53 protein-coding genes, 1 tRNA gene, 9 pseudogenes and 1 riboswitch (2 of these 64 only partly in view) are annotated in these 57,671 nt (G+C 35.3%); of the genes and pseudogenes, 42 read left to right on the top strand and 21 right to left on the bottom strand.

Going from position 1 to position 57,671, the window contains the following annotated elements:
• The 13 genes and pseudogenes from NBW39_RS07195 to NBW39_RS07135 form a co-directional block, all read left to right on the top strand.
• A pseudogene (locus NBW39_RS07195) lies at window positions 1–700 on the top strand (phage portal protein) (its annotated part extends 204 nt beyond the left edge of the window); the annotation flags it as partial.
• Window positions 701–1,570 (top strand): S49 family peptidase, encoded by an 870-nt coding sequence (locus NBW39_RS07190; RefSeq protein WP_250295041.1) that lies wholly within the window; start codon window positions 701–703, stop codon window positions 1,568–1,570.
• A 65-nt stretch (window positions 1,571–1,635) separates the two neighbouring features.
• Window positions 1,636–2,508 (top strand): IS982 family transposase, encoded by an 873-nt coding sequence (locus NBW39_RS07185; protein WP_250294632.1) that lies wholly within the window; start codon window positions 1,636–1,638, stop codon window positions 2,506–2,508.
• Between the two features lie 33 nt (window positions 2,509–2,541).
• A pseudogene (locus NBW39_RS07180) lies at window positions 2,542–2,769 on the top strand (S49 family peptidase); the annotation flags it as partial.
• Between the two features lie 67 nt (window positions 2,770–2,836).
• Window positions 2,837–4,303, top strand: a complete 1,467-nt coding sequence (locus NBW39_RS07175; protein ID WP_250295040.1) for an AAA family ATPase — start codon at window positions 2,837–2,839, stop codon at window positions 4,301–4,303.
• A gap of 72 nt (window positions 4,304–4,375) precedes the next feature.
• Window positions 4,376–4,744: a head decoration protein gene (locus NBW39_RS07170; RefSeq protein WP_250295039.1), complete on the top strand. Its 369-nt coding sequence runs from the start codon at window positions 4,376–4,378 to the stop codon at window positions 4,742–4,744.
• Between the two features lie 44 nt (window positions 4,745–4,788).
• Window positions 4,789–5,793, top strand: a complete 1,005-nt coding sequence (locus NBW39_RS07165) for a major capsid protein (RefSeq protein ID WP_250295038.1) — start codon at window positions 4,789–4,791, stop codon at window positions 5,791–5,793.
• A complete protein-coding gene (locus NBW39_RS07160; RefSeq protein WP_250295037.1) occupies window positions 5,793–6,104 on the top strand; it encodes a head-tail joining protein in 312 nt (103 codons plus the stop codon). The genes NBW39_RS07165 and NBW39_RS07160 overlap by 1 nt, the downstream gene beginning before the upstream one ends.
• Before the next feature lie 19 nt (window positions 6,105–6,123).
• Window positions 6,124–6,609 (top strand): phage tail protein, encoded by a 486-nt coding sequence (locus NBW39_RS07155; RefSeq protein WP_370273782.1) that lies wholly within the window; start codon window positions 6,124–6,126, stop codon window positions 6,607–6,609.
• Entirely contained in the window at window positions 6,606–7,079 is a 474-nt protein-coding gene (locus NBW39_RS07150) for a hypothetical protein (protein ID WP_250295035.1), read from the top strand. The genes NBW39_RS07155 and NBW39_RS07150 overlap by 4 nt, the downstream gene beginning before the upstream one ends.
• A complete protein-coding gene (locus NBW39_RS07145) occupies window positions 7,066–7,530 on the top strand; it encodes a phage baseplate assembly protein V (protein WP_250295034.1) in 465 nt (154 codons plus the stop codon). The genes NBW39_RS07150 and NBW39_RS07145 overlap by 14 nt, the downstream gene beginning before the upstream one ends.
• On the top strand, window positions 7,527–7,781 hold the full coding sequence (locus tag NBW39_RS07140; RefSeq protein WP_250295033.1) for a PAAR domain-containing protein: 255 nt from the start codon (window positions 7,527–7,529) through the stop codon (window positions 7,779–7,781). The genes NBW39_RS07145 and NBW39_RS07140 overlap by 4 nt, the downstream gene beginning before the upstream one ends.
• 2 nt (window positions 7,782–7,783) lie before the next feature.
• Window positions 7,784–7,921: pseudogene (locus NBW39_RS07135) on the top strand (GPW/gp25 family protein); the annotation flags it as partial.
• A 28-nt stretch (window positions 7,922–7,949) separates the two neighbouring features.
• Here the strand turns inward: NBW39_RS07135 and NBW39_RS07130 are convergent.
• A protein-coding gene (locus NBW39_RS07130; protein ID WP_250294642.1) for an IS630 family transposase occupies window positions 7,950–8,809 on the bottom strand; the annotation gives its coding sequence in 2 pieces (ribosomal slippage) (window positions 7,950–8,485 and window positions 8,485–8,809; 861 coding nt in all).
• Here NBW39_RS07130 and NBW39_RS07125 point away from each other — a divergent pair.
• The 3 genes and pseudogenes from NBW39_RS07125 (at window position 8,789) to NBW39_RS07115 (ending at window position 10,643) form a co-directional block, all read left to right on the top strand.
• Window positions 8,789–9,070, top strand: coding sequence for a GPW/gp25 family protein (locus NBW39_RS07125; protein WP_250295788.1), 282 nt, complete (start codon window positions 8,789–8,791; stop codon window positions 9,068–9,070). The two genes, NBW39_RS07130 and NBW39_RS07125, sit on opposite strands and share 21 nt — an antisense overlap.
• Window positions 9,071–9,072: 2 nt before the next feature.
• Window positions 9,073–9,723, top strand: a pseudogene (locus tag NBW39_RS07120) (baseplate J/gp47 family protein); the annotation flags it as partial.
• Window positions 9,724–9,818: 95 nt separating this feature from the next.
• A complete protein-coding gene (locus NBW39_RS07115; protein ID WP_250295031.1) occupies window positions 9,819–10,643 on the top strand; it encodes an IS982 family transposase in 825 nt (274 codons plus the stop codon).
• A gap of 14 nt (window positions 10,644–10,657) precedes the next feature.
• On the opposite strand, the pseudogene NBW39_RS07110 reads toward NBW39_RS07115, so the two are convergent.
• The 9 genes and pseudogenes from NBW39_RS07110 to NBW39_RS07070 all read right to left on the bottom strand — a co-directional run.
• Window positions 10,658–10,963: pseudogene (locus NBW39_RS07110) on the bottom strand (transposase family protein); the annotation flags it as partial.
• Window positions 10,964–10,977: 14 nt separating this feature from the next.
• Complete coding sequence (locus NBW39_RS07105) at window positions 10,978–11,850, bottom strand: IS982 family transposase (RefSeq protein ID WP_250294632.1); 873 nt, start codon at window positions 11,848–11,850, stop codon at window positions 10,978–10,980.
• Between the two features lie 93 nt (window positions 11,851–11,943).
• Window positions 11,944–12,470, bottom strand: a pseudogene (locus tag NBW39_RS07100) (transposase family protein); the annotation flags it as partial.
• Window positions 12,471–12,881: 411 nt separating this feature from the next.
• Window positions 12,882–14,021: an ankyrin repeat domain-containing protein gene (locus tag NBW39_RS07095; protein ID WP_250295030.1), complete on the bottom strand. Its 1,140-nt coding sequence runs from the start codon at window positions 14,019–14,021 to the stop codon at window positions 12,882–12,884.
• 34 nt (window positions 14,022–14,055) lie between these two features.
• A complete protein-coding gene (locus tag NBW39_RS07090; RefSeq protein ID WP_250295029.1) occupies window positions 14,056–14,205 on the bottom strand; it encodes a hypothetical protein in 150 nt (49 codons plus the stop codon).
• 418 nt (window positions 14,206–14,623) lie between these two features.
• Window positions 14,624–15,241 (bottom strand): annotated as a pseudogene (locus tag NBW39_RS07085) (hypothetical protein); the annotation flags it as partial.
• Window positions 15,242–15,903: 662 nt separating this feature from the next.
• Complete coding sequence (locus tag NBW39_RS07080; protein WP_250295028.1) at window positions 15,904–17,040, bottom strand: hypothetical protein; 1,137 nt, start codon at window positions 17,038–17,040, stop codon at window positions 15,904–15,906.
• 454 nt (window positions 17,041–17,494) lie between these two features.
• Window positions 17,495–18,505: an IS110 family RNA-guided transposase gene (locus NBW39_RS07075; protein ID WP_250295027.1), complete on the bottom strand. Its 1,011-nt coding sequence runs from the start codon at window positions 18,503–18,505 to the stop codon at window positions 17,495–17,497.
• A 206-nt stretch (window positions 18,506–18,711) separates the two neighbouring features.
• Window positions 18,712–18,784 (bottom strand) — tRNA-Thr (locus NBW39_RS07070).
• Window positions 18,785–18,803: 19 nt separating this feature from the next.
• On the opposite strand from NBW39_RS07070, the gene NBW39_RS07065 reads away from it, so the two are divergent.
• The 4 genes from NBW39_RS07065 (at window position 18,804) to NBW39_RS07050 (ending at window position 21,049) form a co-directional block, all read left to right on the top strand.
• Complete coding sequence (locus tag NBW39_RS07065) at window positions 18,804–18,947, top strand: hypothetical protein (protein WP_250295026.1); 144 nt, start codon at window positions 18,804–18,806, stop codon at window positions 18,945–18,947.
• A complete protein-coding gene (gene mutM / locus NBW39_RS07060) occupies window positions 18,913–19,719 on the top strand; it encodes a bifunctional DNA-formamidopyrimidine glycosylase/DNA-(apurinic or apyrimidinic site) lyase (protein ID WP_250295025.1) in 807 nt (268 codons plus the stop codon). The genes NBW39_RS07065 and mutM overlap by 35 nt, the downstream gene beginning before the upstream one ends.
• Window positions 19,720–19,734: 15 nt before the next feature.
• The gene (gene pdxH, locus NBW39_RS07055) at window positions 19,735–20,319 is read left to right on the top strand and encodes a pyridoxamine 5'-phosphate oxidase (protein ID WP_250295024.1); all 585 of its coding nucleotides are present in this window, start codon (window positions 19,735–19,737) and stop codon (window positions 20,317–20,319) included.
• Window positions 20,320–20,491: 172 nt separating this feature from the next.
• Window positions 20,492–21,049 (top strand): hypothetical protein, encoded by a 558-nt coding sequence (locus NBW39_RS07050; RefSeq protein ID WP_250295023.1) that lies wholly within the window; start codon window positions 20,492–20,494, stop codon window positions 21,047–21,049.
• Between the two features lie 325 nt (window positions 21,050–21,374).
• Here NBW39_RS07050 and NBW39_RS07045 read toward each other — a convergent pair.
• A pseudogene (locus NBW39_RS07045) lies at window positions 21,375–21,803 on the bottom strand (transposase); the annotation flags it as partial.
• Between the two features lie 75 nt (window positions 21,804–21,878).
• Here NBW39_RS07045 and NBW39_RS07040 point away from each other — a divergent pair.
• Window positions 21,879–23,117 carry an IS256 family transposase gene (locus tag NBW39_RS07040; RefSeq protein ID WP_250295731.1) on the top strand — a complete coding sequence of 413 codons (1,239 nt, stop codon included), beginning with the start codon at window positions 21,879–21,881 and terminating at the stop codon, window positions 23,115–23,117.
• Here the strand turns inward: NBW39_RS07040 and NBW39_RS07035 are convergent.
• The 3 genes from NBW39_RS07035 to NBW39_RS07025 form a co-directional block, all read right to left on the bottom strand.
• Entirely contained in the window at window positions 23,058–24,140 is a 1,083-nt protein-coding gene (locus NBW39_RS07035) for a recombinase family protein (protein WP_250295787.1), read from the bottom strand. The two genes, NBW39_RS07040 and NBW39_RS07035, sit on opposite strands and share 60 nt — an antisense overlap.
• Window positions 24,141–24,171: 31 nt before the next feature.
• A protein-coding gene (locus NBW39_RS07030) for an IS630 family transposase (protein ID WP_250294642.1) occupies window positions 24,172–25,031 on the bottom strand; the annotation gives its coding sequence in 2 pieces (ribosomal slippage) (window positions 24,172–24,707 and window positions 24,707–25,031; 861 coding nt in all).
• A gap of 24 nt (window positions 25,032–25,055) precedes the next feature.
• Window positions 25,056–25,595: a recombinase family protein gene (locus NBW39_RS07025; RefSeq protein WP_250295022.1), complete on the bottom strand. Its 540-nt coding sequence runs from the start codon at window positions 25,593–25,595 to the stop codon at window positions 25,056–25,058.
• A gap of 299 nt (window positions 25,596–25,894) precedes the next feature.
• On the opposite strand from NBW39_RS07025, the gene NBW39_RS07020 reads away from it, so the two are divergent.
• Both NBW39_RS07020 and NBW39_RS07015 read left to right on the top strand, forming a co-directional pair.
• Window positions 25,895–26,590, top strand: a complete 696-nt coding sequence (locus NBW39_RS07020) for a reverse transcriptase domain-containing protein (RefSeq protein WP_370273777.1) — start codon at window positions 25,895–25,897, stop codon at window positions 26,588–26,590.
• 87 nt (window positions 26,591–26,677) lie between these two features.
• Window positions 26,678–27,872, top strand: a pseudogene (locus NBW39_RS07015) (IS256 family transposase).
• A 207-nt stretch (window positions 27,873–28,079) separates the two neighbouring features.
• On the opposite strand, the gene grxD reads toward NBW39_RS07015, so the two are convergent.
• The 3 genes from grxD to NBW39_RS07000 form a co-directional block, all read right to left on the bottom strand.
• A complete protein-coding gene (gene grxD, locus NBW39_RS07010; protein WP_250295021.1) occupies window positions 28,080–28,400 on the bottom strand; it encodes a Grx4 family monothiol glutaredoxin in 321 nt (106 codons plus the stop codon).
• 15 nt (window positions 28,401–28,415) lie between these two features.
• Complete coding sequence (locus NBW39_RS07005; protein WP_250295020.1) at window positions 28,416–28,634, bottom strand: BolA/IbaG family iron-sulfur metabolism protein; 219 nt, start codon at window positions 28,632–28,634, stop codon at window positions 28,416–28,418.
• A gap of 70 nt (window positions 28,635–28,704) precedes the next feature.
• Window positions 28,705–30,027 carry a malic enzyme-like NAD(P)-binding protein gene (locus NBW39_RS07000; RefSeq protein ID WP_250295019.1) on the bottom strand — a complete coding sequence of 441 codons (1,323 nt, stop codon included), beginning with the start codon at window positions 30,025–30,027 and terminating at the stop codon, window positions 28,705–28,707.
• 126 nt (window positions 30,028–30,153) lie between these two features.
• Here NBW39_RS07000 and pgsA point away from each other — a divergent pair, with 126 nt between their 5' ends.
• The 7 genes from pgsA (at window position 30,154) to NBW39_RS06965 (ending at window position 35,611) form a co-directional block, all read left to right on the top strand.
• Window positions 30,154–30,696: a CDP-diacylglycerol--glycerol-3-phosphate 3-phosphatidyltransferase gene (gene pgsA, locus NBW39_RS06995; protein ID WP_250295018.1), complete on the top strand. Its 543-nt coding sequence runs from the start codon at window positions 30,154–30,156 to the stop codon at window positions 30,694–30,696.
• 100 nt (window positions 30,697–30,796) lie between these two features.
• Window positions 30,797–31,732 (top strand): NFACT family protein, encoded by a 936-nt coding sequence (locus tag NBW39_RS06990; RefSeq protein ID WP_250295017.1) that lies wholly within the window; start codon window positions 30,797–30,799, stop codon window positions 31,730–31,732.
• Between the two features lie 60 nt (window positions 31,733–31,792).
• Complete coding sequence (locus NBW39_RS06985) at window positions 31,793–32,500, top strand: outer membrane protein assembly factor BamD (RefSeq protein WP_250295786.1); 708 nt, start codon at window positions 31,793–31,795, stop codon at window positions 32,498–32,500.
• Between the two features lie 60 nt (window positions 32,501–32,560).
• Window positions 32,561–33,301 carry a YebC/PmpR family DNA-binding transcriptional regulator gene (locus tag NBW39_RS06980; protein WP_250295785.1) on the top strand — a complete coding sequence of 247 codons (741 nt, stop codon included), beginning with the start codon at window positions 32,561–32,563 and terminating at the stop codon, window positions 33,299–33,301.
• A gap of 3 nt (window positions 33,302–33,304) precedes the next feature.
• Window positions 33,305–34,384, top strand: coding sequence for a M23 family metallopeptidase (locus NBW39_RS06975; RefSeq protein ID WP_250295784.1), 1,080 nt, complete (start codon window positions 33,305–33,307; stop codon window positions 34,382–34,384).
• Between the two features lie 7 nt (window positions 34,385–34,391).
• The gene (locus tag NBW39_RS06970; protein WP_250295783.1) at window positions 34,392–35,237 is read left to right on the top strand and encodes an SPFH domain-containing protein; all 846 of its coding nucleotides are present in this window, start codon (window positions 34,392–34,394) and stop codon (window positions 35,235–35,237) included.
• Window positions 35,238–35,313: 76 nt separating this feature from the next.
• Window positions 35,314–35,416, top strand: a riboswitch (TPP riboswitch).
• Window positions 35,405–35,611: a PQ-loop domain-containing transporter gene (locus NBW39_RS06965; protein ID WP_250295016.1), complete on the top strand. Its 207-nt coding sequence runs from the start codon at window positions 35,405–35,407 to the stop codon at window positions 35,609–35,611. It overlaps the preceding riboswitch by 12 nt.
• A gap of 142 nt (window positions 35,612–35,753) precedes the next feature.
• On the opposite strand, the gene NBW39_RS06960 is transcribed toward NBW39_RS06965, so the two are convergent.
• Window positions 35,754–36,626: an IS982 family transposase gene (locus tag NBW39_RS06960; RefSeq protein ID WP_250294632.1), complete on the bottom strand. Its 873-nt coding sequence runs from the start codon at window positions 36,624–36,626 to the stop codon at window positions 35,754–35,756.
• A gap of 150 nt (window positions 36,627–36,776) precedes the next feature.
• On the opposite strand from NBW39_RS06960, the gene NBW39_RS06955 reads away from it, so the two are divergent.
• Entirely contained in the window at window positions 36,777–36,968 is a 192-nt protein-coding gene (locus NBW39_RS06955) for a hypothetical protein (RefSeq protein WP_250295015.1), read from the top strand.
• 6 nt (window positions 36,969–36,974) lie between these two features.
• Here NBW39_RS06955 and NBW39_RS06950 read toward each other — a convergent pair.
• A protein-coding gene (locus NBW39_RS06950) for an IS630 family transposase (protein WP_250295014.1) occupies window positions 36,975–37,852 on the bottom strand; the annotation gives its coding sequence in 2 pieces (ribosomal slippage) (window positions 36,975–37,528 and window positions 37,528–37,852; 879 coding nt in all).
• A 215-nt stretch (window positions 37,853–38,067) separates the two neighbouring features.
• Here NBW39_RS06950 and NBW39_RS06945 point away from each other — a divergent pair.
• The 5 genes from NBW39_RS06945 (at window position 38,068) to NBW39_RS06930 (ending at window position 42,978) form a co-directional block, all read left to right on the top strand.
• Window positions 38,068–38,940: an IS982 family transposase gene (locus NBW39_RS06945; RefSeq protein WP_250294632.1), complete on the top strand. Its 873-nt coding sequence runs from the start codon at window positions 38,068–38,070 to the stop codon at window positions 38,938–38,940.
• A gap of 98 nt (window positions 38,941–39,038) precedes the next feature.
• Window positions 39,039–39,278: a hypothetical protein gene (locus NBW39_RS06940; protein WP_250295013.1), complete on the top strand. Its 240-nt coding sequence runs from the start codon at window positions 39,039–39,041 to the stop codon at window positions 39,276–39,278.
• Between the two features lie 509 nt (window positions 39,279–39,787).
• Window positions 39,788–39,913, top strand: a complete 126-nt coding sequence (locus NBW39_RS08755; RefSeq protein ID WP_256466294.1) for a hypothetical protein — start codon at window positions 39,788–39,790, stop codon at window positions 39,911–39,913.
• 59 nt (window positions 39,914–39,972) lie between these two features.
• The gene (locus NBW39_RS06935) at window positions 39,973–41,337 is read left to right on the top strand and encodes an ankyrin repeat domain-containing protein (protein WP_250295012.1); all 1,365 of its coding nucleotides are present in this window, start codon (window positions 39,973–39,975) and stop codon (window positions 41,335–41,337) included.
• 120 nt (window positions 41,338–41,457) lie between these two features.
• The gene (locus tag NBW39_RS06930; protein WP_458695377.1) at window positions 41,458–42,978 is read left to right on the top strand and encodes a type II secretion system protein GspD; all 1,521 of its coding nucleotides are present in this window, start codon (window positions 41,458–41,460) and stop codon (window positions 42,976–42,978) included.
• Here NBW39_RS06930 and NBW39_RS06925 read toward each other — a convergent pair.
• Entirely contained in the window at window positions 42,975–43,934 is a 960-nt protein-coding gene (locus tag NBW39_RS06925) for an outer membrane protein (protein ID WP_250295782.1), read from the bottom strand. The two genes, NBW39_RS06930 and NBW39_RS06925, sit on opposite strands and share 4 nt — an antisense overlap.
• A 240-nt stretch (window positions 43,935–44,174) precedes the next feature.
• Window positions 44,175–45,830 carry a lysine--tRNA ligase gene (gene lysS, locus NBW39_RS06920; protein ID WP_250295010.1) on the bottom strand — a complete coding sequence of 552 codons (1,656 nt, stop codon included), beginning with the start codon at window positions 45,828–45,830 and terminating at the stop codon, window positions 44,175–44,177.
• 108 nt (window positions 45,831–45,938) lie between these two features.
• Between lysS and NBW39_RS06915 the strand changes: the two genes are divergently transcribed.
• From NBW39_RS06915 to NBW39_RS06890, 6 genes are all read left to right on the top strand, one after another.
• Window positions 45,939–46,235 carry a type IV secretion system protein VirB3 gene (locus NBW39_RS06915; RefSeq protein WP_007548615.1) on the top strand — a complete coding sequence of 99 codons (297 nt, stop codon included), beginning with the start codon at window positions 45,939–45,941 and terminating at the stop codon, window positions 46,233–46,235.
• 9 nt (window positions 46,236–46,244) lie between these two features.
• On the top strand, window positions 46,245–48,650 hold the full coding sequence (locus NBW39_RS06910) for a VirB4 family type IV secretion/conjugal transfer ATPase (RefSeq protein WP_250295781.1): 2,406 nt from the start codon (window positions 46,245–46,247) through the stop codon (window positions 48,648–48,650).
• Window positions 48,643–51,135 (top strand): TrbL/VirB6 family protein, encoded by a 2,493-nt coding sequence (locus NBW39_RS06905; RefSeq protein ID WP_250295009.1) that lies wholly within the window; start codon window positions 48,643–48,645, stop codon window positions 51,133–51,135. The genes NBW39_RS06910 and NBW39_RS06905 overlap by 8 nt, the downstream gene beginning before the upstream one ends.
• A 33-nt stretch (window positions 51,136–51,168) precedes the next feature.
• Window positions 51,169–53,571 carry a TrbL/VirB6 family protein gene (locus NBW39_RS06900; RefSeq protein ID WP_250295008.1) on the top strand — a complete coding sequence of 801 codons (2,403 nt, stop codon included), beginning with the start codon at window positions 51,169–51,171 and terminating at the stop codon, window positions 53,569–53,571.
• On the top strand, window positions 53,571–56,639 hold the full coding sequence (locus tag NBW39_RS06895; RefSeq protein ID WP_250295007.1) for a TrbL/VirB6 family protein: 3,069 nt from the start codon (window positions 53,571–53,573) through the stop codon (window positions 56,637–56,639). The genes NBW39_RS06900 and NBW39_RS06895 overlap by 1 nt, the downstream gene beginning before the upstream one ends.
• A 90-nt stretch (window positions 56,640–56,729) precedes the next feature.
• Window positions 56,730–57,671, top strand: the beginning of a protein-coding gene (locus NBW39_RS06890; protein WP_250295006.1) for a type IV secretion system protein. It continues 2,745 nt past the right edge of the window; the window shows 942 of its 3,687 coding nt (coding positions 1–942); its start codon is at window positions 56,730–56,732; its stop codon lies off the right edge, out of view.

The raw sequence follows: 57,671 nt of genomic DNA, 5'->3' as shown, positions 1-57,671 counted from the left end.
GATCAATATGATGATGCAGAATTAGTACGAAAAAAGACAGCAGCAATGTTTGCAGGGTTTATTACCAGACTCGATCCAGAAGCAAATATTTTAGGTGAGGCGCAAGCAAATGAGCATGGAGTAGCACTATCAGGTTTAGAACCAGGGACTATGCAATTACTTGATCCAGGTGAAGACATAAAATTTTCAGAACCATCAGATGTTGGGGGAAGTTATGAAGCATTCATGAAACAGCAGCTCAGGGCAATAGCAGTAGGCACAGGGATAACGTATGAGCAGCTAACAGGGGATTTAACGGGTGTCAATTATTCATCGATACGAGCAGGAGTTTCGTAGGAGGTGCGGAATGTTACAGCATAACATAATGGTATTTCAGTTTTGCCGGCCAGTATGGGATAGATGGATAGAGTTAGCCCTACTTTCCGGAGAAATGGATATAGGCGAAGAATGGACGAAAAAAGAGGTAAAATGGATACCACAAGGATTTGATTGGGTAGACCCGCTGAAAGACCAGCAAGCACAGCAAATGGCGGTAAGAAATGGGTTTAAGAGCAGGTCAGAGGTGGTATCAGAGCTGGGTTACGATATAGAAGAAATCGACCAAGAAATTGCTGAGGACCAAAGACGTGCGAGTGAACTGGGCTTAAGTTTTGATTCTGACGTGCAAGGTAATTTTAATACTAATACTGAGATAATATAAATGACTTGGATTAACAAGCCAATGATGATAGAGCAGAGAAGTTTTGATCTATTGTCATTACATCCAAAAAAGCAGCCGATTTTCAAAAACATAAAACATGTAACAAGAGATAGTGAAAGTGGAATAAAAGTAATACCAATACATGGAATCTTGACGAAAAAGTCAGAAGCTTTTGATGATGTGTTGGGGATGACATCGTATGAGAAGATACGTGAAGAGATAGAAGAAGCTTTAATAGATGAAGAAGTAGAAACAATAATTTTGGACATAGACAGCCCTGGAGGAGAAGTAAACGGTTTATTCGACCTTTCTGACTTTATTTACAAAGCGAGGGGTGAAAGAAAGATAATAGCAATAGCGAATGATGATGCTTACTCTGCTGCGTACGCTATAGCTTCTAGCGCTGAAAAGGTGTATGTAAGCAGAACATCTGGGGTAGGAAGCATTGGGGTAATAGCAAGTCATATCGATCAAAGTGGGTTTGATAAAAAACAGGGGATAAAATATACCACAGTATTTGCAGGAAAGAGAAAAAACGATTTAAATCCGCATGAGCCGATAACATCAGAAAGTGTGGAAAGCTTACAAGAGGAAGTAGACCGCCTATATGAGATGTTTGTCCAGCTCATAGCAAGAAACAGAAATTTGTCCACGGAAAGAATCAAATTAACGGAAGCAGGGCTATATTTTGGTGAGAAAGCAATAGAGATAGGTCTTGCTGATGGAATTACAACGTTTTCAGAATTTATTGATAATTATAGGAGTAATAGTATGAACAAAGTTGAGATAAAAGAACAAGCAATAGATATTGATGATCTAATTGAACAAGGAAGATGTTTAGACCTCAGTTATGGATTAGAAAATAGATAAAAGTATAACTAAGAAGAGGGAAACAGGGTAAACTCGAGTATTTTAGTAATAATAAGAGGTTACACATGAAGAAAGATATTACAGAACTGTACTGTTGCGTCGAGGATTTTTGTCGTGCGGTAGATGATAATTTTGCAAATAGGTTCTTATCAAACGGCAAAAAACCAACCAGAGTACCAGAAATAGCGCACTCAGAAATTCTAACCATAATCCTATTATACCATAAATCACCATGTAAAAACTTCAAGGCTTTTTATCTTTGTTATCTTCAGTTATTCTATAGATCAGAGTTTTCAAAGCTGCCTTCATATCACAGATTTATTGCCTTAAAGCCGCGAGTTTTGTGGTATTTAGCATTACTTTTGCAATGGTTTTGTGAACAAGCAAAAATGACCGGGATTTCCTACATAGATTCTACTTCAATAGCAGTATGCCATCGAAAAAGAATCTCAAGAAATAAGGTTTTCAAAGGATTAGCAGAGTTAGGAAAGAATACTTACGGCTGGTTTTTTGGTTTTAAATTACATGTAGTAATCAATGAAATAGGTGAAATTCAAGGTGTTACGCTAACCAGAGGTAACGTCGATGACAGAAAACCTGTACCAACTCTAACCAAAAAACTAACTGGACTTTTGTTTGGAGATAAGGGCTATATAAAGAAAGAGCTCTTTGAGAAACTATTCGATAGAGGTCTAAAACTCGTCACTAAAGTGAAAAAAGGTATGAAAAATGCACTGATTTCGCTGAAAGAGAAGATTTTACTAGGGAAAAGATCGATTGTTGAAACGGTTTTTGGCTGCCTAAAAAACAAATTTGAACTTGAGCACACTCGGCATAGATCCACAGTAAATTTCTTGGTACATATTTTTTCTACCCTCATTTCTTATTCAATGCAATCGAAAAAGCCCTGTATTTCTCAGCTTTACTTCGTTGGTTAATCCATAACTGGGGTTTTAGGGTACGAGAGGTGCCGCACGGAAGTATTAGAGGTGATAAGATTATGTAATTTATCAAAGATGCCAGAGAAGATAGGAGAATTTATTGAGCAGGATGTAAATGCAAAGCAAGCCCAAGAAATATTAATGTCGATACTGGCGGAGAGAACAAAAAAGACAGAGATTTTGAGTACAATACCGCAAAATACACCAGAAGACTTGATGATGCAGGTAGCAAGAACTCGAGCGCAATCTGGCATTTGAGACATTTTAGTAGTTGCGTATCTCATAACCGCCGTATATAATGCTAACAAACGCGGCGGTAAATTATATGAACGAACCAATAATTGGTAGAGAAAAAGAAATAGCCATCCTAGAAAATAAGCTTAGTTCCCAATCTGCTGAGTTTATTGCAGTATATGGTCGACGTCGTGTAGGAAAAACATATTTAATAAAACAATTTTTTAGCAAACATAAAGTGATTCTATTTGAGCAGACAGGTCTCAACAAAGGTAATTTAAAGGAGCAGCTTGAGATCTTTGCAGAATCATTATCTAGAGCTTTTTATAATGGTGCTAAAATGGCTTTGTCAAGAAGCTGGATGGATGCATTTTATCAAATAACTCTTGCAATTAACAATATATATAAAAATGAACAGGTTGTTTTATTTTTTGATGAGTTGCCATGGCTTGCTGCACGAAAATCTGGTTTCTTAGGAGCACTGGAACACTTTTGGAATGTATACTGGACATATCGAAAAAAGCTTATATTGATCGTGTGTGGTTCAGCAGCATCATGGATGTTAGAAAATTTAATCTATAATAAAGGAGGATTACATAACCGTATTACTGCAAGAATACCTTTGCAGCCTTTTAACTTAAGTGAAACTAAAGAGTATCTAAGGTATTTAGGAGTCAATCTTAATCACCAGGAGATATTACAGATCTATATGGCCATAGGAGGGATACCACACTACCTTAAGGAAGTAAGTCAAGGATTATCAGCAGCACAAAATATTAATGCGATCTGTTTTCAGAAGGAAGGTTTGTTATTTGATGAATTTGATATGCTGTTTCACTCCTTGTACGAAGAACCGGAGATATATCTAAATATTATTCGTGTGATTGCAAAAAAGCCAAAGGGGATCAGCAGAAAAGAACTTATAAAAATGACTAAAATCGCTGAGGGCGGTCGCTTAACTACTAAATTAAGGAGTTTAGAAGCAGCAGGGTTTATAGGTGGTTTTCTACCGCTGAACAAAGGAAAGAGAGGAGTACATTATAGGGTAATCGACGAATATGTATTATTCTATTTAACATGGATTGAGCCATTTAGAGAAATAACAAAAAGAGCAATAATAAGTGATGCTCACTATTGGGAATTAGCAATAAAAAAACCAGTTTGGCTAACATGGACAGGGCAAACATTTGAAGCAGTGTGTTTTAAACATGCCAATATAATTAGAAAAAAATTAGGTATAGAGTATATAGCAGTCATATGTGGAGATTGGCAATATCACCCAGAGAAAAACAGTAAAGAAAGTGGAGCTCAGATAGACTTGGTTTTTGATCGAGAAGATGGATGTACAATACTGTGTGAAATAAAGTATAGCGACAAACCATATGTAATAACAAAAGAATATAAAGAGCAATTAAGAAAAAAGGAGGCAATTTATAAAGAAAAAGCTAGGTCAAGAAAACAAATATTCTGGGTGCTTATTGCTGCAAACGGAGCAACTGAAAACCAGCACTTAAAAGATATAATCAACAAAGTGATTACGTTAGAAGATTTATTTTAACTTAACATCAAAATTTTAGAAAAACTTAAGCAGTTTTTTTAAGTAAGAGAAACCAAATATAGGAGAAAAAACATGACAAGCATAACAGAAGGAAATAATTTAGGCGATCTTCTAAAATATGAAGTGTCTAATCTATACTCAAGAGACCAAATAACAGTAGCAAAGGGGCAAAACCTTAAGCTTGGCATGGTTGTTGGTCGTGATAAAGATGATCTAATTAAAATTATAAACTTAGCAGCCACGGATGGTACGCAGACAGCTATAGGAGTGATAACAAGTGATGTAAACGCAACGGAAACCACCAAAGCAGTAATCATTACACGTATAGCAATGTTAGCAGATCATGCAGTGGTGTGGCCAGCAAATATCACTGAAGAGCAGAAAGCTGCAGCAGTAAAGCAACTTGAAGGACGGGGGATCATTATCCGCAAGGGGGTCTAACGAGTTACTAAAAACATCATTAATAGGAAAAAAGGGAGAAAAAAATGCAAAATCCATTTACAAATCCAGCATTTAGTATGACGGCACTGACAAATGCGATAAACATATTGCCGATAAATTATGGTCGAACAGAAAATTTGAATTTATTTCCAAGTAGGTCAGTAAGATTTCGTCATATTACGATAGAAGAACACCAAGGAGTTCTCAGTTTATTACCAACACAATCTCCAGGAGCACCAGCAACAGTGGGAAAACGAGGAAAAAGAAAGGTAAGAACATTTACGATTCCACATATTCCACATGATGATGTAGTGTTACCAGAGGAAGTACAGGGAATAAGGGCATTTGGGTCAGAAAGTGAACTTAAAGCGCTGGCAGATGTAATAACTGACCATTTACAGCTAATGAGAAACAAGCATGCAATAACGTTAGAGCATTTGCGAATGGGAGCGCTGAAAGGGATTATTCTGGACGCAGATGGCAGTGAATTATTAAATCTGTACAACGAATTTGAAATTACGCCAAAAGTAGTAAATTTTGCCCTAGGAACTGCAACAACAGATGTAAAACGAAAATGTCTGGAAGTATTGCGCCATGTTGAGGACAACTTAAGTGGTGAGTACATGACCGGGATTCATGCGCTGGTAAGTCCAGAGTTTTTCGATGCACTAACTTCTCATGCCAAAGTAAAAGAAGCATATGAGAGATGGCAAGAAGGAGCAGCATTAAGGAACGATATGAGATCAGGATTTACGTTCTGTGGAATAACATTTGAGGAGTACAGAGGACAAGCAACCGACCCTGAAGGAACTGTAAGAAGATTTATAGAAAGAGATACAGGACACTGTTTTCCACTTGGTACAGCAAGCACATTTACGACATATTTTGCACCAGCGGACTTTAATGAGACAGTAAATACGCTTGGACAGCCATTATACGCAAAGCAAGAGCCAAGAAGATTTGATAGAGGGACCGATTTACATACTCAGTCAAATCCTTTACCAATGTGCCACAGACCTGGAGTACTAGTAAAAATTAGTTCTAGTTGATGAATATAGAGAGATTACTAGAAGATTGTTTTGAGTATCTAGGAGTGGAAGCCACATATTGTAATAAAAATAAGGAGGGTATTCGAAAAATAAAAGTGCTAATTAAACGTCCCGACACTACGTACTCTTTAGGTGCAGATGGAGCATTAACTCAGCAAATTGCTTCTATAGAAATACGTGATCAGGACGTTACTTCCTTTAGCACAGGCGATTATATCAAGATTGAAAAAAGGTTCTACAAGATTTTTGAACCACCATTGAAAGATTCTTCAGGTAAAATATGGAAAATTGAGGCAATAGAAAGTGTTTAATATTAAAACTAGTAACAATATTAATGAAATAATCTCCAATATTGACGGAAAAGAGCAGAAAGTAAAACTGGCAGCTATAAAAGCACTAAATAGAACAGCACTATGGTTAAAAGCAAAAGCAGCTAAGGAAATCAGTGAGGAAAAGAAGATAAAATTAAGTTTGATAAGAAAGAGATTAAGAATTTTTAAGGCGAAAATTAGCAGATTAGACGTGTTAATTAGAGCGAATCTCTATGACATTAGAGCATCGACAATTAGCAAAATACAAAAAACAAGAAGAGGATCGAAAGTAGGAAAGCACCAATTTATAGGAGGATTTGCGGCAGTTATGCCAAAAGGAAATAGCGGTATTTTTAAGCGTGAAGGAAGAACAGCTTTGCCAATACAAGAGGTAAAATTAGCACTGGAACCTGAAGCTTCAAGGATAATAGAGAATCTTGTTAATTATGAGGTTGAGGAAGTGTTTAAAAAGTTCTTTGAACGTGATATTACAAGAAATGTATGAATTTTAAAGATTTGCATAATGCAATCTGCACTACGCTGAAGAGAGAAATATCGTCTATACAGACATGTGAAATTTATCCAGCAATAAGGAAAGAATTAGTAGCGCCAGCGGTATTTGTAGAGCTTGTGAGTTTAGAATCGGGAAAAGATCCTGGAACAGAGGAATTAGCGCTGAGAGCAAGATTTGAGGCAAGGATTGTAGTTGATGGAACAGTCGAGGATTCCTCGTTAGTTGTAAGGTCATTAGCAGCAGAAGTAGCAAGAGTAGTGAACAAGAATACCTGGGAAAAGAATGTATCTCCGGCTGAATTTCTTTCTGCAGAGCCTGATGGATTTAGACCCGAATTAGATGCATATTTAGTGTGGATGGTAGAGTGGGTGCATACAATACACGTAGGGCGATCTATTTGGGAAAAAGGAAAATTTAGGCCACACAAAATAGAAATCGGTGAAATAAATGTTAGAAAATAATTTTGCAATTTCGGAATTACAGAGGAAATTGGCCAACATTGTTCGTATAGGAGTTGTAGAAGAAATAGATTATGAAAAAGCAAAAGTAAGAGTGAAAATAGGAGAATTTTTAACAGATTATTTACCGTGGATAACAAGTAAAGCAGGAAAAGATAGAGATTGGTGTCCGCCAGATATTGATGAGCAAGTAGTTATACTTTCCCCGCTGGGAGAATTATCTTTAGGAGTAGTACTTCTTGGAATATATCAACAAAAGTACTCTGCACCAGAAAATAAAAAAGAGGTGAGTAGCTTAACATTTCAAGATGGAACAAAGTTGTCATACGATAAAGATAAACATCATTTAGAGATTGAAGTAGTAGATAAAATAACACTGAAAGCTGGAGAATCGAGCATAGAAATGACAAAAAGTGGAATAAAACTGAAAGCAGAAAGGATCGACTTAAATTGAACAAAGGAATAGTGAGGTTAGGAGACTACTGTGGAGAAGCTATACCACATTTCTGTATTAGCGGCAGTAATAATGTTTTTGTAAACGGTAAGTCAATATGTAGACAAGGAGACAGTTTTAGTGAAGGAAAAGTAATGATTCAAGTATCAAAAACAGTGTTTGCAAATGGTCTTAGTGTAGGAAGAGTAGGAGATATAGTTTCATGTGGGTTTAAAGTAATAAAAGGCAGTGAAAGCGTCTTTGCAAAATAGAAATGAAGGGTATGGATGCTAAAACAGGGAAAGAGTTAGAAGGAATAGAGCACTTAAAGCAATCGATAATTGATATACTGACCACTCCTATTAACAGTAGAATAATGAGAAGGGATTATGGATCCAGGCTATTTGAATTATAGCACTTCTCATAATAATCCGAACAGATCATAGAAAGGCAGAATCAACAGCATGACGAAAAGACTTGAATAGAGGAATGTTTTTCCTGACTCTGTTTTTTATAGCAAACCAATGATGTTCAATTTTGTTAAAATCTGGAGAATACGGTGGCAGATACAAAATTTCTGCACCAATCCCTTTAGCAAGCTTAATGATCTTATCAGACTTATGAAAAGTAGCATTGTCAAGAATGACAGTTTGTCCAGGTTCCAAGGTCGGTATCAAAAATTGCTCAAACCATCCATTAAAAATATCCATATTACAGTGGCCTTCAAAGGTTAATGGAGCAACTATTTTTCTTTCACTTAAAGCTGCAATCATACTGATTCGTTGAGTTTTCTTCCCAGATTTTAGGGCATAAAACCGCTGTCCCTTCTGACAATATCCATAGGGGTAGTCTTCAGTGTTGTCAATGCCAGACTCATCTATATACACTAAGTTTTTAGGTTCTTTTGTTGCTATAATTTTCAAGAATTTAGCACGTTTTTCTTCGCTTCTTTCCTTGTACCCATAGGTCTTTTTTTGCGTGTAAATCCAATTTTTTTCAGGGCTCGGTGGATAGTTTGGATACTAACGTTGCTCCAAAGTTTAGCCATTTCCAATAGAGTCTTTCCTCCGTTTTCTCTGGCAAATTTAGCAAAGGCATCCCAGTCGGTAATTTTGTGATTGTAACCTCCATTTCCAAGTTTTTTTGATTGAAAGTCACCTGTTTCTTTTCTTCTTTGCTGCCACTCCCACAAAGTAGTTCGTCCAATTTTAAATCTTGCTGCCACTGTTTCTCTGCTTTCTCCCTCGTCTAGAGCTTCCATTGCTTTTTTCCTTAAGTCATAACTATATGCTGCTGGCATACCTACCTTCACTACTACAAATCCTTATTTTACCTTATTTGGACTATTATGAAAAGTACTATAGTAGATAAGCCAGTTAATCGTGATTTAACACTAGAAATTTACGCAGCAACAGCAGAAGCACTGGGGAAATTTGAGAGGAGATTTAAGTTAGAAAAAGTAAAGATTGCTGAAGTTAAAGAAGGGAGAGTAACATTGAATTTAGAAGGTGTCTATCTTTCAGAAGGTAAGTTCATAAATATTAATGGAGTAGTTGTTTAAAAATGCAGCAGCCTGAACCACTGAACTTTGAAGAGATTTTTTCTCGGATGAAGGAAGAGTTGGTGAAGCTTGACGCAAGTTTTACAGCATTAGTAGAAAGTGACCCAGCGATAAGGATTTTAGAAGTAGCAGCATGGCGAGAACTTTTGCTGAGACAAAGAATAAATGAAGCGGTAAAAAGCAATTTACTAAAATTTGCAACAGGAGAAGATCTTGATAATTTAGCTGAGTTTTATGGTGTAGAAAGGGAAAAAGAAGAAGATGATGAACGATTTAGAAAAAGAATTAAAGCAAAGATAATAGGTTGGAGCACAGGAGGAAATTATCGGTATTATGCATTATTAGCGGATATGAGAGTAAAAGATGCATTAGTAGAATCTCTGGTACCAGGAAAAGTACAAGTTTCAATCTTATCAACACAATTATCCACAACTGGCATACCGCCAAAAGAATTACTAGAAATTGTCAGAAATCAGCTAAACAGGGAGGATGTGAGGATTTTAACAGATACAATTGAAGTGGTAAGTTGCAATATTATTGAAATAGATATCCACAGCAAAATTAGCATAAGTTCTATAACATCAGAGGAAGAAATTAAAAAGCAATTTATCGAAAAGTTTGAAGCAAGCAAAAGACTCGGATGGAGTATTACAAACCTCAGTTATGGATTAGAAAATAGATAAAAGTATAACTAAGAAGAGGGAAACAGGGTAAACTCGAGTATTTTAGTAATAATAAGAGGTTACCCATGAAGAAAGATATTACAGAACTGTACTGTTGCGTCGAGGATTTTTGTCGTGCGGTAGATGATAATTTTGCAAATAGGTTCTTATCAAACGGCAAAAAACCAACCAGAGTACCAGAAATAGCGCACTCAGAAATTCTAACCATAATCCTATTATACCATAAATCACCATGTAAAAACTTCAAGGCTTTTTATCTTTGTTATCTTCAGTTATTCTATAGATCAGAGTTTTCAAAGCTGCCTTCATATCACAGATTTATTGCCTTAAAGCCGCGAGTTTTGTGGTATTTAGCATTACTTTTGCAATGGTTTTGTGAACAAGCAAAAATGACCGGGATTTCCTACATAGATTCTACTTCAATAGCAGTATGCCATCGAAAAAGAATCTCAAGAAATAAGGTTTTCAAAGGATTAGCAGAGTTAGGAAAGAATACTTACGGCTGGTTTTTTGGTTTTAAATTACATGTAGTAATCAATGAAATAGGTGAAATTCAAGGTGTTACGCTAACCAGAGGTAACGTCGATGACAGAAAACCTGTACCAACTCTAACCAAAAAACTAACTGGACTTTTGTTTGGAGATAAGGGCTATATAAAGAAAGAGCTCTTTGAGAAACTATTCGATAGAGGTCTAAAACTCGTCACTAAAGTGAAAAAAGGTATGAAAAATGCACTGATTTCGCTGAAAGAGAAGATTTTACTAGGGAAAAGATCGATTGTTGAAACGGTTTTTGGCTGCCTAAAAAACAAATTTGAACTTGAGCACACTCGGCATAGATCCACAGTAAATTTCTTGGTACATATTTTTTCTACCCTCATTTCTTATTAGACCTCTTTCAAAATTCACATCATCAACTCTAGATTGTAAATTCCAGCTATCAAATTGAATCTCAATCCAAAACGTTTTCGCCGATTGCGATATTTATCTGCAATAATTTTAAATCTTTTAAGCAAACCGATTACATTCTCAACCACAACTCTTTTGCTTGCAAGCTCTTGATTTTCTTGCTTTTGTTTCTTAGTCAATGGGTGCTTTTTCGTTTTTCTATGTGGCAATTCAACATTTGCGTGAATTTTTTGTAGACCTCTGTAACCGCTATCTGCTAGGACTTTGATACTTGGTAGTATGTGCACTTTTGACTCCTTAAAACCCCAGTTATGGATTAACCAACGAAGTAAAGCTGAGAAATACAGGGCTTTTTCGATTGCATTGAATAAGAAATGAGGGTAGAAAAAATATGTACCAAGAAATTTACTGTGGATCTATGCCGAGTGTGCTCAAGTTCAAATTTGTTTTTTAGGCAGCCAAAAACCGTTTCAACAATCGATCTTTTCCCTAGTAAAATCTTCTCTTTCAGCGAAATCAGTGCATTTTTCATACCTTTTTTCACTTTAGTGACGAGTTTTAGACCTCTATCGAATAGTTTCTCAAAGAGCTCTTTCTTTATATAGCCCTTATCTCCAAACAAAAGTCCAGTTAGTTTTTTGGTTAGAGTTGGTACAGGTTTTCTGTCATCGACGTTACCTCTGGTTAGCGTAACACCTTGAATTTCACCTATTTCATTGATTACTACATGTAATTTAAAACCAAAAAACCAGCCGTAAGTATTCTTTCCTAACTCTGCTAATCCTTTGAAAACCTTATTTCTTGAGATTCTTTTTCGATGGCATACTGCTATTGAAGTAGAATCTATGTAGGAAATCCCGGTCATTTTTGCTTGTTCACAAAACCATTGCAAAAGTAATGCTAAATACCACAAAACTCGCGGCTTTAAGGCAATAAATCTGTGATATGAAGGCAGCTTTGAAAACTCTGATCTATAGAATAACTGAAGATAACAAAGATAAAAAGCCTTGAAGTTTTTACATGGTGATTTATGGTATAATAGGATTATGGTTAGAATTTCTGAGTGCGCTATTTCTGGTACTCTGGTTGGTTTTTTGCCGTTTGATAAGAACCTATTTGCAAAATTATCATCTACCGCACGACAAAAATCCTCGACGCAACAGTACAGTTCTGTAATATCTTTCTTCATGGGTAACCTCTTATTATTACTAAAATACTCGAGTTTACCCTGTTTCCCTCTTCTTAGTTATACTTTTATCTATTTTCTAATCCATAACTGAGGTTTAAAAAGCCGAAAATCATGTTTCCTACCATTTGAAAAAGACGTGCAAATGATCTTTTTGCTTTCTTTTTCCGAAATAATCTGTGTTTTTATACTGTGCTTTTTCTTTTTTCCTGAATAAAATCTTTTTTGCTTTTTTTGGGTCTTTCCACAGGAGTTTCTGTTGCATCTATCACTAAAACCTCATATTCTATATCACTTTTTAGAACCTCTTTTCGCCCTGGCAATGCAAAATCCGGATGTTTTACCAATGTATTTTCAATCCACTTTATGATTTTATAGGTCGTACTTTCGCTCATACCATAACTTCGACCAATGTGGAAATATGTCCGATATTCACGAAGATATTCCAATGCCATAAGTAGCCTGTCTTCTATACAGAGCTTGCTTTTACGCCCACTTTTTGCTTTTTTCCTTCTATCTTCTTCATCTAAAATTTCTACCATCCTGTTGAAAGTTGCCTTCTTTACTCCTGTCAGACGACGAAACTTCTCTTCATCTAACTCCTTAGTTTCTTCATATCTCATACTTTTAAATGTATGATTTTATACTAATTTTTTGCTCTTTTCCAATTTTGAAAGAAGTCTATTCAATGCAATCGAAAAAGCCCTGTATTTCTCAGCTTTACTTCGTTGGTTAATCCATAACTGGGGTCTGAAAGCACTGGTGTTAATTTTCATTGCAACGCATCATAACGGGCTTCTGGGAACATTAAAATCTCATACTCAAAATCATACCGCTTGCTGTGGCAGAAAAACCCTGCCAGACTCTATCACCGGAACAATTTCGAGTGAGTTTGTCATTGTGTGGCACAATTTCAATGATCGCTATTTGCCTTTAGCTCTTGTGTTAATTGCTGCTTTTTATACTATCTGCTCTAATTTAATACGTATGAACATTTATGATTAATTTCTTAAAGTCTTATCTTGAAAAATACATTACCTGGTGGGGCTATTGCTTTTTTCTCTTGCTGCTTGCTCTGGACGAGGTTGCATAAGATCAGTAGATGGATCATCCTTAGTAGTCTTTGTAGACACACTACCATTTTTCTCAAAACCTTTATCTTCTATAGCTTTCAGAACACTTTTTCTTCCCAAAAGACAGTTTTCTCCTAAACTTTTCTTCTCAGCCTTTAACTTGTTAAGCCTTGCTTCGCTCTCTTTATCAATCTCTACCTCTATTTTATTACTATCTTTCTCACTAGGATGTAGGTAAATACTAATCTCTCCTGCCTCAGTGGTAAAAGACATTTTAATGCTACCTAAGATATCTGTATAATTTCTCTTTCCGTCTATGCTTTCAACTCTTACTTTACTCTCCCCAATTTTAAGTGTGCCGACTTTTAAATTTAACTCTTTAGCTTTTTCATTGTTTAAGATTTTTGCAGGTTCAATAATACTATCTTGTGGATATTCTATACAAAAGTATCCGTCTTTTATTTTTGCTTTAAAGTCATACTCATGAATTTGCTTATTATTTTTGTTTACAATACTTTCATACGCTAAATTATTAAGTCTTGAAATATTGTTATCCCTATTATCACAGTCCGAACTGTCTTCTGAGTTCTCACTATCTGACGAATTAATAACTTCTGGCGATTCTGAGCTTGTCTGTTGATCTGTAAAAGTCAAGTTGTCGTTATTAGGGCTATTTGCCGGATTCTTTTCATTTTCACGAGAATCACCACTTTCACCTACTGAACCATCAGGTGTTGGCAGATTCTCTTCATTTTTACGAGAATTATCTAAATCATAACTCGAACCCTTCAAAGCTTGACAGCACTTATCTTCAGTAGCATACTCAAATGGAATCTTTCCACTTTGATCTTGTACATTTGGATTAGCTCTTTTTTGTAAAAGCAATTCTATAACTTGAAGCCAGTTATTTTCAGCAGCGTAATGTAACAGAGTTTTTCCATCTTTTTCGTTTGGTACATTTGGATCAGCTCCTGCTTGTAGACGCTTCTTTATACGTTCAATAAGTGATTTGTGATCACTTAATAGCTTGCTACCGCTTTCTAACTGATTTAAAATGTTAATTAATTTTTTATTTTTCTTGCTTGATGCCCCACCATTCATATTGTATAACCATTACTCACTAATTCTTCAGTGATTAGCGTGAATACACAGGTAAGTCAATAAAAACAATACCCTTTTCCTTCTTCAGTTCTAAAACATTGTCAAAAGTCTCAAAAAGATGAGTTAAAAAGGGTTCTGCTTCCAACTTTTTTGCTGTAAATTTTTGCAAAATTTTAAAACTCACATCTACTCTATTGTGGTATTCTTGGCAACTAATTTTATTAAAAATCTTACTATTGCCCACAAATTAAAGACATGGTATTGTATTTACTCAAATAATTTTATTAACTTGAAAGATTATTAGATTAAAATTATTAAATTAAGAGTTATAATTTTAGCAACTAAAAGCTGTAAATTGTACCATATAAACAGTTATTTCAAGCAAAAGTTTGCCGTTAAGAGCTATGCAACAAACGTTCATATTTGTGGGTAATAGTAAGGGGAAAGTTATAGAAATGACACTCAATCGCGAGGACTTCTACCAACCAGACTTTTCGTATAGCTTCTAGGTTCAACCTTTTAATTTGCCTTTGAGCGCAGAAACTCCCTAGAAATCACGCTTTTGAACTCTATATTATTTTTTGTAACATTGTCGTAGGCGTTAGATTTTGTAGAGCTTTGAGCCTCTCTAACGCCCTTGCAAACTCTTCTTCTGATAACTCACCACTGTTTAATTTTTCCTGCAATTCTTTTATCTCTTTGTCCAACCTCTGATCGAAACTTAAATCGCGTGCAAAAATCTTCTTAATTAACTCCTTAAGCTTATCACGCAAAAACTTAATTATCGCAGCAATCAGGTTTTTTTCTTTCTTCTCCTTGAGCATTTGGTAGATTTTCGGATCATCTACATCTACTTCAAAGAGGTTGAAGAGAGATTCAAAGAAATTCCAGAAATCTCCTAGTACTCTTTCTCTTTCACCATTGAAGTAATCCTCATCATCTCCTTCTCCGATATGTAGCTCTGCTTGAGATGATATTTCATCGACACAACTAGAGGCCTGACGCTCACACTCGAGCCTTCTGAGCAAATCTTGTCTGTCAAGCTTCTCTATGGCTGCTTTCAGTTCATTTAACTTCTGCTCCGCAGAGAAATCTTGCTCCCTGATTTTTCCTTGGAAGATTGAGCTACCGTTTTCGTTATTATTTAAAAAATTTTCCATCGTTTTTGCCCCCTCAATTAAATTACTGTCTTTGTTGTTGCCTGGAAAGCTTTCTACCATTTTTACTCCACTCATAAAACTTAATAATTTAATTCTACAGTACTAAACATTTAAGAACTATTAATGTAAAGATGTCAATAAGATTACTTAAATTTTTACGCTATATATTATATCACACTCCATTTAACCTTTCAATAATATTCTTGCTGCTTTTTCAAACTCTAGCATCTTCTTATTAGTGTTTAATTTTGCCTCTACCACCACTTTTTCTTATAAAGTATTTGATATAGATTTTATTATACTCTTTGGCATAACATTTGCAATATATTATATTTGGAGTGTAATGATATAAAAATTACCATCAAAGGAGAGAGCACCAGAGGCAGAGCAATACAAATAGTAAAAACTTTCTAAACCTCAAACTTGAAAATGGAGGAAACGCTTACTTACTAAAGGTGCTCAAAAATATCCAAGACCTTAACTCTAGACCTACCCATTCCAAGAAAAATTGTTCTCACGGAGCTACCTTTTGGTTCTGGAAGTGATTGATTATTTAAGTTATTAGTGATATATGTTGCTAAATTAAAGATAATTTGTTTGAGAGTAATTAGAAAAACTCATGGTAAATTTATAGCAAAAATAGATCTTTTCTGTCAGTGCGGTTAGCTTTCTCTCATTAAGAGCTTTCTTTAACATGGATTTACCTACCTATACCAGTTTGTCTACCGCTCAGCACTTTGCTTTTGACTTTCTGCACTTGCTCTTCTTTTCAACTCAGCTTCGACTTTACTACCCTCAACTGGCTGTTTTGCACTACTAACCTCTTTTTTATCACCATTTAACTCTATACCATGAGAATAGACAGGATTGTCAAAGCTCTGTATTAGTTTGCCTTTTTCCTCAACTCCTTTTTTTGCTGTTCTCCATGGTACATAACGCAATATTTTACTTCTTAAATCAGTTTTTTTACCTTTTTCTCTTTTATCTCTTTCAGAAGTATTATTTCCTGTATTTTTATCTTGTGTAACTTTTATATACCTTCTAGGAGATGATGCTGCTTGTTGCCTTTCAGACGGGTTTCTGGTTGCGTAATTTGAGTTTATATCCGTCTTTTGCAGATTAACGTTTAATAACTCTGATATTTCTTGCCTTAGCTGGTTATCTTCTCCTTTATAATTGCTAGCAAGATCTTTGATTTCTTTCTTTTTTTTCTGAACCTGAGCCATGATTTGAGTTAGAGAGTCAACAGTTATTTTGCTATAATCTCCATAATGATCAGTTGATTCAATAGTAAATTCATTTTCACTATTTTCAGGTACTTCATCGCCTCGTTCTCTTATTGCCCTAATTACTTTCTCTTTAAATAAACTACAAATAACATATATTGCTTTTTTGGAAAAATGATCTTCTTGAAGAGAGCTGTGCAGTTTTTGCATATCAGTTTTTAGATCTAGTGGGATATAGTAACGATGATCTGCTTCATGTTGCTCCCTTAAGGAGATGTTTTTAGTGTATACTTGTTCTTTATTTTTACCATTGACAGCTACACCACTATCAGTATGTACTTTGTTTAACTTCCTTTTTTTAAGAGGTAATAGTGGTTTAGCATCCACATTTGAGTTTTCAGATTTAGGAGGTAATTGTGGTGGCTTTTCTTCAGATAACTGTCTCTGAATGTCTTGAAGATTTTGATATGTATGTTCTTCTTTCTTCAAATTTTCATAAATCAGTTCTTGTACTAAGTTAGCATCGACAAACTCCTGTACTCTTTCTAGATAATGAGCATCTCCTATCACTTTACCATCTTTGCTCATAGGTTCTCTAATTGCATGAAAGTCAATAATAATTTTTTGTATCATGAAAAATATTTTTTGATGTAAAACTCAGGTCTGATACAACCTTTTATTTACTATCGTATTATCTTATTCAATCAAAAGGGGTTTTATTGGCAATAAAAACACCAGCACTAAATTTCTAATTAATCCCTTTTAAATTATGCAGCCAATGAATATGTGGATAAATACGCCACACACATTTAAAGTATTTATCCACATATTCATTAAGATTATAAAAACTAAGGTATCATTCTTTCCCTCCATAGTCTTAATATAAGTTAAAATAGCATGCTTCCATGGTTCTCTCCGCGGTCTGATATGGCTAATTTGTATTTTAGCCAAGCCGCACTATACTTGTTAGGCGGAAGTGGACGGCAACATGTGTCTTACGAAGTCTATGCTTCAACCTAGGATCTTGCTTATCCCTTCCATCGGCATTGCTATCTTTACTTTACATCAAATTATCTACTTTTTGCATTTATTGATAACAAAATTCTGTTTTACTAACCAATATCCTATGCATAATTACAGACAACTTCCGCGCTACGGCAACAATTGCTTTCTTCATACCCTTCTTTTTTGCAACCCAGCTTCTCAATTTAAATTTCCTTTTACATTTTACCAGTAAGACTTGTGCTGCTTCGTACAACACATTCCTACATTCTACTGGTCCCATTTTTGATATACTTCCATGCCGATCAATCTCTCCAGAAGCGTACTGTCTTGGGCTCAATCCCATATAGGCTCCAACTGCATAAGATGTTTCAAACCTATATGCATCATCTATTGCAGCTTTGTATGTCATTGCTACTATAATACCAACTCCTGGAACAGTAGTTAATAATTTACAATCCTCATCTTTTTTACCTTGCTCTGAGAGCATTTTGTCAAGTTTTCTTATCGATTCTTCTATTGTTTCTAAGCTATGTACTAATACTTCAATTGAGTTCTTGCTAATTTCATCTAGCTCATTAATTATTTCTTGCACTTTTAAAACGAAACTTGTAGATCTGGCACGCTGATCAATTTTTATCCCGTATATTTTTAATAATCCTCTTATTGTTCCCTCAATTTTCTCTCTGCTACGTGTTAATTGTCTTCTGCTTCCAAGCATTATTTTAATCTGACAAGCTTCATCTGACTTTACTAATACCTCTTTAAATAGCCCAACTCTCATCATTTGTGCTATACCTCTTGCGTCATTTTTATCATTCTTATTGATTCTTGCAGACAACGCTGCTGCCATATGCCTTGCATCCACACAAATTACTGGCAATCCAAAACTCCTTAGTTCTTTGCACATTGATATTGACAACTGTCCACTTTCTATTCCTATGGCTTCATATTTTTTGTCTTGGCCAAGTAGACATTTAGCTATTGCGCCACTTTCGCTTGCAACAACTTCTTCTTTAACAACTTTTCCTTTCTCATCAACGATACTAATAAAAGTTTCTTTGAGTGAGACATCTAATCCGCTATAATATTTCATGACCTACTGTAAAAGTTTAAATTATTTTTGAAGAACTTATTCTACTGAATTCGTTACTTCGTGCCAAAATAATGGAGTATGTCTCTCCATCATTCAATAGCAATTACAGTATGTTTTTCCATTAGTGAGATTAAAGAATTAAGCGAAAATCAGTGAAAGGTTACGTTTTCTTTACGCGGCATGCGATATTGTAAGTATAATCAGTGTGCCGTTACCAAGATTCGAACTTGGGACCTCGTCATTACCAATGACGTACTCTACCACCTGAGCTACAACGGCAGTCTTATATATTATGATAATGAATAACACAAAAAGGAATAAGGAAAAAGAAGAAGAGAGAAAAAGATTAGCAAAAGCTTTAAAGCAAAATATTGTAAAAAGAAAAAAACAGCAACAGAGTAGACAAGATGCCAGAACTACCGGAAGTGGAAGTCATATCTAATTTTTTGCTTGATAAAATTAAAAACAAGCAAATAAGCAGTGTTACAGTAAATAATTGGAATTTACGTGTACCAATAACAAAAAATATTGATGATTTGCTAAAGGGCAAAGTTATAAACGATATCAAGCGTAGAGGTAAGTATATAATCTGGAATACAGATGATAGTATGGCTGTCATCATACATCTTGGCATGAGCGGAAAGCTTATATATGCTCAAGTGTGGAATAAGCACGATCACGTGGTATTTTTATTTTCTGACAATACTTCAATAATCTTTAATGATCCAAGAAGATTTGGATTAGTTATTATTTTAAGCAAAGAACAAGAAACGGATTTTTTTAGCGATTTCGGAATAGAGCCCCTCACGGATGAATTCAGTGGAGACTATTTACAGGAGTTGCTGAAAAACAAAAAAGTGAATATCAAATCAGCATTAATGGACAATAAATTAATAGTTGGCGTAGGCAACATATATGCTTCTGAGAGCTTGTTTAGAGCTCGCATATCACCACTTAGGCCAGCACAGGATTTGACGCATAAAGAGTGCGAAAAACTTGCTGCTGAAATAAAAAATACTCTGAGTGATGCAATTGCTGCAGGTGGTTCAACACTGAAAGATTATGCACAGCCATCTGGATCTGCTGGATACTTTCAAAATAACTTTTACGTATATGGTAAAGTTCAAAAACCTTGCAAGATCTGCAACAATATCATAACACTTATACGACAAAATGGCCGTAGCACTTATTTTTGCAATGCATGCCAGAGTTAAGTTTTATTTTTGAATATGACATTTTTACCTGAAAAAGATCCTTTTGATTTGTTTTCAAAGTGGTACAAAGCAGTTTCGTGTAAAGAGCCAACGGCAATGACACTAGCAACGTGTAGCAAAGACTGTATTCCATCTGCAAGAGTAGTATTACTAAAGGAATATAGCGAAAAGGGTTTTGTGTTTTTCACTAACGTAAACAGTAAAAAAGGGAAAGAATTGACTGAGAACCCTAAAGCTGCATTAGTGTTTCACTGGATAGAATTTGCTAGGCAAGTACGAATTGAAGGAGATGTTAAACTTCTAAACGATGAAAGAACTGACAAATACTTCTCTTCTCGAGCGCGCGATAGTCAAATTAGCGCATGGTGCTCAAAACAATCGAGCATTCTGAAAGATTGGCAAGATTTTGAGCAAGCTATAAAATTGAAGGAAAAAGAATTTCACAATATACAAGTTCCTCGTCCTGATTTTTGGGTGGGATTTTGCGTAATCCCAAAAGTAATTGAATTTTGGCAAGAAGGTGAATATAGGAGACACACTAGGTTTAGATATACTCTTGTTGAGGGAAGCGATTGGAAAATAGAGCAATTATATCCTTAGCGAAATACCTACGCAATATTATTTCAGGTACAGCTTGTATGTAATATATAAAAAGCCTATTGTATTTTAATTTAATATATGCTAGAATAAGGCTTTATAGTATGGGGTTTAAATGCAGAGACTATTTAGTGCAGCAAAGATAGGTAACTACAGCGGTTTAGAGAGAGGGCTGTTGCTTAATCTATTTGATATAAATGAGAAAAATGAAGAAGGTGATACCTTGCTTCACTGTGCTATAAAATATGCTCCAATGTCTGAGTGTAGAAAAAGATTTACAGTACTAAGCCTTACAGCATTTGGTGCAGATCTAGGTATTACAGATGCAGATGGTAAAACGTGCTTTGACCTTCTTGAAGAAAAGCGTAAAGATGATACTAAAGCGGAATGGGAAAGAGAGGAATATACCAAGATATTGATACAGGCAACACCTAGTACCAGAATATGTTCTGGTGCAGTAACCGCATTAGAAAGAATGAAAACAGCAGAAGAGCGAAAAGCTGGTGCAGTTTTTCTAAATAAGGTATATAATCTTAAGGATATTCCTAGCAGCAGAGTGGTGCGTATGAGAAAAAAAGTTGATACGGCTTCTATAGATGTTGATAAAAATTTTCTAACTAAGATATATGAAAATGTATGTGAAAATACTTCACAAATTGGTAGAACTTTTCTAGATCAGGTATATAAGAACATATGCAAGAGAATTGATGATGGGTTACAAATGACAGTATGAGGATTAGAGGAAGAAATAGACAGAAGTATGCAAGATCCTCCTATAGTTAAGGTTGCAAAGAAGGTATATGATAAAATGTGCAATAATCTTTTACAACGTGGGCCAAATACATTACAAGAGATATCTTTGCTAACAATAGGTAGATACAGCAGCTAAAAAGAATATGAAGAAATAATCTATATTGAGATCTCTGTAATTTTGTAGAATACAAAATTACATGCAAAAAGACTGTATCCGTTCAGGCAATGGCGTCAACTTAAGGAAAAATGTCAGTGATTGTATATAAAAATTGGGAATGTTCAAAAAAGTGTGTCAAACCGCATTTTTAATTCAACTCAATTTTCAACCTAGCAGGAAAAAAGATATCAAGTTGAGATATAGTTAAAGCCCAATTGGGTATAGCCATAGTCCAATTTTGCTCTGCCTTTTTTATAGCACAATATACCTGTTTATACAAGGCATTTGTGCTGGCCTTAGTTTTAGTAAATTTTCTGATTTGTCTATGCAGCCCCTCAATAGGATTGGTGGTATAAATTATCCTCCTGACAGGGCCAGAATACTTGAAATAGCCGGATAAGTTTTCCCAATTATTCTGCCAGGATTTTATGACTAGTGGATATTTTTCTCCCCATTTTTCTTCCAACTCAAGCAGATAATTTTCAGCTATTTCTCTACTTGAAGCCTGATATACTTTTTTTAAATCACTCATAAAAATCTTTACATCTTTGCTAGATACATATTTCAGAGAATTGCGTGGGAATGTTCAAAAAAGTGTGTCAAACCGAAAAAAAAGTAATAAATTGATATAAAAAAAATGGAGGTTTCACATATGAATCAAAGAATAGCAAATAAAACTACTGGATTGGTAGATTATAAAGAATTAGAAACAAATATCCTGTCGTCTATACGAGAAGGAAGGCCGCTGACGGGAAGGGACGGAGTATTAACACCATTGATAAAAAAGCTGCTGGAGGCAAGTTTGGAAGGTGAAATAGAAAATCACTTGTTGGCTGAAAGCGAAGAAAATAATCGAAGAAATGGGAGAAATGGAAAGACTTTAAGGACAAGTGCCGGTTCATTTGAACTTTTGACGCCAAGGGATAGAGAAGGAAGTTTTGAGCCGCAAATAGTCAAAAAAAGGCAAACAAACTTACATCCAGAGCTTGAAACGAAGATCTTGAGCACATTTGCCAGTGGTATGAGTTATAGAGATATAGCGTCACACGTTGAGGAAATTTATGATCACAAAATATCGGCGGCAGAGATATCAAGTATTACCGACAAATTGCTACCGGTAATCAACGAATGGCGTAGTCGCCCATTGCAGTCTGTGTACCCAATAGTGTTCATGGATGGCATGTTTTTCAAAGTTAAGGAGGACGGGCATTGCGTAAGTAAATGCATGTATAATATATTAGGCGTAGATCAAAATGGCAGAAAAGAGGTACTAGGCTTTTATTTAGCCGAAAGTGAGGGAGCCAACTTCTGGTTAGGGGTATTAAATGACCTAAAAGAGAGAGGAGTAGAGGATATTCTGATTGCCTGCGTCGATGGTCTAAAAAGTTTTCCTGCAGCAATAAATAGTGTGTTTCCTAAAGCAGAAGTACAGCTATGTATAGTGCATCAGATAAGGAATTCATTGAAATATGTATCCAGCAAAGATGTGAAAGTTTTCATGAACGATTTGAAGAAAATATATCGTGCTTCAAGTAAAGAAATCGCTGAGAATTATTTGCTTGAGCTGGAAGAAAAATGGGGTGAAAAATATCCTTTGGTTATAAAATCGTGGCAAAATAATTGGGAAAATTTATCTGGTTATTTTAAGTATTCTGGGCCAGTTAGAAAGCTGATTTATACCACCAATCCTATTGAGGGGTTGCATAGACAGATTAGAAAATTCACTAAAACTAAGGGCTCATTTACTAGTACAAATGCCTTGTACAAACAGGTATATTGTGCTATAAAAAAGGCAGAGCAAAATTGGATTATGGCTATACCTAATTGGGCTTTAACTATATCTCAACTTGATATTTTCTTTCCTGGTAGATTGAAAATTGAGTTGAATTAAAAATGCGGTTTGACACACTTTTTTGAACATTCCCAGCCAGTCTGCGCTATCAAGGTTTGATGTAATATTGGAAGAAAAGTCTTCTAAATTGGTCACGACCAGAGTTACTTCCTGTTCTAATTTCTTTTGATCAAATATCCTCTTCTTCTCCTCTTCAATTGTTTTTAAGCTTTGTTTCATCGCTTTGATTCGTGGTTCAAATTCTTCTTGATTAATATATTCTTGGGCATAACTATCAATAAGTCTAGCAATGCCTCGTTTTAATTTATTTTCTTGCTTTTCAAGCAAATCGCTTTTTTTATCCCACGATGATTTTTTAAGCTCTAAAAGTCTACGTTTGTATTCTTCTAAAATTCTATTTGGATTTTTCAATAAATGCTTAACTTCTTCCCACACAGCTGTTTCTAATGCATCTGTACGAATGTGTTTATTATCACAAATTTTGTTACCACCAAAACGGTAAGAATCTCTACCAATACAACGATAATATGCATAATGCTCAACTTTTTCTCCTCGTTTATTTCTTACAGGACTTCCATAATATGCATAACGACAACGCTTACATACGACTAAACCTTGTAATAAATACTTTGCTCCTCTTTCTCTTGTCCTGGCTATTTTTCTGTTCTCAGCTAACTGTTCTTGAACCATATCAAATATATCTTCATCCACTATATTTGGCACTTTAACATAAACCCAATTCGCTTTTTCGACAGGATAAATGGAGTAATTATCTTTTGGCTGTTCACAAGAATGTTTTTGTGGTCTTATCTGTTGTAACCTTACACCTACCTTTGTTTTACCAAAAGCTGCTTGTCCTTTGTAAGCGGGGTTTTTTAACATACCCCAAATTACACTTCTATCCCAGCACTTTTTTCCTGTTCGTGTCATAATGGACATAGTATTTAGCCGACGACATACTTCCCCAATACTTGCCCTTTCTCTGCCTATCCACAAAAATACTTTGCGAACAACATCAGCTTCTTCTTCGTTAATTTCAAATAAAGCTTGTCCTCCTCCCATATATAGCACTTCTCATAATAATCCGAACAGATCATAGAAAGGCAGAATCAACAGCATGACGAAAAGACTTGAATAGAGGAATGTTTTTCCTGACTCTGTTTTTTATAGCAAACCAATGATGTTCAATTTTGTTAAAATCTGGAGAATACGGTGGCAGATACAAAATTTCTGCACCAATCCCTTTAGCAAGCTTAATGATCTTATCAGACTTATGAAAAGTAGCATTGTCAAGAATGACAGTTTGTCCAGGTTCCAAGGTCGGTATCAAAAATTGCTCAAACCATCCATTAAAAATATCCATATTACAGTGGCCTTCAAAGGTTAATGGAGCAACTATTTTTCTTTCACTTAAAGCTGCAATCATACTGATTCGTTGAGTTTTCTTCCCAGATTTTAGGGCATAAAACCGCTGTCCCTTCTGACAATATCCATAGGGGTAGTCTTCAGTGTTGTCAATGCCAGACTCATCTATATACACTAAGTTTTTAGGTTCTTTTGTTGCTATAATTTTCAAGAATTTAGCACGTTTTTCTTCGCTTCTTTCCTTGTACCCATAGGTCTTTTTTTGCGTGTAAATCCAATTTTTTTCAGGGCTCGGTGGATAGTTTGGATACTAACGTTGCTCCAAAGTTTAGCCATTTCCAATAGAGTCTTTCCTCCGTTTTCTCTGGCAAATTTAGCAAAGGCATCCCAGTCGGTAATTTTGTGATTGTAACCTCCATTTCCAAGTTTTTTTGATTGAAAGTCACCTGTTTCTTTTCTTCTTTGCTGCCACTCCCACAAAGTAGTTCGTCCAATTTTAAATCTTGCTGCCACTGTTTCTCTGCTTTCTCCCTCGTCTAGAGCTTCCATTGCTTTTTTCCTTAAGTCATAACTATATGCTGCTGGCATACCTACCTTCACTACTACAAATCCTTATTTTACCTTATTTGGACTATTATGAAAAGTACTATACTTATCTATATAACGATAACCGTATGGAGCTCCTCCCATTACACTTACACAACCTTTATTAGCCGCATAAATCTTTCCACGACGACTTCGTTCCATAATTTTTGCACGTTCATATTCTGCTATCATACCTTGCATTTGTAACAGCAATTGGGATTCTGGGTTATCGTTAATCTCATAATTTAAAAAAACCGCTTCTGCTCCTGCTTTCTGAAATTCTTCAAGCAATATCATTTGATATGCATATTTTCTAGATAAACGATCAGGAGAATGAATGTAAATTTTATCAATTTCACCTTCTATTACTTTATCACGTAATTTTTCTAGACCAGGACAGACTAAATTAGATCCACTGTAGCCATTATCAATAAATTCATGCTCTCTCAATAATCTGTACCCATCCATGCTAATCTGCTTCTCTATAGCTGCAACTTGGCTTGCTATTGTATTTTCTTGTGCTTGTTTCCCCGAAGAAACTCTTGCATATAAACTCACTGTTACCATTTGATCCCCCTTGAATCGCACTTTTATGTTTTAAGCTTTTTTGACTTACTTGCTTTGATGCTGCTCTTTCATAAGCATCTAACAAATACTTTTCTGACAACCGATTAGGCTCATAGCTACAGCTAATCCGTACAGCCGATCTCTTATTCCCCATGAACTTTCCTTGAAATAATATGTTCATATCATTCATTGAAGCTGATGGTTAATTGATTATTGGTGCTATAAATAAATAGCTCTCTTGGTTTTGGACACAGAAGTTTTCGAGAAATGCTTTTCTCTAATTTTACGTTTTTTGCAACATTGTTGGCGGAGTAATAAGCCCTGTATTGGCAAATATATATTTACACTATGTACTAGATCTATGGTTTGAAAAGAAAGTAAAACAAGAATCTAAGGGGTATATGGAGCTAGTCAGGTACGCAGATGACCTTCTGGTGTGCTGTGAAAGTGAGGAAGACGCTAAAGAATTTCTAGAATCATTGAAACAAAGATTAGCCAAGTTTGGTTTGGAAATATCTGAAAATAAAACAAAAATAGTAAAGTTTGGTAAGAAAGAATGGTATCAAGCAGAAAGAGAGAAACGAAAGACGGAAAGCTTTAATTTTCTGGGATTTACACATTATTGTGGGAAAAGTCGAAATGGCAGACTTATGATGAAGCAGAAAACTTCAAAAATAAGCCTAGCCAGAAAGATTAAAGAAATCAAAGAGTGGTTGAAAGCGGTTCGGAATCTTATTCGTCTCAAAGACTGGTGGCAAATACTCAAAGCCAAACTAAGAGGACACTATAACTACTTCGGGATTAGCGGAAATTATCGATGGCTCAATAAGTTTAATTGGGCAGTAAAGAAGCTAACGTTTAAGTGGATAAACCGACGTAGCCAGAAAAAGAGCATGAATTGGGAACAATTTATGCATTATACACAAGTCAATCCACCACCAAAACCAAAAATATGTTTTTCCTTATATACACAGGAGGTATGTCGTGAACGCTAATATTGTGGAGCCGTGTGCGGGAAAGCTGCATGCACGGTTCTTGTGGGGGAGTTATAGAAGCAAAACTCAATCAAGGGGGATAGGACTATGACTTCTACCGAACGTCAAAAAATAGTAAACAGAACTTTGGTAGATTATAAAGAATTAGAAACAAATATCTTGTCATCTATACGAGAAGGAAGACCGTTGACAGGTAGGGATGGTGCGCTAACACCATTGATAAAAAAGCTGTTGGAGGCGAGTTTGGAAGGTGAAATAGAAAATCACTTATTAGCTAAAAGTGAAGAGAATAATCGAAGAAATGGGAGAAATGGAAAGACTTTGCGGACAAGTGCTGGTTCATTTGAGCTGTTAACACCAAGAGATAGGGAGGGAACCACAAATAGTCAAAAAAAGGCAAACAAACTTACATCCAGAGCTTGAAACGAAGATTTTGAGCACATTTGCCAGTGGTATGGGCTATAGAGATATAGCGTCACATATTGAGGAAATTTATGATCACAAAATATCGGCAGCAGAGATATCAAGTATTACTGACAAATTGCTACCGGTAATCAACGAATGGCGTAGTCGTCCGCTGCAATCTGTATATCCGATAGTGTTTATGGTTTTTTAAGGTCAAAGAGGATGGACATTGTGTAAGTAAATGTATGTACAATATATTAACAAAATGGCAGAAAAGAAGTATTAGTTGGCTGAAAGTGAAGTTCTGGTTGGGAGTACTAAATGATCTCAAAGAAAGAGGAGTAGAAGATATCCTGATTGCCTGTGTGGATGGGCTAAAAAGCTTTCCTGCAGCGATAAATAGTGCGTTTCCTAAAGCAGAAGTACAGCTATGTATAGTACATCAGATAAGAAATTCTCTAAAATATGTATCCAGCAAAGATGTGAAAGTTTTCATGAATGATCTGAAAAAAATATATCGTGCTGCAAGCAGAGAAATTGCCGAGAATTACTTACTTGAGCTAGAAGAAAATGGGGCGAAAAGTATCTGTTAGTTGTGAAATCTTGGCAAAATAATTGGGAAAATTTGTCCGGTTATTTCAAGTATTCTGGCCCAGTCAGGAAGCTAATTTATACTACCAATCCTATTGAGGGATTGCATAGACAGATTAGAAAATTTACTAAAACTAAGGGCTCATTTACCAGCTTGTATAAACAGGTGTATTGTGCTATAAAAAAGGTAGAGCAAAAATGGATTATGGCTTTGCCTAATTGGGCTTTAACTATGTCTCAATTTGATATCTTCTTTCCCGGCAGATTGAAAATTGAGTTGAACTAAAAATGCGGTTTGACACACTTTTTTGAACATTCCCCTTTTAGAATATCAGAAGCTAGTTTTTTATCTTTAGTTAGTTTCTCACTTTTGTGCACAGTTACTCTTTAATAAAACTATTCTTTCTAACTAACATAATTATTACCATATTTCAATATGCATTATTCATTTTGCGCTAGTAATTCGTTCTTTTGTTAAAGTGTTGTAAAGATTTTATTCAATAATCTTTTTTTCTTTTAATAAGCTTTGCAATTCGCCTTTTTCGTACATCTCGCGAGTGATGTCGCAACCACCGATAAACTCTTCCTTTATATATAATTGTGGAATTGTTGGCCAATCTGAAAACTTTTTTATAGATTCACGTATTTCATCATTCTCCAACACGTTAATATACTTAAACTTCACGTTCAATTTTTTTAGGATTGACACGACAAGCCCAGAGAATCCGCATTGAGGAAAATCAGAAGTGCCTTTCATATACAATACCACATCATTTTCTGCTATATCTTTTTTTATTTGTTCAAAATTGCTCATAAATTCACCTTATTTTTAAGTATTAGTTTCTAGCTGCAAGGCGTGTATAGACTGACCTTCCAGAGCTTTATATACCATTCTATGCTGTTCTATTTTTGTCTTTCCAAGAAAGCGCTTGGAGTTTATTTTTAAATGATAATGATCATCATCTCCAGCAAGATCCTTAATCTTTATATCAGCGTCGGGGAACGATTGTTTGATGATTCTTTCTAGTTCATGAATTGCAATAACCATTGATTTACTTTAAATTACAATACTTTCATTATAAATCTAAAACGACTGGGTGCAATTGAATTATTAGTTACTAATATTGTGAAGACAGTAGATTCAGAGTGTTAAGAACACCAGCAAGGCGAGATTTTAATTGATTTTCATATTTACTCCAATCTTGTATTGCCTTTCTTGCGACACCTGAATCAACTGCGGCTTTTGCAACAGCAGGAGATACTATAGAAATTAATCTTGGGTCAAATGGAGTAGGTATTATATATTCACGTCCATAGCTCATTTTACGACCGCCATAGGCTGCAGATATCTCATCTGGTACTGGCTCACGGGCAAGCTTTGCTATTGCATTTGCCGCTGCGATTTTCATTTCATCATTTATTGTTGTTGCACGCACATCAAGCGCTCCTCTAAATATATAAGGAAATCCCATTACGTTGTTGACTTGATTGTTGTAATCTGACCTACCAGTTGCGATTATTGCATCTGGCCTCACAGATTTTGCAAACTCAGGCCTTACTTCTGGATCAGGGTTGGCGAGAGCGAAAATAATCGGGTCTTTGCCCATACTCTTTAACATCTCTTCATTTAACACATCTTTTGCAGATAGTCCGATGAATACATCAGCGCCTTTTATTGTATCAAGTAGAGAACGTTCGGAAATATCAATTGCATACTTTTCCTTCCACTCATTCATGTCCTCGTTTCTACCTTTGTATATTACTCCTTGCTTATCACACAGCACTATATTTTTAGCGCCCATGGACTTTAGTATTTCTAAACATGCAATACCGGCTGCTCCAGCACCATTCATAATGATCTTAACGTCCTCTAATTTCTTTCCGACAATATCAAGAGCATTTTCTATACCAGCTGCAACAACTACTGCAGTTCCATGCTGGTCATCATGGAACACTGGAATATCCATCAGTTCATTCAGGCGTTTCTCTATTATAAAACAATCGGGAGATCTTATATCCTCTAAATTTATCCCCCCCCAACTTGGCCCAAGATACCTTACTGCATTGATGAAATCTTCTATATTTTCTGTATCAATTTCTATATCAACTGCATCAATATCAGCAAAACGCTTAAATAAAACAGCTTTGCCTTCCATGACAGGTTTTGCAGCAAGAGGACCGATATTACCAAGTCCAAGCACTGCGGTGCCATTTGAAATGACAGCAACACAATTGCTTTTTGCCGTATAATCATAAACAACCTCAGGATTTTCAGCTATTTCAAGGCACGGAGCTGCAACGCCAGGGGAATAAGCAAGTGACAAATCATACTGGGTAGATAAAGGTTTTGTTGGCATGATTGAAATTTTACCAGGGTTACCACCTCTACTGTGATACCTAAGTGCCTCTTGTTTTGTGGTATTATCTAAATCATCGTTCATTCTTATATTTTAAGCTTGTAATTTTTAAGTATATGGAGTTTTTATAAATGTTCAATTGTAAACTATTAGCTTGTGAACTCTGTTGTACTTCTGTATAAGTTTACCTATTACGTAAGATGATATTACATGCTTAAGAAAAACGTGCCTAATTTGCTTACAATTTCTCGTGCACTTGCAATACCAGCAATAATATTAAGTTTTTATATAGAAAATAAATATGCAGGCCTGATAACAATATCAATCTTTGTGTTTGCGTGCATTACGGATTTTTTTGATGGTTACTTGGCACGTGCGTGGAAAGTCCAATCAAAGTTTGGCAAGCTATTTGATCCAATTGCTGATAAATTAATAGTGGTTTCAACGATAATTATGCTAGTTTATAAGCAGAAGATAAATGATTTTACAATAGTACCATCGATTATCATCATCTGTAGGGAAATATTAGTTTCGGGTTTACGGGAGTTTCTGATAGCTACAAATGTTAGTCTACCTGTAAGCAAAGCTGGAAAAATTAAAACATTTCTACAGATGGTTGCTGTAGTAGCGCTAATAATGAACGATTATTACATGATTCAATACACAGGTGCGATTTGTTTATGGGTTGCAGCTATTATAACTATGTGGTCAGGCTATAATTATATCCTAGCCGGCATCAAACAGATTGATTAAATCTCCTAGGAAATAGTTAATAGACAAGAGTAGTTAATACTTTCATAATATTGACTGAATAGTTAAAATCCTGTATAATATATTAGTTAATAGGGTTTATATGACTAATAACTTTGAAACTAATGAAGATTTTTTTCGAGATTTTTGGCCAACAGTTGATGAAGAAGTCAAAAAAGAAAGGCTTGAGCAAGAGTCATTAATACTCAAAAGAGAAGCAGAAAAAAGGAAGAAGCTAGAACAAGAGCTATTAACACTAAAAAAAAGAGAGCTATATAGAAAATATGCATCATTGGTAACAATGGTTCCATTTGCATTATTTATGGCTATTGAACTGGAAAAAACATGTAGCGATCAGGTATTACTTGGCGTGATAAGTGGCGCGCTAAGCCACACTATATTACCTTTCATGGTCCTATCTCTTATTTGTACGCTATATTTAATTTACAATAATAGGAAAATAGCACAAAAAGAACGAGAGTTGGAAAATATTGAAAATGGAGAGGAAGTAAAGGAAAAAGAGCACAATATTTCTGATATAGGTCAGTGTTTGATCTATATTGAGGCTATAACAACTGCACTGGTTATTGTAGGTATGATAATGGGTGAAGCATCGTCACTTGAAGCAGCAGAGGATGCAATTTTATTTCTTGCCAATGCAATTGCTTTTCTTGCAACTCTTGTTTCTTATATTGATGAGCATGAAAAAAATAAGAAAAAGGAAACAGAAAAATCTAATCTTGATGAGAAATCTAGCAAGAAAACTAGCAATATGTCTGTAGCCGGATTGGCGCTTGCTGGTTCTTCTATATTTTTAATAAGAAGGATAATGTTAATGGCGTTAACATCGTCCTTAAATCCTGCTGTTGGGCCTACTTTAGGCTTGATAGGTATTGCACTTTTTATGGTTATACAGATATTAACTATACGTTCCTATAGCAAGACGCTGAAAGATCCAAAAGTGGAAGGACAAGGTAAATCGAGGAATGCAGGTAGTTCTGACCGTAGTTATAAAGAGGAAGGGCCGGCTATTGCCTAAGAAATTTATTTATTTAAGTAATATTTAGGTCTATACTTTATTTTGATCGAAAAAAATCTTATGTATAAGACTTTAATCACGTGCTTTATTTTCCTAATTTGCTCCTTTACACAATCGTATGCGGATGATCTTGAAAAAACTGAAACTGAACTATATGAAGAAGCAGTTGAACTTTTTGACCAGAAAAAATATAAACAAGCTATTAGAGCATTTCAAAAGATAGAGGATTTGTATCCTTTCTCTTATTGGGCAAGGAAAGCAAAATTATTATCTGGTGTGTCTCATTATAATATGGGTAACTATAGCAGTGCTGCAAGTGATATGGATGATTATATATATGTTTATTCAAATGGTGAAGATTTACCATATGTATACTACTTAAGAGTATTATCTTATTACATGCAAATTAATAAAGTGCAACTTGGACAGCAAACTGCATATAAAACTTTAGAGCTGGCTACAGAGTACATTAACCTTTTCCCAGACAGCGAATATATAGATGAGATCAAGGAAAAAGCAAAATTAATCACAGAACATATATCAACAAAAGAGTATTCTATCGGTAAATTTTACTTGAGGCGTGGTGAATATTTAGCAGCAATTAAGCGTTTCCAGAATATAGCAAGCTATAAGGATTCTAAATATTTTTCTAAGTCTATTAACTATTTAATAGCAGCCCATTCAGCTCTTGGCCTTGACTCAGAAGCTGAGCAGTATGAAAGTATGTTATTAGCAGAAAACCTGCAAGATGCCAAGCCAGAGGATTGAAAATTTGCTTTAGCTTTTTCTATGCTTTGATATATAATTTAGGTTTTTAACTATTTGAATATGGCTGGTCATTCACAATTTTCAAATATAAAACACCGGAAAGGTGCTCAGGATGCAAAGCGCTCTCAAAAATTTACGAAGCTGATTAGAGAAATAACAGTTGCTGCAAAGCAAGGGCTACCCGATCACGAACTCAACCCGCGCCTTCGCTCTGCTATATTTGCTGCACGCAAGGAAAATCTACCAAAAGATAAAATAGAAACAGCAATAAAAAATGCAACTGGTAACGTTGCTGGAGAAAATTATGAGGAAATCCAATATGAAGGTCATGGGCCTTCTGGCACTGCACTCATTGTCCATGCCTTGACTAATAACCGCAACCGTACTGCTTCCGAGGTACGTTATATCTTTTCTCGTAAAGGTGGAAATTTAGGAGAAACAGGAAGTGTTAGTTACCTTTTCGATCATGTAGGCTTAATCGTCTATAAAGCAGAGGGTGTGAATTTTGACGATTTATTCAGTCATGGAATCGAATTAGAAGTATTGAATGTTGAGGAAAATGACAAAGAAGGATTACACGTTATAACTTGTGAAATAAAAGATTTTGGTAAAGTACGCGATGCCTTTTATGCAAAATTCGGAGAACCAGAACTTGCTCGTCTTTCATGGCAGCCAAAAGATCTGATTGAAATTAGCGATAAAGAGTTGATTGATAAATTATCTGCCTTGGTTGAAGAGCTAGAAGATAATGATGATGTACAGTATGTGGAAGGTAATTTTACTTTTGTTGATGCTGTTTAAATGATGAAGCTGATTGTATTTATGCTGCTCTTTATCTTACCGTTATATACCACTGAAACATCAACAGATCTTGCGCAGTATGCAGCCAGTGCCTCTTTTTCTTGTCATCCCAGTGCCCAGACACTGGGATCCAGCAAAATTCAAGCACACTATGCAACATTTTCGGTAAAATTACCAGAAAGCTGGATTCCAGTGTCAGCTACTTACATAACAGGAAGAGATTTTGAGGTAACAGAAAGTAACGTAGGAAACCTAACACGTGATAGAAGATTATTATTCATATCCAGCACCATAAAATCTTCCTTTTTTGCCACGGGAATTGAGCAAGGGCTGGCGCCAAATACAGTGGTGAAATTGATCAACATATATAAAGATTTCGGTATTGATTTTAAAAAAGACATTGTGCCGAAGAGTAAATTGGAGGTTCTTTTTGAGAGATTGCCTAATAATCAGAAGACTGAAGAAAAGGTTTTATATGCTTCACTGACAATAAACAAGAAAGCTATTAGTTTATATCATTATAAATCGCAAGACGGCAAAGAAAGGTATTTTAATAATGAAGGAATAAGCTTAAAAAATGGCGAAATTTTTGCAAATCCTTTAAATGGAGATTATCGCGTATCCTCGAAATTTGGCAATAGAAAGCATCCTGTTCGCGGTAAAACTGCTTTTCACAAAGGAGTGGATTATGCAGCTAAACTTGGCACTCCCATATACGCTGCTGCAGAGGGTGTGGTAGAATATATAGGAAAGAATGGTGGCTATGGAAATTACATCAAAATAAAACACAAAAATGAATATTCAACCTGTTATGCGCATATAAGTAGATTTAGTGGCGATATAAAGTTAGGCTCTAAAGTAAAGCAGGGGCAGGTCATCGCTTATGTTGGTAGCACTGGTGTTGCAACAGGACCCCATTTACATTACGAAGTTATATATAATGGCAAACACATCGATCCGCTTACGATAGCGCATAAAACTGAAGTAAAATTGCCTGATCATGAATTAAGAGAGTTTAAACTATTTGTAAATAAGATAAATAAAACGATCAACAGAGAGGATTCAAGTGAAAAAGAAGTTTAAAGACAATATGGATAAGAATACGATAAACGATAGAAATTTAAGTCAACTCCGGTTTTTTCCTGTACTAATAGCGCTAGGATTAATTTTATCGCTGCTTTTTTTGGCATATGACAGCACAATTGCGCTTGGAGTTGCTGCTGTTTCAATTTTGACTTTTCTTCAAGGATTTTTTATTAATGACCCTAATGAAGCAAGAGTGATAGAGTTTTTTGGTCATTATATTGGAACTTATTTTAAGTCTGGAATATGTGTAACGCTTCCCTTTTCAAACAAATATATAGTTTCCCTAAAATTTCAGAATATTAACACAGAAAAAATAAAAGTTAATGATGCAAACGGAAGTCCAATAGAGATTTCTGCAGTAATTGTTTGGAGAGTAAACAGCCCGGCAAAGGCGTATTATAATGTTAACAACTATCACGAATTTGTTTTTGTACAAAGTGACTCAGTAATAAGAGAATTAGCAAGCAATTATCCGTATGACAGCGAAAGCGATGAGGAGTCTTTACGTAAAAATTCTGATAAAATTTCAGATGAATTGCGGTCAATGTTACAACAAAGATTAGATATTGCAGGAATTGAGATTACAGAAGCAAGAATATCGCATTTGGCGTATTCGTCCGAGATTGCACAAGCAATGTTAAGGCGTCAACAAGCACATGCTATCACTTCGGCAAGAAGGCATATAGTGCAAAATGCAATAGGAATTGTCGAGGAAGTAATAGCTCATTTTGAAAAAAACAAAAGCTTACAATTAGATGGCAAGCAAAAGGTTCAATTGATAAATAATTTGTTGGTTGCCCTAATCTCTGAGCAAGATGCACAACCGACGATTAGTTTAGATAATAATTAGCATAGAAGCCGATTGGGTTTCATAAATGCAAGTCACTATTAATTTCTTGATTAATAGACTAAATGATGTTATAAATTACACGCATTAGGGGTGCTCTAGAAAAGCTGAGAGTACATAAAGTACAACCCTTTGAACCTGATATTGTTAAAGCAAGCGTAGGAAAATGTATGTATATAAATATTGAAGAATGCTTCGGCTTCATTGCGTTAATTGCATCTCTAATTGGATTATTACCTCAAGTATATAAAGCATATGTCACTAAACTTACTCGTGATGTGTCAATGCTAATGTTGGTGAGCTGTCTTATTTGTTCGTTGTCTTGGCTATGCTGTTTGTCGTGGTGCAACTCTTGGGGTGTTTTGCAGTGTTGCTGAATCAGTGGTCAGTATAATATCAATTATTCAAAAGTGTTATTACGATGCAAAATCTGCACGAGGCGATTTATAATAATACTTTATGCTGTAGTACACAGCAACAATATCGTTCTATTGTTGTGCTAAATACCCCAGTTATGGATTAACCAACGAAGTAAAGCTGAGAAATACAGGGCTTTTTCGATTGCATTGAATAAGAAATGAGGGTAGAAAAAATATGTACCAAGAAATTTACTGTGGATCTATGCCGAGTGTGCTCAAGTTCAAATTTGTTTTTTAGGCAGCCAAAAACCGTTTCAACAATCGATCTTTTCCCTAGTAAAATCTTCTCTTTCAGCGAAATCAGTGCATTTTTCATACCTTTTTTCACTTTAGTGACGAGTTTTAGACCTCTATCGAATAGTTTCTCAAAGAGCTCTTTCTTTATATAGCCCTTATCTCCAAACAAAAGTCCAGTTAGTTTTTTGGTTAGAGTTGGTACAGGTTTTCTGTCATCGACGTTACCTCTGGTTAGCGTAACACCTTGAATTTCACCTATTTCATTGATTACTACATGTAATTTAAAACCAAAAAACCAGCCGTAAGTATTCTTTCCTAACTCTGCTAATCCTTTGAAAACCTTATTTCTTGAGATTCTTTTTCGATGGCATACTGCTATTGAAGTAGAATCTATGTAGGAAATCCCGGTCATTTTTGCTTGTTCACAAAACCATTGCAAAAGTAATGCTAAATACCACAAAACTCGCGGCTTTAAGGCAATAAATCTGTGATATGAAGGCAGCTTTGAAAACTCTGATCTATAGAATAACTGAAGATAACAAAGATAAAAAGCCTTGAAGTTTTTACATGGTGATTTATGGTATAATAGGATTATGGTTAGAATTTCTGAGTGCGCTATTTCTGGTACTCTGGTTGGTTTTTTGCCGTTTGATAAGAACCTATTTGCAAAATTATCATCTACCGCACGACAAAAATCCTCGACGCAACAGTACAGTTCTGTAATATCTTTCTTCATGGGTAACCTCTTATTATTACTAAAATACTCGAGTTTACCCTGTTTCCCTCTTCTTAGTTATACTTTTATCTATTTTCTAATCCATAACTGAGGTTAAATGGGGAAATACCCGATTTATCGTTTTTTGAACGAGGTATACCTATTATTGCTGTGGATGGAGGAGCAAACAAGCTTCTATCAATTGGTGTACAGCCTGACCTTGTAATAGGAGATTTAGATAGTATAAATCCGAATTTACGTGCTAGTTTAAATACAATATATCTGCCTGATCAAGATTATTGCGACTTTTCTAAATTCATAGCCGATTTAAAGACAATGAAGTTGCTGCCGTCGATAATATAGCACTTCTCATAATAATCCGAACAGACATAGAAAGGCAGAATCAACAGCATGACGAAAAGACTTGAATAGAGGAATGTTTTTCCTGACTCTGTTTTTTATAGCAAACCAATGATGTTCAATTTTGTTAAAATCTGGAGAATACGGTGGCAGATACAAAATTTCTGCACCAATCCCTTTAGCAAGCTTAATGATCTTATCAGACTTATGAAAAGTAGCATTGTCAAGAATGACAGTTTGTCCAGGTTCCAAGGTCGGTATCAAAAATTGCTCAAACCATCCATTAAAAATATCCATATTACAGTGGCCTTCAAAGGTTAATGGAGCAACTATTTTTCTTTCACTTAAAGCTGCAATCATACTGATTCGTTGAGTTTTCTTCCCAGATTTTAGGGCATAAAACCGCTGTCCCTTCTGACAATATCCATAGGGGTAGTCTTCAGTGTTGTCAATGCCAGACTCATCTATATACACTAAGTTTTTAGGTTCTTTTGTTGCTATAATTTTCAAGAATTTAGCACGTTTTTCTTCGCTTCTTTCCTTGTACCCATAGGTCTTTTTTTGCGTGTAAATCCAATTTTTTTCAGGGCTCGGTGGATAGTTTGGATACTAACGTTGCTCCAAAGTTTAGCCATTTCCAATAGAGTCTTTCCTCCGTTTTCTCTGGCAAATTTAGCAAAGGCATCCCAGTCGGTAATTTTGTGATTGTAACCTCCATTTCCAAGTTTTTTTGATTGAAAGTCACCTGTTTCTTTTCTTCTTTGCTGCCACTCCCACAAAGTAGTTCGTCCAATTTTAAATCTTGCTGCCACTGTTTCTCTGCTTTCTCCCTCGTCTAGAGCTTCCATTGCTTTTTTCCTTAAGTCATAACTATATGCTGCTGGCATACCTACCTTCACTACTACAAATCCTTATTTTACCTTATTTGGACTATTATGAAAAGTACTATAACAGGTATTACTGGAGGAGCAATTGATCACATATTACAAAATATTAACGTTTTTCTAAACCTCAGTTATGGATTAGAAAATAGATAAAAGTATAACTAAGAAGAGGGAAACAGGGTAAACTCGAGTATTTTAGTAATAATAAGAGGTTACCCATGAAGAAAGATATTACAGAACTGTACTGTTGCGTCGAGGATTTTTGTCGTGCGGTAGATGATAATTTTGCAAATAGGTTCTTATCAAACGGCAAAAAACCAACCAGAGTACCAGAAATAGCGCACTCAGAAATTCTAACCATAATCCTATTATACCATAAATCACCATGTAAAAACTTCAAGGCTTTTTATCTTTGTTATCTTCAGTTATTCTATAGATCAGAGTTTTCAAAGCTGCCTTCATATCACAGATTTATTGCCTTAAAGCCGCGAGTTTTGTGGTATTTAGCATTACTTTTGCAATGGTTTTGTGAACAAGCAAAAATGACCGGGATTTCCTACATAGATTCTACTTCAATAGCAGTATGCCATCGAAAAAGAATCTCAAGAAATAAGGTTTTCAAAGGATTAGCAGAGTTAGGAAAGAATACTTACGGCTGGTTTTTTGGTTTTAAATTACATGTAGTAATCAATGAAATAGGTGAAATTCAAGGTGTTACGCTAACCAGAGGTAACGTCGATGACAGAAAACCTGTACCAACTCTAACCAAAAAACTAACTGGACTTTTGTTTGGAGATAAGGGCTATATAAAGAAAGAGCTCTTTGAGAAACTATTCGATAGAGGTCTAAAACTCGTCACTAAAGTGAAAAAAGGTATGAAAAATGCACTGATTTCGCTGAAAGAGAAGATTTTACTAGGGAAAAGATCGATTGTTGAAACGGTTTTTGGCTGCCTAAAAAACAAATTTGAACTTGAGCACACTCGGCATAGATCCACAGTAAATTTCTTGGTACATATTTTTTCTACCCTCATTTCTTATTCAATGCAATCGAAAAAGCCCTGTATTTCTCAGCTTTACTTCGTTGGTTAATCCATAACTGGGGTTCTAAGTACAGGTAGTATCTTTTACACACCTTCGCCTCCTATGATGGGTTACACTTTGCAAAAAGGTATTACCCATTTTTTTCTTTGCCAAAAAATACTAAAATATCTTTACTTGGTATACCAAGAGCTCAAATATCAACCAAAGGATTAAAATGGGAACTGTACCTTAGTGACCTTGCTTTTCCAGGAAAGAATTCTTGCTTTAATCGAAGTTTAGGCAATAAGTTATCTATAGAAGTACACAGTGGTATATGTTTGGCGATGGTTTATTTAGAAGCAGTAGATGATGCTGCAAGACATCATGTGCGTCAAGTTAAGAAGTAAATAGACTTCTTGCATAACCCAAACTAAGTAGAAAAAAGGTATCATCCGAGTAGCTGACACTGGTTCCTTTATGAGGGCAGTACTGGAATGACAGCAGTCCTACGTCATACCGCCGCGGCGCTAACATGTAGCGGGATGTTTAGCTATAAACATTAAGAAATTTACCAAATAAAAAAAAGGCAAAAGAAGCCCGATCATTGTTTGTTTTCAGTATCGGCGTTCTTTAAGTCTTAAACACTGCAATTTAGCTGCTTTTAAGTGCAACTCACCTTAGTTTAAATGTTTAAGAAATTTACTAAGCAGAAAAAAAGGCAAAAGATATCCCGTGTTAGCTAGTTGTCACTCTCTAATCCTGCAAATCGGCGTACTATACTGTCTTAAACAGCGCGTTTCAGCTTGAAAACCCAGAAATGTTGTGAAGACATAAGGTGCACATAGTGCAAAAAATTAAAAATAAGACGCCAATCACGTAATACTGTTGTCGTTTAATCTGCACAGATTGAAGATAAATGAATACCTTCAGTATCATGATAAGGGGGTTGGCGGAGGATGTCAAGGAAGTTTTTTCGTTTCTCAACGCGCTGCCAAAAGTTTGTTATGCAAGAATGCATAGTATTTCTCACAGATTCATTTAAACTTAATCAAGTAGGAGTATTATTAACGCGAAAAGGGTTCAATTAGAGACTTAAGTGATATGGCGCGTGAGGAAGATATAAACCAATTAGTAGAAAATGGATTTGATATTAACTCAAAAGATACAAGTGGAATCACTCTCTTGCATAAGTTCACAAAAGAAGGTGATTTAGTTGGAGTAAAATCATTGCTAGAGCACGAAGCTGATTTTAATGTCGTAGACAACGAAAATAGAAATCCACTGCATTACGCCATTATGCATGGACACAAGAAAATTGCTAAACTTTTTGTTAATCAACTGACAATCAATTCCAGGGATAAAAACGGGTTCACTCCACTGCACCTTGCTGCACTACAAGATGACACGGAATTAATAGATTTTTTGATAACAAAAGGCGCAAAAATTAATGAAAAAGACGCTAAAGAGGGCTATACTCCTCTTCATATAGCTTCACTATACGGTTCTAAAAAAAGCGTCCAAATTTTAATTGATAGCGGAGCAAATCTCGAATGTGAAGATAACAATTTTCGCACTCCTTTGTTTTTAACTATCTATCAATGCACTGCACATTATGACAGCAGAGCAGAAATTATAGAATATCTGATAAAAAAAGATGCAAATATAGAAGCCAAAGATGCAGAAAATAACACTACGCTTTTCCTAGCAGCGTATAACAACAAAATGCAAATAGTTAAACTTATTGCAAAAAGACAGCAAGCAAGTAACGATAAAATTAAACTTAAAGAGTTTTTTTGCACAAAAAACAACCATGGTTTTGATGCATTAGATTGCGCTATTGAGCATAATAATAGAAAAATGGTAACATTTCTTGTATCAAAAGGAATAGATGCAAATGATCAAGATTTTAATGGCAACGCCAGGCTGCATAAGGCTAGCCATAATGGTAACACTAAAACAGTTAAGCTCTTATTGAAGCTTAAGGTAAACGTTAATGCTGTTACTAAATGTAACAGAACTCCCTTGCTACTCGCAGTTAAAAAAGGCCATACAAAAATTGTGAAAATGTTATTGGAAGTTAGAGCCAATATGAACATTTGTGAGCAACAGGGTTACACACCTCTACATCTTGCTGTTCAAAAGGATTATTTTGATATAGCTCAGCTGTTAACAGAAAAAGGTGCAGACTTGAGCATTAAGTGTAATAACGGTCATACCGCAATAGATATGTTCATTAGCAAGGCTCATAGCAAAAAAAACATCGAAGAAAATTACAAAAAATTTTGTAGATTTTTGATGCTTTACCTGAAAGAGCTACATAGTAAACACAAAGCCTGTTGTATACTTTCAACCTTAGCTCTAAGCTTAACAATAATAGGCTTACCATTTATTTTTAAGCCTATTATTAAATATAGAGAAAGAAATAAAATATATAAAAAAACTAAGGCTATGCTGGTCTACATTTAAGTACAAGAGGGGCATACAAAAAAACATATAGCCAAAGCTAATATACGGCAATTATCTGCTCGATGAAAATGAGATTAAATACATTTTTAATATTTTTATAGAAATCTATTAGTATAGATTTTGTATGCTGTTCTAATGGCTATCTTTAAGTGTTTAATGCTCCTTTTTATTATTTCCTGCACACACCTGCCTACTAAGCAACATCCGACTAACGAAGATCATCATGATATAGGTGAGCACGATTATTCGTTGCAGCAATACAATACCTCTTTGGAGAGTAATGAACCGGCAATACCAGAGATTATTCCTTTACCAATAGAGTTTCCTGATCTCACGACCAGTAGTCAGCTTATTTCTATTAATGTTAGCGAAGAAGTATCAGTAAAGGATTTGCTGATTGAGATAGGAAAACTTTCTGACATTAACTTGGATATAGATCCAAAAATATCAGGTAATATTATTTTAAAGCTGAAAGATAAGAGTATAAACGAAGTAATTCAGAGTATAGCAGATAGCGCCAAACTGCGTTACTCAACAAGTAACGGTGTAATTAGAATTGAGCAGGACTTGCCATACGCGCAAAATTATTACGTAGACTTCATTAATATTCAACATTCTGCTCAAAGCAGTTTCGTCATTAGTAACAATATTACTAACAGTGATGGAAGTAACGTTGATAGGGACTACAACAACGTTATGAAGTCTCAATATAGTAGTGACTTATGGAATTCATTAGAAAAAGGCTTGAATGCAATAATGGATGTTAACGGGGTGGATGATGGCGAATTCCTTTCATCCAACAGAGAAGCTGGTGTTATTATTTTGAATGCTAGAAAAGATATTCATAAAGCTGTTGAAGAATATATTAATAAGGTTAAGAAGTTAGCGTCTTCTCAAGTAATGATAGAGGCAAAAATAGTTGAAGTTGTGTTAGATGACAAATACCTTTCTGGTATAAACTTAAATGATTTACGCGATGGAACTAAGTCTATAATAAATCAAGATAACTCCATTATTAACCTAGCAATGAACTTTGATGTGAGTGATCTAGGAGATTTAGTAAAAAATTTAGACAAATTTGGCACTTCAACCGTAATTTCAAGCCCCAGAGTACATGCTATAAATAATCAGCAAGCGATGATTTCATTCACTAAAAACCATATTTATTTTACTTCCGATATACAAAAAGATACTAGAAATTCTAATCAGACCTTAATTACCAAGATGAATAGCGTTCCAATAGGTGTTGTGCTAATAATCCACCCAAGCATTAACATTGATACTAGTGAAATATTCATGGATATACATCCAACTTTATCAAGAATTAACGGCTACGTTAAAGATCCAGATATAGAGTACATCGCACAGCAGAGTAAAATGAAATTAAATAGCGACATTCCAATTGTTGAAATCAGAGAAATGAACTCTATGTTAAAAATCAAGAGCGGTGAAATTATGGTAATCGGTGGGCTTATAGAACATAGAGAAGATAAGCAAAGCTTATTGCACCAGAAGTCAAAAAGGCTAGCGAATAACATTAGAACAGTAGAAACCGTCATCTTTTTAAAAGCAACAATAGTACCAACATTTGGTTTGTTAGATAGAAAAGATAAGAATTTGTATATATTGAATAATTACTAAAAATTAAATATCAAACCAATTTCAATATTGTGAGTAGATATTTCATCTGCAATGGGTGTCGGAATGCTAAAATAACGATAGCCGAGAAAGGTTTTTACTTCTGGGATTATTGAATAGTTCATACCAAGCTTTATTTGATAAGCAAACCAAGGAACATTAAGTGGCATTGAATTTTGGGGTGACCCATTAATCTTTTTTAATCTAAAAACTGTTGGTCCTATACCAAGACCAATGTACGGAGCAAATTGCGTATTTTGAATGTTGGGGTTATAATAAAGGTTTAATAAAAATGCAAACACGCTTGCTGATTTATCAAATATCGGAGGAGAATTACTATCTTCAATATTGACTTTAGAATACATGGCTTCAAGATCAATTTTACCATTTTCTCCAGCATAGTAACCTAAAGACATGCTGCTAAACCACTGGAAATCAATTTTACCGTTAAACTTCTGTATACTCTCAATTTCATCCACTAATCCCTCTTTGATAAACACTGATACTAATTTTTCTTGCAAAGAAAGATTAGGATTAGCTGTATTGATTAAATTAATAAACCTTTCTCCTATTGCCTTTATACCCTTTACAAATGTTTCTGAATTATCATGGTATATCTTACCACCGTTAGCACTAACATAAAAATCAAGTTTTTTCGATTTTTCTTTTGTGAGTTGCTCATTATCAGCTCGATCTACAATACGTGACCACATATTTTTCTGATCAGCTACTTGGAGAATAGAAGGTGGACTACTTTCAAGTTCTTGATATTTTAAATCATTTACTAGTATTTCTTTTTCAGTAACCTCTTCAGAACGTATTACACTTTCATTATTGTCTGTTTCTAATTTTAAGGGTTGTATTTGCTCAATGTGTGTATTGTTACTGATATAAGTAATAAAAAAATAGACACATGGAACGAAGATGAAAAATAAAGTAATAGATCTTTTAGTTATCACAAATGAACCCATAATTATCATTTATAGTATAACTACTATATCACATACTTCTTTAATGTACAAAAAATTAAGGTAAGGCCAACTATGTTTTTTTTTAATTTGTGTGATTCATAGAGGTTATTACAATAAAAATGTAAAATAAAAATTTGGACTTGTGTATTAAACATATAGACTTAAAACCACTATTAGTATCTTTTTTTTATACTCTATGTCACCTATTTTTTGCCACTCCTCTGCTATCTATTTAGTAGCGCTCTCTATGAGAGAAAGCGTATTATCTATTCCGTAAAGCTTTATAAAGGATCCCATTCTTGGACCTGTTTTTTGGCCAAGTAACGTTTCATATAATAGCTGAAACCAATCACGTAAGTTGGTGTAATCATATTTTTTTCCAATAGAAAATACCTGAGATTGAATTTCTTCAGCAGTAGCAGTTATAGATAGAGAATGTAAAGTGTTCTTCAAATCTAGTAACGCTTCTTTCTCTTTTTCATTTGGAGTTTTATATGATTTCGTTGGTTTGATAAAATCGTGGTAATACTTTACTGCAAAGTCTGAAAGTCTATCAAGCATTTTATTATTTTCTGGTGTAACGTTCGGTGCATAAGAGGATATAAAACCCCATAAGATCTCTTTGTTTTCTGCGTTACAGGCCACTGCTAGGTTTAAAAGTAGTGAGAAATTTATGCCTGAAGTTTCTATATTGGGAACATTGCCCTGGTGAATGTGCCAGGCAGGGTTTGCTTCTGATGGCAATTTTGTCGTTAAAGCTTGCTTGCGCTCCTCAAATACATTCGAGTATTCTGCGGTGCTCACCTGCGCTTCTCCTAAAAATTTCTCATCATAACCAGGTTCTGTATGAAATTTACTATTTGTGTTTCCCCCGTTGTTCTCGTTGTAACGTCTTACAAATTCTAAATATTCATCAGTTGATTTTGGTATCACATCAAAATATAAACGTTTAGCTTTTTTAGGACTCTGAAAAATGTACAATGCTAAGCTCTCTGTTGGTGCGTAAGTTAACCACTCTTCAATTGAAATGCCATTTCCTTTTGATTTTGATATTTTCTTTCCTTCTTTATCAAGGAAAAATTCATAGCAAAATAGGAGCGGTGGCTTTTCTCCAAGTATTTCACATATTTGACTTGAGAGCACAGCAGATGGAGTTAAATCTTTTCCGTGAGCTTCATAATTTACTCCAAATGCGGCCCACCTCATTCCCCAATCAGGTTTCCATTGCAGTTTACATTTTCCTTTTGTCACTGGAACTTCTATTTTTTCCCCGTTTGGGTCTTCATATGTGATTGTTCCTTTATCTGTATTTGTTTCAATTACTGAAACTTGTAAAACTTGAGAAGTTTTTGGGCATATTGGCAAGAATGGACTATAAGTCTGCTGTCTTTCTTCCCGAAATGATGGAAGCATTACGTCCATCACTTTATCATAATTTTTCAGCAAGAGTAAAAGTTTTTCATCGTAAACGCCAGATTTATAACACTCTGTTGCACTCCTGAACTCGTATTCAAATTCAAACATATCAAGAAATTTACACAACAATGAATTCATATGATGACCATAACTCTGATGAGTGCCAAATGGATCAGGTATCATAGTTAGTGGTTTATTTAAGTGCTCTCTTAGCATCTCTTGATTTGGCACATTATCTGGTATTTTTCGCAAACCATCCATATCATCTGAAACTGCAATGATTTTGGTTTTTATACCAGGAGCTATTTTTTTTAATGCATTTACAATAACTGTAGTGCGGAAAACCTCTCCAAAGGTTCCTATGTGGGGTAAACCAGAGGGTCCATAACCAGTTTCAAATATTATTTCTTTTTTATTAGGAAACTCTTGCAATATTTTTTCTGCTTCTTGAAATGGCCAACTTGTCATTATCGGGATTAAATAATGTATCTTAACTTAAAGTGCTACTAGTTTCAATGGATTTTTAATATAATGATATAGTATTAGTGTTAGAGCTATTATTAGAAGGTTAAAGATATGTCCACAGGTAGTATACAAACAGATCAATTATTTAAAGGTCTTACAAGACCTGCAATGCTCTTTGGTGTGAGTTATATGTTTGCAATATTAAACGTCCTGATTTGCATGCTAATTTTCATTAATTCAAATGATTTAAGAGTGATTCTCTTAATGTTACCAGGTATACATGGACTTGGTTATATAGCTTCTGCAAAAGAACCGTTGTTTATTGAATTATTTATGGTAAAATTGGGAAAGTGCTCGAAATGTTTAAATCGTTTTTATCATGGAGCCAATTCTTATGATATTGCTTAACGTTGTGTGATGCTGAGGTTTAGGGCTGTTCAATCAAAGAATAAATCTACTCTGAGCAGGGAAGTTCACGCTGCTGAATTTATTCCTTATTCTTGCTATTGGAATAGCACAACCTTGATGACAAAAGAAAATTGGTTGGTTAAGGTTATAAAATTAAGTGGCTTTGCATTTGAAACCGCCGATGACGAGGATTTAGTCATACAGAACAACATCAGGAATCAGATGCTAAGAAGCATTTCATCTCCGGCATTTAGTTTGTATTTTCATACTATCAGACGTAAGAAAAATATTTTTTCTGATGAATTTGCAAGTCAAGGTTTGCCGAATTTTTTCGCTAATCACGTAAATCTAAAATGGAGAGAAAAACACGCAACAAGGCAATCATTTATTAATGACCTATACATTACGATTATCCGTAGAGCGGACACAAAAGGAGTAGAATTTTTGTCACATCTACTAAAAAAATTCGGACATGTAACTTCAAAACATGCTTGGGAAAGTGATATACGTGCCACGTATGAAGATTTAGAGGAAACGACAAATCGTGTAGTGACAAGCCTTAGAAATTATTCGCCTAAAATTCTTGGAGTAAAAGAAACTCCAGATGGTTTGTTCTGCGAAATAATGGAGTTTCTATCTAGAATCGTAAATTGTGGCTTCGTTACAAATACGCTTTTTCCGCTAAGAACTGAAATATCAAGATACTTACCAGTACATAGGTTATTCTTTGGCCGTAAGATGATACAGGTTGTGACTCATAATGAGAGTAAATATGCTGGAATAATTAGTATCAAAGAATATGGAAATCATACTTCTGCAGGAATGCTTGATTCGTTTTTACAACTTCCTTACGAGTTTATAATTACGCAATCTTTTCAATTTATAAACAGGCAAATGGCGATTGGAAAAATGCAGATACAGCAAAATCGAATGATACAGTCTGCAGATAAAGCTATTTCTCAAATAGCAGAAATTTCTCAAGCGCTTGATGACGCAATGAGTGGTAAGATTGCGTTTGGTCAACATCACCTGACTATTTTATGTATAGAAAAAAGTCCTAAATCATTGGATAACGCTCTGTCGTTGGTAGAATCAGAGCTTTCTAATTGCGGTGTTTACCCTATCCGTGAGAGAGTTAATCTTGAACCAGCATTTTGGGCGCAAATTCCTGGTAATTTCGATTATATAGTGAGAAAAGCTACAATAAGTAGTCTTAATTTGGCTGGATTTGCATCTCAACATAATTATCCTACTGGCAATAAATTCAATAACCACTGGGGAGATGCTGTTACAGTTTTTGACACGACATCTGGTACTCCATTTTTTTTCAACTTTCATATAAGGGATGTTGGACACACTATGATAATTGGCCCAACCGGCGCTGGTAAAACTGTTTTAATGAATTTCTTGTGTGCCCAAGCGATGAAGTTTTCTCCAAGGATATTCTTTTTTGATAAAGATCGCGGTGCAGAGATTTTCTTAAGAGCACTTAGTGGTATCTATACTGTAATAGAACCAAGAACTAAAACAAATTTTAATCCTTTGCAACTTGATGACACCTCTGATAATAGAACATTTTTAATGGAGTGGATAAAGTCTTTAATTTCGGTATATAATGATAAATTTACTTCAGAAGATATTGCACGAATTAATGATGCAATTGAAGGAAATTTTAAATTAAGAAAAGAAGACAGGTTCTTGAGAAACCTCGTACCGTTTTTAGGGCTTGCAGGTCCTGATACTCTAGCTGGGGCAATATCTATGTGGCATGATAATGGTTCTCATGCTGCAATATTTGACAATAAAGAAGATTTGCTAGATTTTTCACGAGCAAGAGTATTTGGTTTTGAGATGGCTAGCTTGCTCAAAGATCCTGTTGCTCTTGGACCGGTCTTAATTTATTTATTTCATAGGATTAGTATATCTCTTGATGGCACTCCATCTATTATCGTTCTTGATGAGGCATGGGCATTAATAGATAATCCAGTTTTTGCGCCCAAGATAAAAGACTGGTTGAAAGTGTTGAGAAAGTTAAATGCTTTTGTGATTTTTGCTACTCAGAGTGTTGAGGATGCAAGTAAAAGTGCTATTAGCGATACGCTTGTACAACAAACAGCGACACAGATTTTTTTACCAAATCTGAAAGCTACTAGTGTCTATCGGGATGTTTTTATGTTAACTGAACGTGAATATATATTAATTAAGCACACAGATCCAAGTACTAGATTCTTTTTGGTGAAACAGGGAGTTAATGCTGTAGTAGCTAGAATAGACTTAAAAGACCTGGATGATATAATCAACGTATTATCCGGACGTGCAGAAAGTGTTCTATTGTTACACGATATATTAAATGAAGTTGGGGACAACCCAAAAGTATGGTTGCCTATATTTTATCAGAAGGTAAAAAATGTTTAAGACTAAGCTGTCATTGCTATTAATTGCGATATTTTTACTAAATATAGACTTTTTACTCTCATATCCAGTGCTTGCAGATGGAGTAAGTGGTACTGACAAGACAGAATTTGTTAGCAGATTTAATTCCACTGGCAGCTTTAGCCGTGCCTCTAACCCTGATTGTGGAGCGTTTAAAACGGCTGCGGCACTTGCTGGAATAGCGATTGCTGTTGGTGCAATATTTACTGGCATTGTTTTGATTGTCTCTTCCGCTGGTGTATTTACTGCTATTGTTATTGTTGGAATGATAGCTGCAATTGTTGGAGTCTGGAAAGCGATAGGAGGACTTGTTGTTTGTGAACATAGTTTTGTTAAACACCCAGTTGCACGTGACCATGATGGAAAATATAAAAACTTTAAATTAAAAGATACAGGTTATAGTGTCTACACAGATAAAAATTATCAAAAAGAAGACGAATATTTTTCTGCATTACAAGGAAAATCAGGAAAAGATGGAAAACAAACAGAAAAAGAGATTTTAGACTCTAACAACTCGGATACTATGAATAACGAATATAAGAATTATTTTTGGCCAAAAAACGGTGTGCAATACAGTGAATATATAGAAGTATGTCATCGAAACCCCTTAACGTTTGGTAATCTTTTTGGTGATATAGACTTTAATGTCAGGGAGAAAGATACTGGATATGAAGGTGGGTCATGGTCCCCAAGAGTTGATGGTGATTTGCAGTGTAAAGTTCTCAAAGCAGGACAGAGCGAACCCATACATGGATCAACATTTAAAGCAGTGAAAAAAATGGGCAGATTATGTGTGGAGTTAGCAAGTGTGAGAATGCTTGGTATCGAAATGACTCCTTGGCCGCAAGGGGTTGATATGGGATGCACAGAATTGCCACCTGACCCGATTGCTCCTATGTGTGAAAAATCTGTGATGATATTCAAAAATAAAGATGGTACAGGAAAGGAAGAAGTTCCTATTGACAGAGATGATGATTACAAAACTATTATAAGGGACAAAGAAAAAGAAGGAAAAATTTTTGTAGGTTATAATAATGCCAGTTGCTTTAGCAAGTATATCTCTGAAGCTTGCTACAATCAAGCAGGGAGTAAATCATTAGCTCCTATTCCCGTGACTTCTATGATAGTGCAATGCATTAAGGAATCGTTAGATAATTTAGTTGCAGGTATTGATTCAAGTGGCAGCCCACTTAAGGATAAAGATGGACATAACAAGGGCAGTTTCTTATCTGTAGCACAAAAGAGGTTGAAAAACACTGTAACTGCTGTTTTGGTTCTAGCTTTAGTATTGTTCTCTATAAAAGCCATGTCTGGTGGAGTTCAGAGGCCTCAAGAAATGTACATGTTGATCATAAAATTCGCTTTAGTGATTTACTTCACAACAGGTAGTACCATGTCTCATTATTATGGAGAATTAACTCGTCTCTCAAATGGTTTGTCAGAGATAGTGCTAAAAGCATCATCTGAAAGTAAAGGCATATGTAATTATAACGCAGGTACAGATTATGAATATACTCGTGCAGGAAAGAAGGTATCTTACAGTTATCTTGCACCTTGGGATAGGCTTGATTGTAGAATTTTATTTTATTTAGGTGCCCCTTTAGATGGAATTGGTGGCAAAATTGGTACTGGAGGTGTTGCAACGTTAGCGGTCTTGCTTGGTGCTGCTCCTGTCTTGTTAGTTGCAGGTTCGGTGATTGGTATTATTTTTGCTGGTGGACAGATTTTAATAGCTCTTGTTGCTATATTTATGGCCATTTTGCTGATGATGGTTATTTTGTGGCTGTGCTATGTATTTATTTTATCTCTAGTTGCTTTGAGTGTAATCATCATTTTATCACCTTTGTTCATCCCTATGGTTTTATTCCAACACACCAAAGGATATTTTGACGGCTGGGTGAAAGAGTTGATTACCTATAGCTTATACCCGGTTATCCTTTTTGCGTTTTTGTCCTTTATGTTCATAGCATGTGATAAAATTTATTTTAAAAATTTGAACTTTGAGTCGGACAAGGAATATGAGGATAAAATAAAAGCCTCGGGTGGTAGCAAAAAACAATGGTTTAAATTGAAAGATGGAGAATGTAATAACAATGAAACTACTCTAGCATGTATGATGCAAAACTACAGCTTTAAAAAGAGCAGCATACTTGGTCTATTCGACTTTACATACATGGAGTTTGGCAGCTCTCTCATCGGAGAGTTATTAAAGTTGTGTCTAGTGTTATTCCTCTTTTACCACTTTTTAAACATTCTGCCTAACATGGCTGCTGAACTTGCTGGTAACCATAGAGCAGCACTTGGCTCAGGTCATACACCTGGACAAATGGTGGGCAAAGCTTTATCTGCTGCCAAAGCTGCTGCTGGAGGTGTTGGTCAAGCTGCTGCTGCGGCTGTTAAGAAGGCAAGAGGTACTGGTGGAGGAGGTGGAGATAGTGGTAAAGGTTCCAGCGAAACTATTAACTAAGGTGGCGGTGATGCTAGTTAAGGTAAGTAACAGATGCTTAAACGTTTAAGTAACCAAAACTTGGGTAAGCTATGCATAAGTTTTGTGGTGCTTTTTTTATTGTCTGGATGCGGGGAGGATCACTGTATTAAGCCAGAAAATTTATCAGGTTTGCGTGAAAAACTAGATATAGTGTCAACAGAGCAGAAATGGGTTGATTCTGGTGTCTATATCTCAGATAGAATAAGAGTAACAGAGATTGATATAGCGCCTAGTAAGGTTAATTTTTGTCCTAAGCAGTACGCAGATTTTGCAATTGGGCCTGGGAGAAATGACGTTACATTACCATTTGCACTTGAAGCTGGTGATACGATAAGCTTTAGTGTGATTGGAAGTAAAGTGTGTAAAGATAAAGAGAGTGAGACAAAAATCAGGTATGTAAAAATTGATGAAAGGTGCAGCGAGAAAGAAGAGGAGTATTTTGCACATGTTTTAAATCGAGAAGGATGTCAGGATGGAATATGTCCTAATAAGTACATACGAAGCAATGAATACTGGCTGCATCAAAATGGAAAAGAATATCAGAGTCCAGATTTTTCAAGATCAGATCAAGATAAAAGAAGAAAGGAGATCGAAGATATTGTCAATTCTATAAAACAACAAGGAAAAGATATAGACTGCAGCTCGCTTTCAAGTAATCAAGCAAGCAAGATAGATACATATATTTTAGACCTAACCTGTAAATATGCATGCTTTCTTGATAATCGTGGAGAAAAGCTTTGTTTGCCTAGTCTTGCACAGAATGCTACAAAACGCAATCTGGATACATCCGTTACAAGTGCTTTAAAGCCTATTAATGACGAATCTGTTGGTGAGGCTATTAGTGACATTTTAAAGGATGCAAAAATAGAAACTGATGTTCAATACTTAAGTGTTTATATGGATGGTGTAAAGTTTAAAAATGCGCGATATGGTGGTATATGTACTAGTTGTAATCACGAGATAAGTGATAGCCATGCAATAAACTCAGAATTAATTTTTACGTTAGGTGATGGTACTGGCAAGGGTGGTTTCAACATAAGAGTAACGAAGAACCACAGTCTGGAGAATAGCTTGTATATAAGCGTCTCTGACAAACTTCCTGAACATAAGCCTGGTGAAAACCAAGCGGATATATCTGTAGATATCAGCATGGAAAACTTGAAAGGAAAATTAAAAGACAAAACAGGCACCATATATTACGGAATAAGAGACCATGGCTGCGATTACAAAAATGAAGGTCAGTTTAGCATTAACCTAACAACTAAAGAGCCACCTACAAGAACTTTTAGTGCAATATATAATTTTTTTGATGAGAAAGTGAAAACTGCATTTTTCGGCTCTAATTATAAAGACCCTAACGCAATTCACTCTGATACTAGTCCTGTAAAGTCTCTTTACGAAAGTTTTATAAAATCAAGCAGAACAAATACCATTAGATCCACGATAATATCGCTACTAGTATTATACATAGTCTTGTATACTCTTTATTACTTTTTTGGGTTAACTCATGTTTCTATATATGAGTTTTTAATTATATGCGTAAAGATAGGAATCATTACCCAGCTATTGCAGGATAATAGCTGGAACTTTTTTTATAACAACGCATTTTCTGTGTTTGTTAACACTCCAAGACAACTAATAGAAATAGCAAATTTTAGAGGCACTACATCAAATGTTTTTGAGTTTCTTGATTTGCCGTTGAATAGATTTTTGTCATCGCATTCAGTATTGTTAATAGTATCTCTTATATTTTCCGGCCCTTTGGGCATTGTATCTTTTTGCTTGGTGATTTGGGGGTTAATCACAGTGAGCTTATCTATTCTCAAAGCCTTATTTTCTTTTATTACATCTATAGCAATAGTTGCGTTACTGCTTTCTTTAGCGCCTATTTTTATTATTTGTCTTTTATTTGCGTATACTAGGCAGATGTTTCACAACTGGGTTAAAAATTTAGCAAGATTTGCGATTCATCCAGTAGTGCTTTTAATTTTTATATCACTGATAAGCCAGGTTATGGATTATATTGTGTATTCAGTATTTGATTTTGAAGTCTGCTCTACGTGTATACTTAGTATTAACCTAAAGATTTTTAACCCTTGTATCTTCTATGGTTATGCTTCCAAATATACACCTAATATTACCGCTATGATGGCTTTTGTTATTTTGGGACACGCTATGAAAGCTTTAGTTGAAGCTTCTTCGAAAATATCTGACTCGTTGTTTGGTGTTTATGTGCAAAACGAACTTGGAAAAGAATATCAACAAAGCTTAATGGGAACAGTAGGGTTAGATGAACAAAGCGCTCAAAGAAGAGCAGGAAGTGTTTCTCAACAATCAGGTACGCCAAGTCAAAGGCCTCAAATACCGCAAAGGGCTCAAGGACCTCAAGGGCCTAAGATACCAGGGGGCTCATAATGATAAGTAAAAGATCGTTATTATTTATATTATGTTTCGCAATCACTGGTTGTAACATGGATTGTGTTGAGCCTGGGTTACAGAGCAGAAACACCAGCGTTAATGTGGATGTTCCAGTTCATAAAGCAGATAAGATCCATTGGGTTGATTCTGGTCAGATAATTAGCAAGGGTGAGGAAATCAAATTCACCCTCGATGGATCAGTAAATTTTTGCCCTTTTAAAGAAGACAAAAATCCAAGGAAAGTACTTGTGCCAGCTAGCTTTTGTGCTGATGGTTCAGAACCAGATTATAGTAAAGCTGCAAATATTAACGATGTGCTTAATAATTATGGCGTTGATAAAAAAGACGTAAATGAAAACGAATTGTGCGGCGGTAAAGGATTTGGCAGCAATAGACGTTATGTAGACACTGGAATTAAAGTAAATCCTGGTGACAGGTTAAGTTTCAGCTTAGTTCCCAGAAAAATAACAATTGATTATGACAATTCAGGAGGGAAAGGTATCAGCTTTGATGACAATTGTTATAGAGCTGTAGAAAATGACCGTAAGGAAACTGTATATAAGAAAGCTACAGTGAGTGAAGTACATCAGGGGGGAGAGTTTTTTTGTGATGGTAAAGATGGTACAAAAAATAAAATACAATTTTTACCTCTTGATAAAACAAAAGCAAAGGAAAGCAAAGTGCTAGTTGGCAATGGGTATACCCCATATGATAATAAGGTGCATTTTAATAAAGGTTATATTCAAGACAACGAACCATGGGTATATGGTTCGCTACTTGATTTACGCCGCGCTAAAATAGGATTGAACGAATTATGTGATGGAAAAAGCTGCGATTTTAACGAGGTGAAAAAGTATAACTCTACTAAAATAGGGTTGGATCAACTATGCAAAGGAAAAAATTGCGATTTTAACGAGATAAAAAAGTACAGCTCTTATGAGCTTAATTGTTACTATCAGAACGTGTGCTATACCGAGAAGGGTATATGGAACTATGGTTCAGGTCAAGCAGGAGAACAAAACTGTGTCTCTTCTATAAGGTATAAGAAGTACGATAAAGGAAATAGATGTGATATGTATTCTCACCTTAAAGAGGTTGAAGATAGACTTGAGAAGATTAAGAAAAATAAAGAGGATCCCAAGCAGATTAACGTTGATTTTACATCAAACACTGAAGAAGATATTTCCTGGGCTGAGGCTCTTGTTGCAAAAATTGGTGATCTTGATAATCAAGGTACTGCTAAAGGTATCCAATGTCTTCCAGATAATGAAGTAGGTGCAAGAAAGGATAATGTGTGTTCGCAAATTAGTGATAATTTTAAGGATTTTTCTCTGAAATTAAATAGTGACTATACAGTAAAAAATGTAACATCTGGTAGTAGTGTGATGCTTGCCATTGCAGATTATGGTCACTATGAAGCTAATAGAGGTGGGTACCATGTTAAAGTAACTAGATCATGTCAATACATTAATGGCGAAAAACTGTATATGTATTTGGGTGATGAGCCACCTAAAGATTTGCATGGTGTGGGAACTAATGATTTCAAAGTGGTAGGGGTGAGAGAAAGAGTAAACGGAAAAGATGAGTACACCATATTAGATGTAATAAGCGGAAAACACTTTCAGGATGGAGAATCTAAGAAGATATATTTCGGCATTGATGTAAGCAACGTGGAGAAAGATGATATTACGGACAAAGACGGCAAATATTACGAAAACAATAAGTACACAGTAAATTTATTTCTAAAAAGAAAAATAAACGATTTTATTTCATCAAATATAAACGAGATATTTAAATTTGCAACAGGAGGATTTAAAAACAGTGTTGGCGATTCATATGAAGGATATAGAAAGGGCCTGCTTCAAGGAGTAAGAGCTTTGCTTACTCTATACGTTATATTTACTGTCGTTGGCTATATGCTTGGAACAATACAGCTAAGTAAATTTGATTTCATTGTAAGAATGTTCAAGATAGCATTTATAGCTTTTGCCTTTAGCGATAGAAGCTGGGAACTCTTTGGTACAACTTTATCCAGACTTTTTGTAGATGGTACCACTTATTTAGTTGATAGTTTCTCTGGCTATGTAGGGGAAGGAGGTGAGAAATTTGCATTCTTAGACTTAACAGCAGGAGTATTATTCACAGCAGAAACCTGGTTAAAGTTTTTATCGTTGATGCTCTCTGGTCCTTTTGGCTTTATTGCATTTTTGGCAATACTCTACGCTACTTTTGCGTTTTTAAAATGCATTATTAGCGCTACGTTTAAATATGTAATATCTACTGTTCTAGTAGCGTTTTTACTGTCATTAACACCTTTGTTTATCGTGTTTATTTTATTTCAACAGACTAAACCCTTGTTTGATAACTGGATAAAAACGCTGGCTCACGTTGCAGTACAACCGGTTATTTTATTTTCATCTTTATCTCTTTTAAATCAGTTGATGTATTCAGTTTTATATAACCTCACAAATTTTTCTGCATGCTATCAATGTTTAATTAGCGTAAATTTCTTATCGTATGATCTGTGCTTGATGAAATCAATACTGCCTCTTGGATACAGTCCTGGCACTAATGTTGATGTTGCACTCAGTACCGGAGAAAGGGCTGGTGGGCACTTTGCAGCGTTGCCCATAGATCTGATCCAAGCATTTATGTACTTAATTATTGCTAGTGCAATGGAATCTTTTGTTTCTATATCAGAAACTATGGCACAAACACTATTCACCTCTGGTTTTGGGGTTGCTGGCAGTGTTGGTCAGGTTGCTAGGAGTGCGTCACAAGCTATGCTGTCAACCGTTGGCCTTGATGATAGGACCCAAGGTGTGATACAGAACATCAAGCAACAAGTGAGTAAGGATCGGGGAAAAATTGAAGCTAAATTGCCTGACACACCAAAGCAACCAGGCAAAAAAGAAGATTCTAAAGAAAGTCCTGATAAAAAGGAGAGGGGGAGCTCTAAACCTGAAGCACCAAAACAATCAGGTCAGCAAAAAAATCCTGATGAAACAATAAGAAGTGACCCTAGTGCTAAAGCTAAAAACAAGGAAGAAAATGGAGAGAAGTAAGATATGAATGATGTTATGGAGTAACTAATTAAAAAGATATTTTAAGTAAAGTTTTAGAAATTTATTTCTATATTTGGAAAAAGTTTAGATATGCAATCACGCTTAGGCAAATGTTGGTTTAGGGTATTACTTCTTGCAGCTTATGTGCTGATCACAGGTTGTAGTAAGAATGATATGCCTTTTCCAAGGTGCATATCTGCTGACTATTTTGGTCCTAAACCTATTGCAGTAAGCGCTCATTTTTCAAGCGACCACGATGCGTTTATTCCAGGAGATGGAGAAGTTGTTGATCCTGAAACTGGTGAAATTAATTATGGTTTTCACCATAACCAAGTAGTGAAGTGGAAGGATACCGGACTTGAAACCAATGGAGATAGTTTACAAGTGCGAGTTAATGGTGCATGGACATCTTGGAGTAATAATAACAAGAAGGAATCTAAAGGCAGTTATAACTTGCAGAGCTTGGAGCAGTTAAAATATGCAACTAAATTTGAAGGCGAGTCAGGTGATAATAGTCTACCTGACTTTCACTTAGTTTGTAATGATTATAAACCTAGCATACAAAAATTTTCAAGTAAGCCTAAAGCAAGTTGCACTGTAAATTGCAAGTGCATTAATGAAGATGATAGCGCAAATACAGTATCACGTGGTGCTCCATGTTGGTTTACCAATGGTCATGGTGCTTATCTTTTGTTTCAAAGGCCTGGTGACGATAGTCCTAACAAAGATTTGAAATCTATGCGTAATCCTGAATCTCTCACTGTTCATCTAGGTTACAATTCCGTAGCGGAAGATGGAAGCGGGCTTTTTACTTTAGACAGAGATAAACCTAAATTAAAGGACAGAAATTGTAAAGAGTTGACGTTAGAAAAGGGATGGAAAATATATGTAAAAATATTAGATAGATATTACTTAGATAATGTAGGTGGCTACTCTTTTGAATTTTTGGGTGGAGTACAAAAACCAGGTACCTTTGGATTTTTCAATGAAGTTTATCATTATCTAAAAGACACTTTATTGATCTCACCTAAT

It is taken from the genome of Wolbachia endosymbiont of Oedothorax gibbosus (assembly GCF_936270435.1).
Lineage (GTDB): Bacteria > Pseudomonadota > Alphaproteobacteria > Rickettsiales > Anaplasmataceae > Wolbachia.
Note: the sequence above shows the minus strand (reverse complement) of the source record. Positions and strands in the feature narration are given on the sequence as shown.

Coding starts and splice junctions, on each gene's coding strand:
- NBW39_RS07190 (WP_250295041.1), top strand. CDS start 701: ATGACTTGGATTAACAAGCCAATGATGATAGAGCAGAGAAGTTTTGAT.
- NBW39_RS07185 (WP_250294632.1), top strand. CDS start 1,636: ATGAAGAAAGATATTACAGAACTGTACTGTTGCGTCGAGGATTTTTGT.
- NBW39_RS07175 (WP_250295040.1), top strand. CDS start 2,837: ATGAACGAACCAATAATTGGTAGAGAAAAAGAAATAGCCATCCTAGAA.
- NBW39_RS07170 (WP_250295039.1), top strand. CDS start 4,376: ATGACAAGCATAACAGAAGGAAATAATTTAGGCGATCTTCTAAAATAT.
- NBW39_RS07165 (WP_250295038.1), top strand. CDS start 4,789: ATGCAAAATCCATTTACAAATCCAGCATTTAGTATGACGGCACTGACA.
- NBW39_RS07160 (WP_250295037.1), top strand. CDS start 5,793: ATGAATATAGAGAGATTACTAGAAGATTGTTTTGAGTATCTAGGAGTG.
- NBW39_RS07150 (WP_250295035.1), top strand. CDS start 6,606: ATGAATTTTAAAGATTTGCATAATGCAATCTGCACTACGCTGAAGAGA.
- NBW39_RS07145 (WP_250295034.1), top strand. CDS start 7,066: ATGTTAGAAAATAATTTTGCAATTTCGGAATTACAGAGGAAATTGGCC.
- NBW39_RS07115 (WP_250295031.1), top strand. CDS start 9,819: ATGAAGAAAGATATTACAGAACTGTACTGTTGCGTCGAGGATTTTTGT.
- NBW39_RS07105 (WP_250294632.1), bottom strand. CDS start 11,850: ATGAAGAAAGATATTACAGAACTGTACTGTTGCGTCGAGGATTTTTGT.
- NBW39_RS07095 (WP_250295030.1), bottom strand. CDS start 14,021: ATGAATGGTGGGGCATCAAGCAAGAAAAATAAAAAATTAATTAACATT.
- NBW39_RS07080 (WP_250295028.1), bottom strand. CDS start 17,040: ATGATACAAAAAATTATTATTGACTTTCATGCAATTAGAGAACCTATG.
- NBW39_RS07075 (WP_250295027.1), bottom strand. CDS start 18,505: ATGAAATATTATAGCGGATTAGATGTCTCACTCAAAGAAACTTTTATT.
- NBW39_RS07065 (WP_250295026.1), top strand. CDS start 18,804: ATGAATAACACAAAAAGGAATAAGGAAAAAGAAGAAGAGAGAAAAAGA.
- mutM (WP_250295025.1), top strand. CDS start 18,913: ATGCCAGAACTACCGGAAGTGGAAGTCATATCTAATTTTTTGCTTGAT.
- pdxH (WP_250295024.1), top strand. CDS start 19,735: ATGACATTTTTACCTGAAAAAGATCCTTTTGATTTGTTTTCAAAGTGG.
- NBW39_RS07040 (WP_250295731.1), top strand. CDS start 21,879: ATGAATCAAAGAATAGCAAATAAAACTACTGGATTGGTAGATTATAAA.
- NBW39_RS07035 (WP_250295787.1), bottom strand. CDS start 24,140: ATGGGAGGAGGACAAGCTTTATTTGAAATTAACGAAGAAGAAGCTGAT.
- NBW39_RS07025 (WP_250295022.1), bottom strand. CDS start 25,595: ATGGTAACAGTGAGTTTATATGCAAGAGTTTCTTCGGGGAAACAAGCA.
- grxD (WP_250295021.1), bottom strand. CDS start 28,400: ATGAGCAATTTTGAACAAATAAAAAAAGATATAGCAGAAAATGATGTG.
- NBW39_RS07005 (WP_250295020.1), bottom strand. CDS start 28,634: ATGGTTATTGCAATTCATGAACTAGAAAGAATCATCAAACAATCGTTC.
- NBW39_RS07000 (WP_250295019.1), bottom strand. CDS start 30,027: ATGAACGATGATTTAGATAATACCACAAAACAAGAGGCACTTAGGTAT.
- pgsA (WP_250295018.1), top strand. CDS start 30,154: ATGCTTAAGAAAAACGTGCCTAATTTGCTTACAATTTCTCGTGCACTT.
- NBW39_RS06990 (WP_250295017.1), top strand. CDS start 30,797: ATGACTAATAACTTTGAAACTAATGAAGATTTTTTTCGAGATTTTTGG.
- NBW39_RS06985 (WP_250295786.1), top strand. CDS start 31,793: ATGTATAAGACTTTAATCACGTGCTTTATTTTCCTAATTTGCTCCTTT.
- NBW39_RS06980 (WP_250295785.1), top strand. CDS start 32,561: ATGGCTGGTCATTCACAATTTTCAAATATAAAACACCGGAAAGGTGCT.
- NBW39_RS06975 (WP_250295784.1), top strand. CDS start 33,305: ATGAAGCTGATTGTATTTATGCTGCTCTTTATCTTACCGTTATATACC.
- NBW39_RS06970 (WP_250295783.1), top strand. CDS start 34,392: ATGGATAAGAATACGATAAACGATAGAAATTTAAGTCAACTCCGGTTT.
- NBW39_RS06965 (WP_250295016.1), top strand. CDS start 35,405: ATGTATATAAATATTGAAGAATGCTTCGGCTTCATTGCGTTAATTGCA.
- NBW39_RS06960 (WP_250294632.1), bottom strand. CDS start 36,626: ATGAAGAAAGATATTACAGAACTGTACTGTTGCGTCGAGGATTTTTGT.
- NBW39_RS06945 (WP_250294632.1), top strand. CDS start 38,068: ATGAAGAAAGATATTACAGAACTGTACTGTTGCGTCGAGGATTTTTGT.
- NBW39_RS08755 (WP_256466294.1), top strand. CDS start 39,788: ATGAATACCTTCAGTATCATGATAAGGGGGTTGGCGGAGGATGTCAAG.
- NBW39_RS06935 (WP_250295012.1), top strand. CDS start 39,973: ATGGCGCGTGAGGAAGATATAAACCAATTAGTAGAAAATGGATTTGAT.
- lysS (WP_250295010.1), bottom strand. CDS start 45,830: ATGACAAGTTGGCCATTTCAAGAAGCAGAAAAAATATTGCAAGAGTTT.
- NBW39_RS06915 (WP_007548615.1), top strand. CDS start 45,939: ATGTCCACAGGTAGTATACAAACAGATCAATTATTTAAAGGTCTTACA.
- NBW39_RS06910 (WP_250295781.1), top strand. CDS start 46,245: ATGCTGAGGTTTAGGGCTGTTCAATCAAAGAATAAATCTACTCTGAGC.
- NBW39_RS06905 (WP_250295009.1), top strand. CDS start 48,643: ATGTTTAAGACTAAGCTGTCATTGCTATTAATTGCGATATTTTTACTA.
- NBW39_RS06900 (WP_250295008.1), top strand. CDS start 51,169: ATGCTTAAACGTTTAAGTAACCAAAACTTGGGTAAGCTATGCATAAGT.
- NBW39_RS06895 (WP_250295007.1), top strand. CDS start 53,571: ATGATAAGTAAAAGATCGTTATTATTTATATTATGTTTCGCAATCACT.